Origin of the sequence: Bacillus haimaensis (assembly GCF_048270625.1) — a bacterium.
Classification (GTDB): Bacteria; Bacillota; Bacilli; order Bacillales; family Bacillaceae_I; genus Sutcliffiella_A; species Sutcliffiella_A haimaensis.
The window spans coordinates 3,744,609-3,802,279 of sequence record NZ_CP158164.1; the positions used below are offsets into that span (position 1 = coordinate 3,744,609).

General features: G+C 43.6%; 49 protein-coding genes, 3 pseudogenes and 1 riboswitch (1 of these 53 only partly in view). Of the genes and pseudogenes, 20 read left to right on the forward strand and 32 right to left on the reverse strand.

Translation table 11 applies throughout. From position 1 onward, the window contains the following. The 3 genes from ABN702_RS19030 to ABN702_RS19040 all read left to right on the forward strand — a co-directional run. On the forward strand, positions 1-1,126 hold the 3' portion of the coding sequence (locus ABN702_RS19030) for a HAMP domain-containing sensor histidine kinase (protein ID WP_417900973.1). The gene continues 254 nt to the left of window position 1, outside the view; 1,126 of the gene's 1,380 nt are visible here — the last part of the coding sequence; its start codon lies off the left edge, out of view; the stop codon is at positions 1,124-1,126. After that, positions 1,116-1,670: a PepSY domain-containing protein gene (locus tag ABN702_RS19035; RefSeq protein WP_417898281.1), complete on the forward strand. Its 555-nt coding sequence runs from the start codon at positions 1,116-1,118 to the stop codon at positions 1,668-1,670. The genes ABN702_RS19030 and ABN702_RS19035 overlap by 11 nt, the downstream gene beginning before the upstream one ends. 166 nt (positions 1,671-1,836) lie before the next feature. Next, positions 1,837-2,421: a PepSY domain-containing protein gene (locus ABN702_RS19040; RefSeq protein ID WP_417898282.1), complete on the forward strand. Its 585-nt coding sequence runs from the start codon at positions 1,837-1,839 to the stop codon at positions 2,419-2,421. A gap of 289 nt (positions 2,422-2,710) precedes the next feature. On the opposite strand, the gene cydC is transcribed toward ABN702_RS19040, so the two are convergent. Together cydC and cydD are read right to left on the reverse strand one after the other, a co-directional pair. After that, positions 2,711-4,429, reverse strand: a complete 1,719-nt coding sequence (cydC, locus tag ABN702_RS19045) for a thiol reductant ABC exporter subunit CydC (protein WP_417898283.1) — start codon at positions 4,427-4,429, stop codon at positions 2,711-2,713. Further along, positions 4,426-6,159 (reverse strand): thiol reductant ABC exporter subunit CydD, encoded by a 1,734-nt coding sequence (cydD, locus tag ABN702_RS19050; RefSeq protein ID WP_417898284.1) that lies wholly within the window; start codon positions 6,157-6,159, stop codon positions 4,426-4,428. Before cydD ends, cydC begins: the two co-directional genes overlap by 4 nt. Positions 6,160-6,737: 578 nt before the next feature. Beyond that, a riboswitch (SAM riboswitch) is annotated at positions 6,738-6,862 on the forward strand. A gap of 122 nt (positions 6,863-6,984) precedes the next feature. On the opposite strand from cydD, the pseudogene ABN702_RS19055 reads away from it, so the two are divergent. From ABN702_RS19055 to ABN702_RS19075, 5 genes and pseudogenes are all read left to right on the forward strand, one after another. After that, a pseudogene (locus tag ABN702_RS19055) lies at positions 6,985-8,114 on the forward strand (methionine biosynthesis PLP-dependent protein). After that, positions 8,111-9,307, forward strand: a complete 1,197-nt coding sequence (gene metC / locus ABN702_RS19060; protein ID WP_417898285.1) for a cystathionine beta-lyase — start codon at positions 8,111-8,113, stop codon at positions 9,305-9,307. The pseudogene ABN702_RS19055 and the gene metC overlap by 4 nt, the downstream one beginning before the upstream one ends. After that, a complete protein-coding gene (locus ABN702_RS19065) occupies positions 9,291-11,147 on the forward strand; it encodes a bifunctional homocysteine S-methyltransferase/methylenetetrahydrofolate reductase (protein WP_417898286.1) in 1,857 nt (618 codons plus the stop codon). Before metC ends, ABN702_RS19065 begins: the two co-directional genes overlap by 17 nt. Then, on the forward strand, positions 11,140-14,595 hold the full coding sequence (gene metH / locus ABN702_RS19070) for a methionine synthase (RefSeq protein WP_417898287.1): 3,456 nt from the start codon (positions 11,140-11,142) through the stop codon (positions 14,593-14,595). The genes ABN702_RS19065 and metH overlap by 8 nt, the downstream gene beginning before the upstream one ends. Before the next feature lie 109 nt (positions 14,596-14,704). Continuing rightward, positions 14,705-15,163: a DinB family protein gene (locus ABN702_RS19075; RefSeq protein WP_417898288.1), complete on the forward strand. Its 459-nt coding sequence runs from the start codon at positions 14,705-14,707 to the stop codon at positions 15,161-15,163. Between the two features lie 52 nt (positions 15,164-15,215). Here the strand turns inward: ABN702_RS19075 and ABN702_RS19080 are convergent, their stop codons facing one another. The 10 genes and pseudogenes from ABN702_RS19080 to ABN702_RS19125 form a co-directional block, all read right to left on the reverse strand. Then, on the reverse strand, positions 15,216-15,569 hold the full coding sequence (locus ABN702_RS19080) for a hypothetical protein (protein ID WP_417898289.1): 354 nt from the start codon (positions 15,567-15,569) through the stop codon (positions 15,216-15,218). 139 nt (positions 15,570-15,708) lie between these two features. After that, positions 15,709-16,656, reverse strand: coding sequence for a methyl-accepting chemotaxis protein (locus tag ABN702_RS19085; protein ID WP_417900974.1), 948 nt, complete (start codon positions 16,654-16,656; stop codon positions 15,709-15,711). Next, a pseudogene (locus tag ABN702_RS19090) lies at positions 16,651-17,703 on the reverse strand (cache domain-containing sensor histidine kinase); the annotation flags it as partial. The pseudogene ABN702_RS19090 and the gene ABN702_RS19085, both read right to left, overlap by 6 nt. 216 nt (positions 17,704-17,919) lie before the next feature. Then, positions 17,920-19,017: an ABC transporter permease gene (locus ABN702_RS19095; RefSeq protein WP_417898290.1), complete on the reverse strand. Its 1,098-nt coding sequence runs from the start codon at positions 19,015-19,017 to the stop codon at positions 17,920-17,922. Next, positions 19,018-20,286 carry an ABC transporter permease gene (locus tag ABN702_RS19100; RefSeq protein WP_417898291.1) on the reverse strand — a complete coding sequence of 423 codons (1,269 nt, stop codon included), beginning with the start codon at positions 20,284-20,286 and terminating at the stop codon, positions 19,018-19,020. 12 nt (positions 20,287-20,298) lie between these two features. Next, positions 20,299-21,231, reverse strand: coding sequence for an ABC transporter ATP-binding protein (locus tag ABN702_RS19105; RefSeq protein ID WP_417898292.1), 933 nt, complete (start codon positions 21,229-21,231; stop codon positions 20,299-20,301). A 462-nt stretch (positions 21,232-21,693) separates the two neighbouring features. Next, positions 21,694-22,326, reverse strand: a complete 633-nt coding sequence (locus ABN702_RS19110; protein WP_417898293.1) for a response regulator — start codon at positions 22,324-22,326, stop codon at positions 21,694-21,696. Continuing rightward, positions 22,327-23,439 (reverse strand): sensor histidine kinase, encoded by a 1,113-nt coding sequence (locus ABN702_RS19115; RefSeq protein ID WP_417898294.1) that lies wholly within the window; start codon positions 23,437-23,439, stop codon positions 22,327-22,329. Positions 23,440-23,470: 31 nt separating this feature from the next. Beyond that, on the reverse strand, positions 23,471-24,145 hold the full coding sequence (locus ABN702_RS19120) for a hypothetical protein (protein ID WP_417898295.1): 675 nt from the start codon (positions 24,143-24,145) through the stop codon (positions 23,471-23,473). Positions 24,146-24,242: 97 nt separating this feature from the next. Then, entirely contained in the window at positions 24,243-24,794 is a 552-nt protein-coding gene (locus ABN702_RS19125; RefSeq protein ID WP_417898296.1) for a hypothetical protein, read from the reverse strand. Positions 24,795-24,942: 148 nt separating this feature from the next. On the opposite strand from ABN702_RS19125, the gene ABN702_RS19130 reads away from it, so the two are divergent. After that, positions 24,943-25,272, forward strand: coding sequence for a four-helix bundle copper-binding protein (locus ABN702_RS19130; RefSeq protein WP_417898297.1), 330 nt, complete (start codon positions 24,943-24,945; stop codon positions 25,270-25,272). A gap of 38 nt (positions 25,273-25,310) precedes the next feature. Here ABN702_RS19130 and ABN702_RS19135 read toward each other — a convergent pair whose 3' ends face one another. After that, positions 25,311-25,700, reverse strand: a complete 390-nt coding sequence (locus ABN702_RS19135) for a hypothetical protein (RefSeq protein WP_417898298.1) — start codon at positions 25,698-25,700, stop codon at positions 25,311-25,313. Positions 25,701-25,922: 222 nt separating this feature from the next. Between ABN702_RS19135 and ABN702_RS19140 the strand changes: the two genes are divergently transcribed. Next, positions 25,923-26,258, forward strand: coding sequence for a PadR family transcriptional regulator (locus ABN702_RS19140; protein ID WP_417898299.1), 336 nt, complete (start codon positions 25,923-25,925; stop codon positions 26,256-26,258). Next, positions 26,251-26,934: a DUF1129 family protein gene (locus tag ABN702_RS19145; protein WP_417898300.1), complete on the forward strand. Its 684-nt coding sequence runs from the start codon at positions 26,251-26,253 to the stop codon at positions 26,932-26,934. Before ABN702_RS19140 ends, ABN702_RS19145 begins: the two co-directional genes overlap by 8 nt. Positions 26,935-26,985: 51 nt before the next feature. On the opposite strand, the gene ABN702_RS19150 is transcribed toward ABN702_RS19145, so the two are convergent. The 3 genes from ABN702_RS19150 to ABN702_RS19160 all read right to left on the reverse strand — a co-directional run bounded on the left by ABN702_RS19150 (position 26,986) and on the right by ABN702_RS19160 (position 28,831). Further along, complete coding sequence (locus ABN702_RS19150; RefSeq protein WP_417898301.1) at positions 26,986-27,438, reverse strand: SRPBCC family protein; 453 nt, start codon at positions 27,436-27,438, stop codon at positions 26,986-26,988. Beyond that, the gene (locus ABN702_RS19155) at positions 27,435-27,779 is read right to left on the reverse strand and encodes a MerR family transcriptional regulator (protein WP_417898302.1); all 345 of its coding nucleotides are present in this window, start codon (positions 27,777-27,779) and stop codon (positions 27,435-27,437) included. The genes ABN702_RS19150 and ABN702_RS19155 overlap by 4 nt, the downstream gene beginning before the upstream one ends. Before the next feature lie 284 nt (positions 27,780-28,063). Continuing rightward, positions 28,064-28,831 (reverse strand): MerR family transcriptional regulator, encoded by a 768-nt coding sequence (locus tag ABN702_RS19160; RefSeq protein ID WP_417898303.1) that lies wholly within the window; start codon positions 28,829-28,831, stop codon positions 28,064-28,066. 302 nt (positions 28,832-29,133) lie between these two features. On the opposite strand from ABN702_RS19160, the gene ABN702_RS19165 reads away from it, so the two are divergent. Beyond that, positions 29,134-30,696, forward strand: a complete 1,563-nt coding sequence (locus ABN702_RS19165) for a glycoside hydrolase family 10 protein (RefSeq protein ID WP_417898304.1) — start codon at positions 29,134-29,136, stop codon at positions 30,694-30,696. A gap of 187 nt (positions 30,697-30,883) precedes the next feature. Beyond that, on the forward strand, positions 30,884-31,753 hold the full coding sequence (locus ABN702_RS19170) for a cation diffusion facilitator family transporter (RefSeq protein ID WP_417898305.1): 870 nt from the start codon (positions 30,884-30,886) through the stop codon (positions 31,751-31,753). A gap of 55 nt (positions 31,754-31,808) precedes the next feature. On the opposite strand, the gene ABN702_RS19175 is transcribed toward ABN702_RS19170, so the two are convergent. The 4 genes from ABN702_RS19175 to ABN702_RS19190 all read right to left on the reverse strand — a co-directional run bounded on the left by ABN702_RS19175 (position 31,809) and on the right by ABN702_RS19190 (position 33,840). Continuing rightward, positions 31,809-32,330: a GNAT family N-acetyltransferase gene (locus tag ABN702_RS19175; protein WP_417898306.1), complete on the reverse strand. Its 522-nt coding sequence runs from the start codon at positions 32,328-32,330 to the stop codon at positions 31,809-31,811. Positions 32,331-32,336: 6 nt separating this feature from the next. Beyond that, entirely contained in the window at positions 32,337-32,651 is a 315-nt protein-coding gene (locus tag ABN702_RS19180) for a YbjQ family protein (RefSeq protein WP_417898307.1), read from the reverse strand. Continuing rightward, complete coding sequence (locus tag ABN702_RS19185) at positions 32,632-32,835, reverse strand: hypothetical protein (RefSeq protein WP_417898308.1); 204 nt, start codon at positions 32,833-32,835, stop codon at positions 32,632-32,634. Before ABN702_RS19185 ends, ABN702_RS19180 begins: the two co-directional genes overlap by 20 nt. Positions 32,836-32,922: 87 nt before the next feature. After that, positions 32,923-33,840, reverse strand: coding sequence for a bifunctional helix-turn-helix transcriptional regulator/GNAT family N-acetyltransferase (locus ABN702_RS19190; protein WP_417898309.1), 918 nt, complete (start codon positions 33,838-33,840; stop codon positions 32,923-32,925). A 308-nt stretch (positions 33,841-34,148) separates the two neighbouring features. Here ABN702_RS19190 and ABN702_RS19195 point away from each other — a divergent pair, with 308 nt between their 5' ends. Beyond that, the gene (locus tag ABN702_RS19195; RefSeq protein ID WP_417898310.1) at positions 34,149-34,796 is read left to right on the forward strand and encodes a spore coat protein; all 648 of its coding nucleotides are present in this window, start codon (positions 34,149-34,151) and stop codon (positions 34,794-34,796) included. A 56-nt stretch (positions 34,797-34,852) separates the two neighbouring features. On the opposite strand, the gene ABN702_RS19200 is transcribed toward ABN702_RS19195, so the two are convergent. Then, on the reverse strand, positions 34,853-35,530 hold the full coding sequence (locus ABN702_RS19200; RefSeq protein ID WP_417898311.1) for a YdeI/OmpD-associated family protein: 678 nt from the start codon (positions 35,528-35,530) through the stop codon (positions 34,853-34,855). 192 nt (positions 35,531-35,722) lie between these two features. On the opposite strand from ABN702_RS19200, the gene ABN702_RS19205 reads away from it, so the two are divergent. Next, a complete protein-coding gene (locus tag ABN702_RS19205; protein ID WP_417898312.1) occupies positions 35,723-35,938 on the forward strand; it encodes a hypothetical protein in 216 nt (71 codons plus the stop codon). An 81-nt stretch (positions 35,939-36,019) separates the two neighbouring features. On the opposite strand, the gene ABN702_RS19210 is transcribed toward ABN702_RS19205, so the two are convergent. Next, positions 36,020-36,610: a TetR/AcrR family transcriptional regulator gene (locus tag ABN702_RS19210; protein ID WP_417898313.1), complete on the reverse strand. Its 591-nt coding sequence runs from the start codon at positions 36,608-36,610 to the stop codon at positions 36,020-36,022. 87 nt (positions 36,611-36,697) lie between these two features. Between ABN702_RS19210 and ABN702_RS19215 the strand changes: the two genes are divergently transcribed. Together ABN702_RS19215 and ABN702_RS19220 are read left to right on the forward strand one after the other, a co-directional pair. Further along, positions 36,698-37,249: a hypothetical protein gene (locus tag ABN702_RS19215; protein WP_417898314.1), complete on the forward strand. Its 552-nt coding sequence runs from the start codon at positions 36,698-36,700 to the stop codon at positions 37,247-37,249. A 120-nt stretch (positions 37,250-37,369) separates the two neighbouring features. Beyond that, positions 37,370-39,067, forward strand: a complete 1,698-nt coding sequence (locus ABN702_RS19220; RefSeq protein ID WP_417898315.1) for a glutamine--tRNA ligase/YqeY domain fusion protein — start codon at positions 37,370-37,372, stop codon at positions 39,065-39,067. A gap of 56 nt (positions 39,068-39,123) precedes the next feature. Here the strand turns inward: ABN702_RS19220 and ABN702_RS19225 are convergent, their stop codons facing one another. After that, positions 39,124-39,321 carry a hypothetical protein gene (locus ABN702_RS19225; protein ID WP_417898316.1) on the reverse strand — a complete coding sequence of 66 codons (198 nt, stop codon included), beginning with the start codon at positions 39,319-39,321 and terminating at the stop codon, positions 39,124-39,126. Positions 39,322-40,449: 1,128 nt separating this feature from the next. Between ABN702_RS19225 and katG the strand changes: the two are divergent. Further along, a pseudogene (katG, locus tag ABN702_RS19230) lies at positions 40,450-42,635 on the forward strand (catalase/peroxidase HPI). A 104-nt stretch (positions 42,636-42,739) separates the two neighbouring features. Here katG and ABN702_RS19235 read toward each other — a convergent pair. Continuing rightward, positions 42,740-43,411 carry a GntR family transcriptional regulator gene (locus ABN702_RS19235; RefSeq protein WP_417898317.1) on the reverse strand — a complete coding sequence of 224 codons (672 nt, stop codon included), beginning with the start codon at positions 43,409-43,411 and terminating at the stop codon, positions 42,740-42,742. Between the two features lie 241 nt (positions 43,412-43,652). Between ABN702_RS19235 and brnQ the strand changes: the two genes are divergently transcribed. Continuing rightward, on the forward strand, positions 43,653-45,005 hold the full coding sequence (gene brnQ, locus ABN702_RS19240; protein WP_417900975.1) for a branched-chain amino acid transport system II carrier protein: 1,353 nt from the start codon (positions 43,653-43,655) through the stop codon (positions 45,003-45,005). Positions 45,006-45,423: 418 nt separating this feature from the next. Here brnQ and ABN702_RS19245 read toward each other — a convergent pair whose 3' ends face one another. The 8 genes from ABN702_RS19245 to ABN702_RS19280 form a co-directional block, all read right to left on the reverse strand. Then, positions 45,424-45,930 (reverse strand): NUDIX hydrolase, encoded by a 507-nt coding sequence (locus tag ABN702_RS19245; protein ID WP_417898318.1) that lies wholly within the window; start codon positions 45,928-45,930, stop codon positions 45,424-45,426. 224 nt (positions 45,931-46,154) lie between these two features. Beyond that, entirely contained in the window at positions 46,155-46,361 is a 207-nt protein-coding gene (locus ABN702_RS19250) for a DUF5316 family protein (RefSeq protein WP_417898319.1), read from the reverse strand. A 341-nt stretch (positions 46,362-46,702) separates the two neighbouring features. Then, a complete protein-coding gene (locus ABN702_RS19255) occupies positions 46,703-47,134 on the reverse strand; it encodes a DUF3888 domain-containing protein (RefSeq protein ID WP_417898320.1) in 432 nt (143 codons plus the stop codon). Between the two features lie 126 nt (positions 47,135-47,260). Continuing rightward, positions 47,261-49,144, reverse strand: coding sequence for a TnsD family transposase (locus ABN702_RS19260; protein ID WP_417898321.1), 1,884 nt, complete (start codon positions 49,142-49,144; stop codon positions 47,261-47,263). After that, positions 49,113-50,819: an ATP-binding protein gene (locus tag ABN702_RS19265; protein ID WP_417898322.1), complete on the reverse strand. Its 1,707-nt coding sequence runs from the start codon at positions 50,817-50,819 to the stop codon at positions 49,113-49,115. Before ABN702_RS19265 ends, ABN702_RS19260 begins: the two co-directional genes overlap by 32 nt. Then, on the reverse strand, positions 50,797-52,971 hold the full coding sequence (locus ABN702_RS19270; protein ID WP_417898323.1) for a Mu transposase C-terminal domain-containing protein: 2,175 nt from the start codon (positions 52,969-52,971) through the stop codon (positions 50,797-50,799). Before ABN702_RS19270 ends, ABN702_RS19265 begins: the two co-directional genes overlap by 23 nt. A 15-nt stretch (positions 52,972-52,986) precedes the next feature. Beyond that, positions 52,987-53,796: a TnsA endonuclease N-terminal domain-containing protein gene (locus tag ABN702_RS19275; protein WP_417898324.1), complete on the reverse strand. Its 810-nt coding sequence runs from the start codon at positions 53,794-53,796 to the stop codon at positions 52,987-52,989. Positions 53,797-54,089: 293 nt separating this feature from the next. Beyond that, a complete protein-coding gene (locus ABN702_RS19280; protein ID WP_417898325.1) occupies positions 54,090-54,563 on the reverse strand; it encodes a hypothetical protein in 474 nt (157 codons plus the stop codon). A gap of 171 nt (positions 54,564-54,734) precedes the next feature. Between ABN702_RS19280 and ABN702_RS19285 the strand changes: the two genes are divergently transcribed. Next, positions 54,735-57,305 (forward strand): AAA family ATPase, encoded by a 2,571-nt coding sequence (locus tag ABN702_RS19285; RefSeq protein WP_417898326.1) that lies wholly within the window; start codon positions 54,735-54,737, stop codon positions 57,303-57,305. Positions 57,306-57,671 lie beyond the last annotated feature (366 nt).

Consider the following 57,671-nt stretch of genomic DNA (forward strand, 5'->3'; position numbering starts at 1 on the left):
ATCCGTCTTTGCCACCTCGCGCAAAGCTTATATGAGGCAGCTGCCCACCAAATTCCAAAATCAGCAATCAAAGGAAATTCGTAGGTTCGATGATATAGCCTATGCTGTTGTATCCTTTCCTCTCATCTGGACGGACGGTAGCATCGTGATGCTCGAGATGACGGAAAGTCTCGAGGAGTCGCAGAATACGCTACGGACTTTGCTGATCGTACTTTCCCTTGCTTCACTATTTGTCTTAATACCTGCATTGTTCTTTGGGAACATGCTCAGCAGGCTGATTTTGACACCGATCCATGCACTTACCAGCACCATGAAGCAAATCCAATCAACAGGAGACTACCAGAAAATCGAGCTGACCTCCTCCTCCAAGGATGAGCTCTATACAATGGGATTGACCTTCAACCAAATGATCGACCTCCTGGAAAAGAACTATCAAAAGCAGCATCGGTTTGTTTCCGATGCTTCCCATGAACTGAAGACACCGCTAACGGTCATTGAAAGCTATGCAAGCATGCTGAAACGCTGGGGAATGCGAAAGCCTGAGCTCCTTGAGGAGTCGGTTGATGCAATCTACTCCGAGGCGGTGCGGATGAAGGAGATGACCGAGCAAATGCTGGAGCTGGCAAATGCCGATTCGAGATTGGCGCTTGAAAAGAACGAGCTCGATCTTCTGGAGGTATGCGAAAACGCCGCCAAGCATATGAGGGTCACCTTCCAACGTGAAATCGAGATTATTACCAATGGTTCAGACTTTCGGTTATGGGCCGATGAAAACAAGATGAAGCAAGTGGTCTATATTTTACTGGACAATGCCAGGAAATATAGTGAGGACAGAATTACGTTGACAATAAACGAAACGGCGGGAACCTGTTCCTTATCCGTACAGGATCGAGGAGTCGGAATTCCACAGGAGGATAAGGATAAGATTTTTGACCGCTTTTACCGGGTGGATAAAGCCCGAACCCGTGAGACAGGCGGGGCAGGACTCGGACTGTCCATCGCCAAAAAAATAGTCGCGGAGCACAATGGCAGCATCTCCCTCGACAGTACGGAGGGAATCGGTACGACGGTGACGGTCACGCTTCCAAAACAAGGGAAAAGGAAGGCACAAAAAGATGAAAAGTAAATGGATATTGCTTGCTGTTCTATTGTTTGTGATAGCCGGGGCAGTCTCCGTCTACTTTCTCTTTTTCAAGGAGACTTCTGCACTTGCTTCAGAGGCGGAAATCCAGGAGTTGGTTGAGACGCAATATGAAGGCAGTAGCATCCAGTCGATTTCTGTTAATGATACTGAGTATGTTGTCATGATTGAAAATGAAAAAGGTGTGTACCAGATCGGCATCGACGGGGAATCCAGGGAGGTTACCTCCTTGAAGCGCCTGCAAGCAAATGATGATGCTACGCCTCCTACTGGCGAGGAACCAAAACCGGCAGATCCACCAGCAGAAACACCGCCATCTGGTGAAGCACCTCCCCCTACGATGTTAACGGAACAGCAGGCCATGGAAATCGCCCTTCAGGAGGTTTCAGGGAAAGTGGACGACATCGAGCTGGATGAGGAAAATGGCATCAAGGTCTACGAAGTAGAAATCGAAGTGGACGAAGAAACAGAGGCACTTGTCATCATCAATGCCTATACCGGAGAGATTCTTTCATTGACTTGGGACTAAAATAAGGACTGTCTGGCAAGCGCTGCTTAGTTGTTGTGCGCTTGCTGGCAGTCCTTTTTGCTTTCATTAAGATTTTTTAATGTTTCACTCCTTTTCTATTAATGTTCGCTGGCTATAGTGTAAGTGTAGCAAGTTACAGTAACAAAAATTAAAGGAGGAAAACATAATGAAAATTTTTACAGCAGTCATTGCAGGGGCCGTCCTGATCGGTGGAGTCAGTGTTGGAGCAGAGGTTTTGAAGAAGGATAGCAAGGAACAGAACCTTCAGCAGGTGGAAAACGCAGAAACAGAGCAGACGGGAATCACTCTCGATGAAGCATCCAAGATCGCATTGGCAAAAGTAAAGAACGGCGTCCTTACAGAAGCGGAGAAGGACCGTGAAAACGGCCGCTATGTGTATGAAATCGAAGTAGAGGACGACCAGTTTGAATATGATTTCAAAATCTCCCAGGAGAATGGCGAAATTTTGAAAGAGAAAAAAGAAAACCGTGATGACGACAGCAACCGTAGTAATGAAGCTACTACAGAAAATAAGGATGTAACCTTCATCACTTTGGAGAAGGCAGAAGAGGTTGCGCTAAAAGAAGTCAAAGGAACTGTGGAAGACGTGGAGCTTGATCGTGAAAACGGATCCCACGTATATGAAGTCGAGATTGACACAGGCAAGAAAAACGGAGACGACGATGAGGATGTCACCGTTTATGTGGATGCCGTGACAGGGAAAATGCTTTATGTAGAGTGGGATGACTAAAATAAGTTTGTGGGGCAGGCAACTCGGCGGAGTTGCCTCTTTTTTTGTGTGCCGTTCCGGTCCTCGCACTGCTCGGGTAAATCGACCCAGTAATTGAAAAATGTTCGATAGAACGTGAAAAATGTCCGATAGAAGTTGTAAAAAGTTCGATAGAATTTCAAAAAAGTTCAATAGACCTCAAAAAAAGTCCGATAGACTCCCTCAACCTAGCGCCGAACCCTAATACCCTCAGCTAAACAAGGCAAAAATAGACCGCCCCACTCAAAAATCGGGGCGATCTCCACAAGAGTCACATAAACACGCTCTTTTCTATCTGTTTCATTTCATAAAAGTACCCTTTTCGTCCCATCAACTCGGCAAAGCTTCCCGCTTCCACGATCCGACCCTGCTCCATCACGATGATCTGGTCCATCTTTTCCAAGCCGGTCAAACGGTGGCTCACCAGAACAAGCGTATCCTCTTTCGCCTGCTCAAAAAGATGGTCATAAATCATTTTTTCCGTCAACACATCGACAGACGAGGTCGGCTCATCCAAGAGCCATAACCGGCCACCCTTCAGCATCGCACGGGCAATGGCCAAGCGCTGCTTTTCGCCACCTGAGAGGTTTTCACCTTTTTCCAGCACCTTATCATCCAACGAGAGGTGATCGAGTCGCACTGTCGCAAGAACTGAAAGCAACGATGAGTCCTCCAGCTCCTCCCCGGCAAGCATCAGATTATCGCGGATGCTGCCATAGAAAAAGTGGTTCTCCTGCAGAACGACATTCGTACTCTCCCAAAGATTCTCCTGTTCAACCCGTGAAATCGGAATACCGCCGATGCGAACCGAACCGGAGTCTGCTTCCTGGATTTTCAGGAGCAGCTGCAGAACAGTGGATTTCCCGGAACCGCTCGGGCCGACAATCGCCGTTTTGGATCCGGCAGGCAGGCCCAAGCTGATTTCATTCAGCGTAATCCGTGGCTCGTCGGGAAAAGTAAAGCTGACTTTCTCCAACTCCACATCCAATCCTTCGTCAATCGGAAGCGTCTCAACAGGCTCCTCTCTGTTCACCTTGTTCTCTTCCTTCACCACCGAATACAATCTCGTTGCTGCCCTGCGGCTGTCCTCCAGATGGTTCGGGAAAACCGCCATCGGGGTGGCATTTTCAAACACGGTCAACGAGATCATCACGAGCATCGCAAGGAACAAACCGTTCAAATCGCCTTCCACCACTAAAAATGCTCCAAGCGCCAGCACCATCCAGGATACAAATAGGGATGCGAAAGAGTTCACCGATTGATTGAACATCGCCTGCACACCTTCGCGCTCCTGCTCCTTCAGATAGGAGTCGGCTGCCTTCACGAGCTGCTCCTCTTTCCCAGCGAGCTTCTGATAGATTTTCAAATCACGGAAGCCATAAAACAGCTCCGTTACTTCCGTCGAAAGCTCGCCCCTCTCTTCCCTCACCCTGCTTAGTACTTTACGCTGCTTCCACGCGAAAACCGCCGGGACTATAAATCCAGTAAAAAGAAGTCCCAAAAAGATAACGAGTGCAATATAAACAGAGTAGAACGAGAGAAATAAAATCGTACTCAGGAATACGATGACCAGCACAATCGGCGGATAGAAGACGCGCAAAAAGAAATTCTGCAGGCTTTCCACGTCCCCGACGATTCTTGAAAGCAGGTCGCCGCTCCGGTATTTTTGAAAGATCCCCGGTGCTAGGGGCTCCAGCTTCTCGTAAAAAGAAACCCGTAAGTTGCTAAGAATCGTAAACGTCGCACGGTGGGAAAAATACCGTTCCCCATATCGGCTAAGCGCCCGGGCAAAGCCAAACAACTTCAAGAGGGCAATCATGACCGTCAGCGCGTAGATAGGGGGCATGAGCGCCGCTTTTGAAATCAAGTATCCGCTTGATGCGAAAAGCCCCACTGCCGCTATTCCTGCCGTGAATCCAAGCAAGATGGAAAGGAAAACATCCTTTTTCTCCACCATCATCAGCTTTATCACGATCGCTAAATCCTTCATTCCTCTCCACCTCCCTGTTGTACAGAAACCATTTGCCTGTAAGCGGGAACAGAGCTTAGAAGCGCTTCATGAGTACCCTGGGCGACCAGCACGCCTGCTTCCAACAGTAGAATTTTATCTGCTTTTTTGATGGTGTGAAGACGATGTGCCACTGTGATGACGGTCGACGTTTTCGCCAACTCCTCCATCGACCTCTGCAAAATCCGCTCGGTCTGCAGGTCCAAACCTGTCGTCGGTTCATCGAAAAAAATGATATTCGGCCTCTTCAGGAAAGCCCTCGCCAAGGCAAGCCGCTGCTTTTCGCCACCTGAAAGGCCCCTTCCCGCTTCCCCGATTTTTGTATCGAATCCATTCTCCAGTGATTGGATCAGTGGAAGAATACCTGCTTTTTCAGCCGCCTCTTCTATTTCCTCGCGAGTGGCGTCCGCTTTTCCACCAATGGCGATGTTTTCGGCAATCGTCCCTGAAAAAAGATACGGATTCTGCGAGATGTAGCTGAGCTGATCGAACCATTCGGATTCCCTGTAGCCATATAACGGCTGCCCGTTTAGAAGCACTTCCCCTTCAGTCGGCCGGATCAGACCGGCTATCAGATTAAGCAAGGTGGATTTCCCCGCACCGCTTCGTCCGACAATGGCGATTTGTCCATAAGCAGGGATTTGAGTGTGTATGTTTTTCAGAGTAAAACCGTTTTCCGCATAACTGAAACCGATGTTTTTCAGTTCCAAGACCGGAGGCATTTCTGAATTGGCAAGCTCTCTGCTTCCCCATTCGATCGGCTCCTCCTCCACCGCCAGCTCGTCTGTCACCTTTTTCGCCGCTCCCATGCTGCCGCGCCCTGTATGGAACGCATTGCCGAGATCCTTCAGGTACAAGTAGAATTCAGGCGCCAGCACCAATACAAAGAATGCCGGAAAGAATGTCATATTTTTAAACACGACCATCTGCAGACCGATTTCCAATGCGATAAGTCCAATTGCCAGCATCGAAATCAGCTCAAGCATAAGCGAAGAAAGAAACGCAATCTTCAACACTTCCATCGTCGCTTCACGGAAAGAAAGACTGCTGTCACGGATGGAGTCCTTTTGCCTTTGTGACCTTCCGAACAGCTTCAAAGTGGTCAAGCCTTGCAGCGTATCAAGAAACCTCCCTGAGAACGCCGCGAGCTTATCCATCTGTTCTTCGGATTTTTTCTTCGTTTTCAGCCCCACTACAATCATAAATATGGGGATGAATGGTGCTGTAACAATAATGATCCATCCCGAATTCATATGTTGCGTGAAAATAGCAATCAGAATCATGATCGGCACGACGGATGATTGGATCATCTGCGGAATATAGCGGCTGAAATAGGGATCTATCTCATCCACCGCATCCATCATCACGCTTACCTTCTGACCGGACTGACCCTTCAAGGAAGCAGAAATCGGGCTTTTAGAAAATTTATTTAAAAGTGCATGCCGGAAATCCCGCTTCACCTTGGAGGCCATCTTCACTCCAGCCACCCCGTTTAGATAAGTGAGCAAGGCTCTTGCCGCCATGACAGCCAAAAGTCCACCGAGGAATGGGAGGATCTCCTGGAATGTATGGCCCTTCAGGAAGATGCGATCTACTAATGTCACGAAAAAGTAAGCCTGCCCGATGACAGTGAACCCCGACAGAATAGCCAGGAAAATCAGCACTGTCCTTGTATTCCGTTGTTCCTTTGCAATCGTTTTGAGATCCTTCATCCTTTGCCACTTCTCCTTTTAGATTGGCGTATATGTTAAGGTTAGTTAGTTTAATATTCAGTTCGTGAAATATTTCACATACTATGTTTATTATAATGCATCCTGATTCAGTTTGCCCGTCTGGAGATTGACCTTTTTATGACAATTTGTATGTTCCCAAAAAGGAGAGGAATAAATCTTTTCCAGGCATACAAAGTTGGGCAGAAAATAGATTTGTTAGAATGATGTGGTGATTTGTTAGAATGACGGACCAATTTGTTAGAATGTTCTCTAGTTTTGTTAGAATGAGAGAACAATTTGTTAGAATCAGCAGAAAACAGGGCCTCAAACCAGCTCTATTCACTACCAATCGCAAGAAAAACTCCCTCACAGCATGCTTTTCTACCTTTTGTGATCTATTTAAATGAGGAATCGGCATCGGTTAATCAAAAATGATGGCTCACCCAACAATTCATGTCTATTCCCCCCACCCCCCGCATAAAAATAATTTAATCCATTCAAAAAACCATTGCATTCCACGCTCACCTGTTGTAAATTAGTTAAATAATCAAAATGATTCGTAAATTTCATAGTGAACTTTCTTATCCAGAGAGGTCGAGGGAAATGGCCCATAGACACCTCAGCAACCAGCAGCGTCTCCACAGACGACTGAAAAGGTGCTAATTCCAGCAGGTTTTCATTTAAAAACCTGTACAGATGAGAAGAATGAACTTTTTTTGCAAAAAGTCTTCTTCTTACAGAAGGCTTTTTATTTTCCTTAAAAAAGTCCCTGTCCTCCTCTCTGGTGATGAACGTTATCCACTTACCATAGAGGAGGATATTTTTATGTATAAAACAGAAACGAAGCTAGCGCAAATTGGCAATCGCAGCGAAACGGCCACCGGCACCGTGAATCCCCGGTCTACTTCTCGACGGCTTACCGGCATGAAGGGATCGGCCAGTCATCCGGCTACGATTATGTGCGTACCGGAAATCCGACCCGTCAATTGCTCGAGCAAGCAATCGCGGACCTTGAACATGGTGACCAAGGCTATGCGTGCAGCTCCGGCATGGCAGCAATCCTGACCGTACTCTCCCTTTTCCAATCAGGCGATGAACTGATTGTCTGCAAGGACCTTTACGGCGGGACGTATCGTTTATTTGAAGAAGGATATAAAAAATGGGGGCTGTGTTGCAAGTATGTGGATACTAGTGATCTATCTTGCATTGAAGAGGCCATCACCCCGCAAACAAAAGCCATTTTTGTAGAATCCCCTACCAATCCCCTGATGGTGGAAACGGATATAGAGGCAGTTGCACGCTTATCGAAAGCGCATGGACTGCTATTGATTTGTGACAATACGTTTTATACTCCCATTCTTTTAAAGCCGATCGAGCTTGGCGCCGATATTGTGGTGCATAGTGCTACCAAGTATCTAGGTGGCCATAACGATGTGCTTGCAGGACTTATCGTGGCAAAGGGCCGTGAGCTATGCGATTCACTTGCTCTCTACCACAATGCGGCCGGGGCTGTGCTCAGCCCGTTCGATTCCTGGCTGCTCATCCGTGGCATGAAGACGCTCGCCCTCCGGATGGAACGGCACCAAAAGAACGCAATCACAATTGCCGACTACCTGAAACAGCATGAGGCGGTTATCGATGTGCTATATCCAGGAAAAGGAGGGATGCTTTCATTCCGCATCAAAGAAGAATCGTGGGTAAACCCATTTCTTCAGAATCTCAATCTCATTACCTTCGCTGAAAGCTTGGGCGGTGTGGAAAGCTTCATCACCTACCCTGCCACGCAGACGCATGCCGATATTCCGGAAGAGATCCGCTTAAGCACGGGCGTATGTAACCGTCTGCTTCGCTTTTCGGTAGGAATTGAAGATTCGGAAGACCTGATCCACGACCTGAACGGAGCATTCGAGCAAGCTGCCAAGAACGCATCTTTCACAAAGGAGGTGTTGTCGTGAGCCATTCCTTTCAAACGAAGCTCCTACACAACAAGCATAAGGTCGATCCGCAGACTGGTGCGGTGAGTGTACCAATCCAGCATGCATCCACTTTTCATCAGTTTGATGTCGACCAATTCGGCAAATACGATTACGGACGCTCCGCAAATCCTACCCGCGAAGCACTTGAAGATACGATTGCCCACCTCGAGGAAGGAACAAGAGGGTTTGCGTTTTCCTCCGGGATGGCAGCCATCTCCACCGCTTTTCTGCTCCTGTCTCAGGGAGACCATGTCCTGATTTCAGAGGATGTGTACGGCGGAACCTACCGGATGGTGTCCGAGGTGCTCACACGCTACGGTATTCAATATAAGTTTGTTGATATGACAGATCTCGCTAAAGTGGAAGCTGCCATTTTGCCAAATACGAAGGTCCTATACGTCGAGACCCCTTCCAATCCGCTCCTGAAAGTGACGGATATCGAGGAGGTTGCAAAGCTCGCAAAAGCCAATGGTGCCTGGACCTTCGTGGATAACACATTTTTGACACCGGCGCTTCAGAAGCCGCTTACACTCGGAGCAGACCTTGTGCTCCACAGCGCCACCAAATTCCTTTCCGGCCATAGCGATGTCGTGGCCGGCCTTGCTGTTGCGCGGGATGAGGAGCTTTCAAATAAGCTTGGCTTTCTGCAAAATGCATTTGGCGCCATTCTTGGTGTGCAGGATGCGTGGCTTGTCCTCAGGGGCTTGAAAACTTTGCATGTCCGGATGGAGCAATCGGTGAAATCGGCAACGACCATTGCTTCCTTTTTAGAAAAGCACCCGCTCGTAAAAAAGGTCTACTATCCAGGACTCGTTTCCCATAAAGGCTGCGGGCTGCAGCATCGCCAGGCCAAGAGCGCAGGTGCCGTCCTTTCCTTTGAATTGGAAAATGAAGAAGCAATTCGCTCCTTCGTTTCCAACGTGGAAATCCCTGTTTTTGCCGTGAGCCTTGGGGCTGTGGAATCGATTCTTTCCTATCCTGCAAAAATGTCACATGCCGCCATGCCGGAAGCGGAACGTGCAAAACGCGGCATTTCCAACGCTCTTCTCCGCCTATCAGTCGGCCTGGAGGATGTGCAGGACCTGATCCATGATTTTGAAAAAGCATTGCAAGCAACACACAGCCTAAAAGCAAATGTAAATGGGAGGGTATACCATGGGAATCTTGGATAGCTTACGAGAGGATAAAATATTGATCGCCGACGGTGCGATGGGAACCCTCCTCTATTCCTATGGCTCGGATTGTTGTTTTGAGGAACTGAATCTTTCCCAGCCGAATCAGATCTACAACATCCATCAGGCCTATCTGAATGCAGGGTCCAATATCATTCAAACCAATACTTACGCAGCCAACTATCATAAGTTGGAGCGCTACGGCCTGCAGGATCAGGTGAAAGAAATCAATGGTGCAGCTGTACGATTGGCGAGAAAGGCGGTCACCAAGCACGATGCCTTTGTGGTAGGAACAATCGGCGGGATCCGAGGCATCAAGCCTCAGGCGACGCCGATCGAGGAAATCAAGCGCACCTTCCGCGAGCAGCTCTACTGCCTGCTCCTTGAAGGGGTCGATGGCATTCTCCTTGAAACCTTCTATGACCTGGAGGAGCTCGAGACAGTCCTTTCTATCGCAAGAAAGGAGACGACACTGCCTATCATCTCCCAGGTTTCCTTGCAGGAGGTCGGGTTCATGCAAAATCGGGTGCCCATCTCGGAAGCACTCACTCGTCTTGAAACGCTCGGAGCAGATATCGTCGGGCTCAACTGCCGGCTTGGACCTTATCATATGCTTTCCACGCTCGAGGAGGTCGCGATTCCGAAGCATGCCTATCTTTCCGCCTATCCGAATGCCAGCTTGCCGTCTTATGTGGATGGAAAACTGCAGTATGAAAGTGATGCGGATTACTTCACGGAGGCTGCCCTCTCCTTCCGCGATCAGGGGGTGCGGCTCCTGGGTGGCTGCTGCGGGACGACGCCTTCACATATCGAGGCATTTTCCACTGCACTGAAAGACATAGCGCCTGTAAAAGAAAAACAGGTGAAAACAAGGGAACGAAAGATTGTCATTACCCCACCAGCCAAAAAGACACCCCCTCCCCTTTTCGAAAAGGCGAAAAAGGAGCAGTCGATCATCGTGGAGCTTGATCCACCAAGAAAGCTGAACACGGACCGCTTCATGCAGGGTGCCCAGGCACTCAAGGATGCAGGAATTGATGCCATCACTTTGGCTGATAATTCACTGGCTTCCCCGCGTGTCTGCAACACGGCGCTTGGATCGATCGTGAAGTCGGAAATCGGCTTGCGCCCGCTCATTCACATTACCTGTCGCGACCGGAACCTGATCGGCCTTCAATCCCACCTGATGGGCTTGCACCAATTGGGCATCCATGATGTACTCGCTGTAACTGGCGACCCGACCAAGGTCGGCGACTTCCCTGGCGCGTCATCGGTGTATGATGTGACATCGTTTGGCCTGATCGATATGATCAAACAATTCAATCAGGGGATTTCCCTTTCCGGAAAGGACCTTGGCGAGCGCACGAGCTTTTCTGTCGGAGCCGCCTTCAATCCGAATGTCCGGGTCATCGATAAAGCGGTGGAGCGATTGGAAAAGAAAATCGAGAGCGGCGCGGATTACTTCATCAGCCAGCCCGTATTTTCAGAGGAGAAGCTTTTGGAGGTCTATCACGCAACAAGGCATATCGATGCACCTATCTATATCGGCATCATGCCACTGACCAGCAGCCAGAATGCCAATTTCCTACATCATGAGGTTCCCGGCATCAAGCTGACCAAGGACATTTTAGAAGCGATGGGCAAGCATAAGGATGACCCGAAACAGGCGAGCTTGGAAGGTTTGACCATAGCAAAAGGATTGCTCGATGCGGCACTGGAGCTATTCAACGGCATCTATCTTATCACCCCATTCATGCGATTCGAGCTGACGGTGGAGCTTGCCACCTACGCCAAAAAATATGGACCGTTTCATTCATCAAGGAGGATACAAAATGTCTAACCCACTCACACTTTTAGAGCAGCAATTGAAACAGAAAATCCTCATCATGGACGGTGCCATGGGAACGATGCTGCAGCAGGCAAACCTGACTGCCGATGATTTCGGCGGCGAGGAATACGACGGTTGTAATGAGTATTTGAATATCACTGCACCGGATGTCATCGAAACCATCCATCTCGAATATTTAAAAGCCGGAGCCGATATCATCGAGACCAATACATTTGGTGGAACCGATCTTGTCCTTGATGAATATGATCTCGGTGCACACGCTTATGAGATTAATAGATTGGGAGCTGAAATTGCCAAGAAAGCAGCTGACCAGGTTTCTACAGAAGAATGGCCAAGATTTGTGGCCGGCTCCATCGGACCGACCACCAAAACGCTGAGTGTCACGGGAGGAACCACGTTTGATGCGCTAACCAAAGCCTACGAGGAACAGGCAAGAGGGCTGATCGATGGGGGCTCCGACTGCCTGCTGATTGAAACAAGCCAGGATCTGCTTAATGTAAAATGTGCATTTCTCGGTATCCAACAGGCCTTTGAAAGCACAGGCATGACACTTCCCATTATCATTTCTGGAACAATCGAACCGATGGGAACCACGCTTGCCGGCCAGGCGATCGATGCCTTCTACATTTCCGTCGAGCATATGAAGCCACTCGCGGTCGGGTTGAACTGTGCGACAGGACCGGAATTCATGCAGGATCACATTCGCACCCTATCCGGCCTATCCACAAGCGCGGTCAGCTGTTATCCGAATGCTGGGCTGCCGGATGAAGAGGGCCACTACCATGAGACGCCGCAATCGCTTGCTGCCAAGCTTGCAGGGTTCGCCGAACAGGGCTGGCTGAACATCGTTGGCGGCTGCTGTGGAACAACTCCAGACCATATCAGGGCCATTGCGGAAAAAATGAAGGAATATCAGCCACGCCAGGTGGAGGCACCATCGAACCACCGTGTGTCCGGCATCGAATCCTTCATCTATGACGATCCGACCCTCAGACCGATCATGGTCGGCGAAAGAACGAACGTCATTGGCTCCCGTAAGTTTAAGAGATTGATTGCAGAAAAGAAATATGAAGAGGCTGCAGAGGTTGCACGGGCCCAGGTAAAAGGCGGCGCACATGTCATCGATATCTGCCTCGCTGACCCGGACCGCGATGAGCTTGAGGATATGACCGCTTTTGTCCAGGAGGTTGTAAAGAAGGTCAAGGTGCCGCTTGTCATCGACTCCACCGACGAGGCTGTCATTGAAGCGGCTTTGAAATACTCTCAGGGGAAAGCCATCATCAACTCTATCAATCTTGAAGACGGAGAAGAACGCTTTGAAGCGGTGATCCCGCTTGTCCATAAATATGGCGCAGCGCTTGTGGTCGGAACGATCGATGAAGAGGGCATGGGAGTGACGGCTGCGCGCAAGCTCGAAATTGCCAAGCGCTCCTATGATCTTTTGGTGAATAAGTACAAGGTCTCCCCTACAGATATTATTTTCGATCCACTTGTCTTTCCTGTAGGGACGGGAGATGAGCAGTATATCGGCTCTGCCAATGCAACAGTCGAAGGCATCCGCCTCATCAAGGAGCATTTTCCGCAATGCTTGACCGTCCTTGGCATCAGCAATGTGTCGTTCGGTCTTCCGCCTGTCGGACGCGAGGTGCTGAATGCCGTGTATCTCTACCACTGTACACAGGCAGGACTGGACTATGCGCTGGTGAACACGGAAAAGCTCGAGCGTTTTGCATCCATTCCCAAAGAAGAAGTCGCCATGGCAGAACGATTGCTCTTTGCGACAACAGACGCAGCGTTAGCAGAATTCACGGACTTTTACCGAGGCAAAAAGAAGGAAGTGAAGTCCACCCTTCCCGACATGCCGCTTGAAGAGCGACTTGCCTATTACGTAGTGGAAGGGACAAAAGAAGGATTGCTTCCGGACTTGGAGCTTGCCCTTTCCGCCTATCCTACTCCACTTGATATCATCAATGGACCATTGATGAACGGCATGAAGGAAGTCGGACGCCTCTTCAATGATAACCAGCTGATCGTCGCCGAGGTGCTACAAAGTGCAGAGGTCATGAAAGCTTCCGTTGCCTATCTTGAGCCGCATATGGAGAAGAATGATGCGTCCTCCTCCAAAGGGAAGATCCTGTTGGCTACCGTCAAAGGGGATGTGCATGATATCGGAAAGAACCTCGTCGACATCATTTTGAGCAATAACGGTTTTGATGTGGTGGACCTTGGAATCAAAGTAACACCGAATGATCTCATTCAAGCGATTCAAAAAGAGAAGCCGGACATTGTCGGCCTTTCCGGATTGCTTGTAAAGTCGGCACAGCAAATGGTCATCACTGCCCACGACATGAAGCAGGCCGGCATCTCCACCCCGATTATGGTCGGAGGCGCTGCACTTTCTCGGAAATTCACTGATAATAAAATTTCCAAAGAATACGAAGGGCTGGTACTATACGCCAAAGACGCGATGAATGGCCTCTCTCTTGCTAACCAACTTAGATCTCCTGAAGAACTTGCAGAGCTGACACTCGCTCACCAGGAGAAGAAAAGCAAGCTGGTCGACGTTCCTTCCATTCCAGCTGAACAGGGAGCTGTTGCAACAGCAGTAAAGGTGCGCTCCAAGGTCTCGCGTGATGTTCGCGTCTATGAGCCGAGCGATACGAACCGTCATCTGCTGCGAAACTATTCGATTTCGCATGTGGAGCCGTACATCAATATGCAGATGCTGATCGGGCATCACCTTGGGGTAAAAGGTAAGATTGCCAACCTGATTGCCGAAAAGGACGAACGCACCCTTCAGGTAAAAGCTGTGGTCGATCAGTTGCTGTCGGAAGCGAAGCAGAAACAGTTGATTACCCCGGCAGCAGTCTATCAATTTTTCCCGGCCCAGTCAGAGGACAATACCCTCCTGATTTATCATCCGGAGGACCATACGATGGTAATCGAGAGATTCGAATTTCCAAGACAGGAAAAGGAGCCATACCTTTGCTTATCCGATTATTTAAAATCAAAGGATAGCGGCGTGATGGACTATGTCGGACTATTTGCCGTCACAGCCGGAAGAGGCATCAGGGAGCTCGCAGCCTCCTATAAAAAAGAGGGGCGCTTCCTTGAAAGCCATGCGCTTCAGGCACTTGCCCTTGAAACCGCAGAGGGACTGGCCGAACTGGTGCACCAGCAGATGCGCGACCGCTTTGGCTTTCCGGATCCGGTAAGCTTCACGATGAAAGAACGCTTCGCCGCCAAATACCAGGGCCAGCGCTTCTCCTTTGGCTACCCTGCCTGTCCGAATCTTGACGATCAGGAAAAGCTGTTCAAGCTGATCGGACCGGAGGATATTGGCATCGAACTGACGGATGGCTGCATGATGGAGCCGGAAGCATCGGTATCCGCAATCGTTTTCGCCCATCCGGAGGCAAGATATTTTAACGTACTATAAACCCTGACTCTTTAGCCTGCTGACTATTTTATCAGTAGGCTTTTTTCTTGTAAGCATGCTATATTAAAGATATACAGAAAAATCAGAATTTAACAAGGAGGCTTTACCGATGAATGTAAAAGAAGTGATTCTTGAGCAGTTAAGCGCATGCCACAACCAGAACGCCTGGTTCGTTTCCCTGCACCACGCAATCAAAGATCTTTCGACCGAACAAGCATCATGGAAACTGAATGATTCCTCCAACTCCATCTGGGAGATTGTCAATCACTTAAACTACTACAACGAAAGATACCTCTTACGATTACAGGGAGAAGACATTCCAAAAGGAGTCCACAGCAACGATTATACTTTTCAACCAATAGAAACCGATTGGAAAACAGCGGTCGACCGCATGAACACCATCCTTTCAGACTGGAGCCGGGCCCTGGAGAACTGTGATGAGGCAGCACTGAATAAATGGGTCGGCGACATCACCCAGCTTACCATCCATAACGCCTACCATATCGGGCAGATTGTTCATATCAGGAAACAGCAGGAAGCGTGGGACCCGAGTCAGGGGGTGCATTGATTTTCACTTAGTTTGAGGAGGGCTTGAGCTAGCTCTCCTCTCTTCTTTAAAATTAACTCCCAATTACACTCACCACCGCCACAAGTCCAACAAAATAAACAAATGCCGCCAAGGCCAAAAAGCCCGCAAACCATTCATCCAATCTTTTCTTCATAAACCAAAATAAAATCACAAAGGAAAAATAAACACCTGCTATCACCACCATCACTGGAACTGCAGGCGACATCATGCTCTTTTCCATGTTCGTGAGATTAGCACCTAATTGATATAAAAATCCGTAGCACAGCACTAACGAACTCACTAGAGAAATCACAGTAATCTTCCTCACATCAAGCTTCAACGCTTTCCACTTCATATAACCGATCGTCGCTACACCTAAAAAGAACCACGTACTCACTATAATCAAAAAGAGTTCCACATTCGTTCCTGCCTTCTATAGAATTATTAGGTATTTTATTCCATATGAGCAACCAAATACCCTTTTTCTCTTTCCCAAAATAAAAAGGCAGTGCAAAATCCACTGCCTCCTTTCCTTCTATAACATTTTACAGTTTAAATCTTTTAATCAAATCATTTAAATCTTCACTTAATGTTAATAGCTCTTCAGAAGAATAAGCAATGCTATTGATTGCTTTTAGTTGCTCATCTGTTGATGCTGCAATTTCTTCCGTCCCTGCGGCCGATTGCTCTGCAATTGCAGATATGCTTTGAACAGATGCCAACACTTCCTCTTTAGAATCATTCATAGTATTCATATTCTCCATAATTTGATCGATAAAATGAATGATGGAGCGAATGTTTGTGGCTATATACTCAAAAGATTCTCCAGTATCTTTGACTGCATAGCTTTGTTCTTCTGATATTTTATTTGTTTTCTGCATTTCCTGTAAAATCACCTTGGACTCTTCTTGAATACTAGAAATGGTATTTGTAATATGATTAGTAGATTCTGCTGTTTGTTCAGCCAGCTTTCTAACTTCCGTTGCCACAACAGCAAACCCTCTACCATGCTCTCCAGCTCTTGCAGCTTCGATACTTGCATTGAGTGCTAATAGATTTGTTTGGTTTGAAATTTCATTAATGGTATGAGTAATTTCCTCAATACTATTAATCTTATCTGTAAATTGATTCATTAGTACATTTAGGCTTTTTACAATCTCTGTTGATTCATTAGTATGGCTCGTTAAAATCTCTATTTTTTTCAATCCGTTGTCATTTGCTTGTACAATTTGACTAGATAGCTCTGTCAAATTATTTTGTTTAGATAGGACATCTTCAATATTAAAGGCAAGATTTTGAGTAATGGTATTTGTGCTTTCTAAATCTGTAGCTTGTTGGACAGCGCCTTTAGAAAGCTCTTCGATTGCCCGATTCATTTCCTCACTTGTAGCTGCAACCTCTTCTGCTACAGCACTCATATCTTCTACTGAAGCTTTCACCTTTTGTGAAGATTCATCCACTGTTCCTAACATCTGACGCATATTAACAAGCATTGTTTGAAAGGATTGTGATAAAACACCAATCTCATCTTTAGAAGATGTAACATTTACATCACCTGATAAATCTCCTTCTGCCACTTTGGAAACCGCTGAATTTAATTGGAGGATTGGTCGTGTTATATATTTTGCTAATAAGAAAGTAACAATGCTTGCGATTATTAGAGAGAATAATCCAATAATGATAATGGTGCGTAAAATATCATTAGCCAGTGATAACATATCCTTCTCTAAGTAAACCCCCCCCACCTTCCAACCGGTGTTCCCTATCGTTTCATATACTAAAACTTTATTTTCTCCTTTATCTGTATAGTACTGAGTTCCTGATTCATCATCATAGATTCCTTCTATATAGGATAAATCAAGTAAATTCTCTCCCATTGAACTTGGATGAACAAGAGCTGTTCCCTTATTATCCAGTAAAATACTATATCCTTCATATCCTACTTGTTTTCCCTTTACTATTTCTCCTAAAGCCTGAAGACTAAGGTCAGCGGCCATAACTCCTAGGACCTTTCCATTCACCTCAATAGCCTTTGCAAGCGTTATAACTGGTTCTTCTGTATCTACATCTATATATACATCTGTATAGATTACTTCATCGGGCTGCTGAACCGCTTGTTGATACCATTCTCTTCCCGTTGGATCGAATCCATCTGGCAAATCGACTGTTGGTGCTGTGTGAATCTCCTTATTTTCTGTCGCAAAATACAATAATTGAATATCAGAATAATGCTTTAGCAATTTGTTAAAATCTTCTGTGGTAGAAGTGAGTGCTTGATTACTTTGTGTGGAAGATCCTACCGACAAATAGTCAGCTATGTTTTGATTTTCACTTTGATAGGAGACGATGTTTGAATAGTTGGTTAGATATTCACCTATCGTATTTTCCAGATCTTCCATTGCACCCTTTGCATCCTTAGATACATTACTTTCGATTTTTTCCTTTGTTTGAAAATAGGTGATTGTTCCTACTGCAGTAATAATTAGAAAAATGACCAGAGTAAAAGATAAAATTAACTTGCCTTTTAATGAATGAATCATGACTTATCCCCTTTATGCAACATTTATATGATCATAATGTATATATCGAAGAAATAACATAAATGTTAATCAGGGTATTCGTCTTGGTAAACTTTACAACAAATTTTGATAATACCCTCCAGGAAAAACCAATGGTAGTAGACTTTTACCCCTCTCTATTAATTGGGAATTTAAAATAAAAAGGCATGTAAAGATTTCTTTACATGCCTCCATTCATTAAGAAGCCCTCCGCTCCATCAGGTTCAGCCCTATTCCCATGAACAGCACTCCCATGCAGAACAGCACCGACGCAGGAAGAAGGAATTGACCCAAGGACCAATCCAGGATGGTCGCACCCTTCAACATATCCATTCCGTATTTAATCGGGACAAGCTTGGACAGAGTGATCAAGATCTCGGATTGCACAATCTCCAGCGGCCAATAGGCTCCCCCTATCATTGCCATGCTGACGGCAATAAGCGGAATGATGGCATCGAGCTGGCGAGGGTTGGTCACGAGCCCGCTGATCAAAACCCCCAACGATACAACCGCAAACAGATAAGGGATGACCGCAATTAGTACCAACGGATAGCCCCCGTACAAATCGACTCCTATTACAAATTCAAAGAAAGTGTAAATCAGAACAAGCTGCGCATACCCGAGCAGAAAACTGAATGCGAGATGACCCAAATAAATCTGGGACTTGGAAAGCGGAGAAAGAATCAACCTGTTCCACATCCCATTCTGTTTTTGCTGTAGGATCGTGCTGACAGTAAAAGAAACCGTAAAGATGACAAAGAACAGAGAAAATCCGAATAATGACTGAATGGAAGAATCATAGATGAAATCATCCTCCTGGAAGGATTTCGTGCTCACCGCATAGAGATCCTCATTGGAAGCTACCAGCTCCTTTAACTCCTCAACACTTTTATCAAACGCCCGAGAAGTCTCCTTCAACACCGCTTCTGTCTGCAAAACATTCCTGACATGAGGCTCCACAATCGAGATGTTCGCTGATTCCGCGGCAGTATAGATGGTATACTCCCCTTCTTCCAATTGAACGACCATGTCTATCGCATTTCGTTTTATCTTTTCCACCAATTGCTTCTGTTCTTCCAGCTGGAAAACCATGCTTTCCTCTTTATTTAATTCCTCCAAGAGCGCGTCTGCCTCCTCTTGGGAGAGGTTTTCTGTAAAAACCGGGACTTCCATCACGGAGGTCCTATTAACCTGACCGGTTGCCACCGCAAATATCACGGTCAATACGATCATCCCTAGTACCGCGAATGGCTGACGCCGAAGATGACGAATATGAATCCAGAGTATCGTGCGCATTTATCTCAACCTCCTTTTCGGGAACAGGGACACCGCAATAACCAATAACAGTACTGCTGTCACACTTAAAGTGAGGAGCGGATACATGAGATCCCCCAGTGTGTCACCCTGCATAGTTTGAAGGTAACCCTGCAGTGCAGCACCATTTGGTGTGAACGACCCTATTTTCCACATAACTTCCGAGACATCATGCCACGGTATGAAGCTGCCTCCCAGAAAAGCAAGGATACTTACCAGGAAACCTGAAAACATGGTGGAAATCCGCTCTGTTTCAAAACGATAGTTCAGGGCCGTAATCAGGACCGCAAACGACCCGATCACACAGCTGAACAAAAACGTGATCAGCAGGAAATGAAGCACATTCGGCCAATGAACCTTATACAAAAGTGCACTCAAACCAAACAGCACACAAAGCTGAACAAATACGACCAGTACCGCAGTAATCCATTTACTTGCCCCATACAACCATGGGGGGGCGTTTGCCAGCAGGACCCGGTCATACACAAACGTCCTCTTTTCATGGTAAGCATAGCCTGCAACAAAGGAGACGACATACAGCGCAAACATCACACTCATCCCTACCGCAAAATAATCGAAGGAACCTATGGGATCCTTCCCATCCAAGGTAACCTTTTCCCCTTGGATTTCCTCCGCATAAGATGCAAAGTCGGGAGGAGTTTGACCTTCCATTTGCGCATCCTTATTCAGCACCGTGAACAAGCGCATCTGATGAGTGAAATTTCCTATCAGGTCCGAAACGACATTTGCTTCCAGTCCACTTTCCTCATTCAAAAAAAGCTCAAACTCTCTGTTTGCTTCTTCCGCATCGAAAAATTGCTGTTTCCAAGTTTCAAAGCGATAATTTTTTGGAAAAGAGAGCACGGCTGCGTATTTCTTCTGCTCGAGCGTTTCTGAGAGATTGTTTTCTTCCGTCACCGTCAAGAGCTCCGTCAGTTCCTCTTTCATGACTTTATCTACTAGAATATCCGGCAGCGATGACTGCTCCGCGGCTTCTTTTATCTGTGTTTGTGCCGCTTCCGGTATGCTCTGACCTTTCATCCATTCCTCGAGCAGCTGCAGATCTTCCGCAATATCGCCTTGGTCGACCACAGCCACCGCTATATCAAGCTTGGTTTCTTGGCTCGTCACCCCACCAAGGGCAAAGCCAAGGATCGTGATCAGTATAAACGGCATAGCCACCAGGATCAGCACTTCTTTTTTATCCCTTAATAGATGCAGGAGGTCTTTTTTTATAAAAGCTAACAGCATTGTCCTTCCCTCCTAATCTCTTAGTGTTCTGCCTGTCAGATGAAGGAACACATCCTCAAGCGATGGAGCCTGGATCTGTATCCCCTTTAAGGTGGTTCCGCTTTGGTTCGCAATCGAAAATACGTCTTCAAGCAGATTGATTTCCTTTGGGGCCAGCAGGATGACTTTATGTTCTGTTGAGGTGACCCGAGATATGGCCGGGTGCGACTGCAGCCTCTGAAGGAAATCCTCCTTCACCACCTCCACCTCGACTTCGATCGAGTGCTCGGAGGAGAGGATATTCTTCACTTCCTCATTCGAACCAGATGCAATCACTTCCCCGCGGTCCATAATATAAATCCGGCGGCACAGGAACTCGACCTCTTCCATGTAATGACTGGTGTACAGCACGGTAATGCCTTTTTCCTCATTCAGTTTTTTGACTGTTTCTAGGATATAATTCCGTGACTGCGGGTCGATGCCCACCGTCGGTTCATCCATAATGAGCAGCTCCGGTTCATGCAACAGGGCAACGGCAATATTCAGCCTTCTTTTCATCCCGCCGGAAAACGTTTTGACAAGCTCCTTTTGGCGATGCTCCAGGCCGACAAGCGTCAGCACCTCTTCTATCCGCTCCTTCAGCTCACGTTTCGGCAGCCTATACACCTTCCCGAAAAACTCCATATTCTCCCTTGCCGTCAAGTCAGGAAAAACGGCAATATCCTGCGGCACCACACCAAGTATCTCCCGTAAATGTTTCGGCTGCTCCTTCACACTTTCCCCTTTGAGCAGCACATCCCCGGTCGTCGGCTTAACCAGGGACGATAGCATCGAGATCGTCGTCGACTTGCCTGCTCCGTTCGGGCCAAGCAGCCCCACCGTCTCTCCTTTTTCCAAATATAAGTTCACGCCCTTGACCGCATGCGTATTTTTAAAGGTTTTGGTTAAATTGATCGCTTCTAACATCTGATAGCCCCCTTTGTTACTCTTATCTTACTATCGGCACATGGCGCGTTAACCTGTAAAAAGTCATTAGATGCTGCCTGCGGGGGTGACTTAAGTCATTTTTTGTTGTTTTGGAGGCGAGAATCTAGGATTTTTTCACTGTGAAGACGGCGGGGGTACGAGAATGTAGGATTTGCCTATACTGTGAAGACGACACGGACCGGGTATCGGTCCAAAACAAGCATGAATCTGTCCAAATGATGCAGTTATCGATCCAAAAGGGAAAGTTATCGGTCCAAAACGCCCCATAATCGATCCAAAACCTCTACTAATCGATTAACTTTACATTTACTTCCAATGACAACGCCTAATTCAACGCATATGCGCAAACATTCAAGCGCACAAAAAAATACCGGAGTGCAGCTCATCACGCTGCACTCCGGTCCACTTTCTCGCATTAATATCCGGATTAATCGGCCCCCATCATATCAAGCCATTCCGTATCGCATAGATTGCCATTTGAGTTCGATCGCGCAACCCGAGCTTCTGCAAAATGACGGTAACGTGATTTTTCACGGTACCGATCGATAGATGGAGCATTTCGGCTATCTCTTGATTGTTCTTCCCATCGCCGACCAGCTGCAGGATCGACCGTTCCCGACTTGTCAGCAGCGTCACGTCCTCCTGTGGCACCCTTGGCTGGATCAGCCTTGGCACCACTTTTCCTGCAACCGAGGCATCAATGGATATTCCACCGTCCAGCACGCTTTCAATGGAGGCGATCAAGCTCGCCGCATTTGCATCCTTCAACAGATAGCCCAACGCCCCAAGCCTTAGTGCCTCCATCGCATATTCCTCATCCGCAAATGTGGTAAGAATGAGGATCTTCGCCTGCGGATTTCTGCTTTTTATCCGTTGGGTCGCCTCGATTCCCGTCATTACCGGCATCCTGATATCCATCAACACCAAATCGATGACATGTTTTTCAAACGCCTCTACAGCTTCCTGTCCGTTGGTCGCTTCTGCAGCCACTTTGAAATCGGCGTGCTGCTCGATCATCATTTTGATTCCCTGCCTGACAAGCGCCTGATCTTCTGCCAATAAAATATGTATCAATTATGTATCCCCCTTCAGAGGAAAAATTCCTTTGATCGTAAAATCCCCATTTGTTACAACTCGCTCCATCCGGCCTTGAAGCGCCTCGAAGCATTTGCGCATATTCTCCATCCCAAAGCCTTCTACAATTTGAAGCGGTCCATCTATTTTATTCACGACCGCAATCTGAATGCTATGCTCCCCGATGATCTCCACCGTCACGCTAATTTCACGTGAGCTCCCGTGCCGCATCGCATTGGTCAATCCTTCCTGGACAAACCGGTAGATGGTAATATTCTGTTCATTTGTCAGCGGAACAGACAGCACGCCGGTTTTGGTTGTCAGCTGCACGCGCATCCTGCTTTCCGCCTCAAGCTTACGGATCAGATGAAGGACAGACGCAATCCCCTTGTCCTCTTCTCCCTGCAATGCCTTCACCGCTTTTCTCATACCATCCAGGCTTTCCCTGGCCAACTGCTTGGACTGAGCAAGAATTCCACTCACATCCTCCTTGGCAGACTGCTCCGCCACTGCAAGCTGCATCATCATCGCCGTCAGCTGGTGTCCGACCGAATCATGAATATCCCTCGCAATGCGGTTCCGCTCCTCGACCCTTGCCGCTTCTTCGCTCTCAGTCACCTGTCTTTTCAGGAGCCGATATTCCATTAAAAGCGCCTTCCACTCTTTATCCATTTTTTCATTATCACTATAATAGGTTTGCAAAAGAGCCCCCATCCATATTAATAGCAAGCTCAACATCATATGAAAGAGGCAAAGTTCAGGCTCTTCCAAATGGAAAATTACTGCTGAAAAAGGAATCAGAACCGCAAGCAGGCCACTTAATTTGGTCCTGTAAACCATGCCATCTATAATCAAAAAATAAAATAGGAGCCAAGGAAGTAAACCGGTAGGCTCCAGAACAAAGATCTGTAAAACCGCAAGAGATGAACCTGCCAGCGCATAGGCGGCCCATCTCCATTTCCATAATGGCAAAGTAAAATAGATTGCCAGAAACACTCCGGCTATAAGTAGATAAGCAGGCAATGTCGTCTGGGAGAAAGTTTGAAAGATCGGGATAAGCAACAAGCACGTGCAGATGAAAACGAACTTCACCCATAAAAGCATACTACGCATCTCACTTCTCCCCTTTTAAACAAACGTTTGATTAACCGATCGCCTTCTTTATTTTTTTCATCGCCTGTTCACTTGCCTTGTTAGAAAAGTGTTCTTCAAGCTCACGCTTTGCCGCTTCCTTTTCCATCCCCGGCACTTCGATATTGTGCTTTTTCATCCATGCCCCCATCGTTTCATAGGAGGTGCTGCTCCACCCGTTCTTCTCGCCATTTTCGTCCTGCTTTTCCTTCGTACCGGACACGACGATATCCAGGCTTCCCTGAAGCTCCAGTAACGCCTGATCAAAAGCTTTCTTTTTCTCCTTGTCCTTCATGCCGGCCTTCACCCGCAATACCCTTGTATCGATTCCTTCTTCTTCTGAAATGATGGAATATAGATTCAGTGCATCCTTTGAGATGTTACCAGATTCATATCTTTGCTTTACCGATCGGCAGCTGCCAAGCGCCGCCACCATCAAAGGCAAAAGCCCCCTTGAGATGAACACAGCCTTCTTTTTCATGAACTTCCCGTAGGCGGCAACTCCTTCAGAAGCGAAGCGGGTGCGCCATTTCCATGGATCTTGCGCAGTATCCGTGTACCAATTCTCTTTTTCCGTCACCCCACTCAATGAAGGATATTCTTCAAATAGTGGTGCAAGGGGCAGTAATCCCCATTCATTTATGACCTCCACGGCCTCTTCGTATGTATGAATAATAGATTGTCCCATTCCAAAGTCCCCTTTATTTTCCTTTTTCCTATAGACATATTTCTACAAAAAGGAGGGAGAGTCCTGCACATTCTTAATCAAACGTTTGTTTAAGCATTTAATGATGATGCTCTTCAGAGGAAGGTTTCTTCCCGATATCCTCGCTTAAGTTGATACCAAAAGCCAAATAACCTCCTAAAAAAAGCAGAACCACGATTGGTTTCCATATCCACGTCATCTTCACTTTTCCTTTTTCCGAACGGATGGCGAATCCCAACATAATCGAACAAGAGCAGAGCAAAAGCAAAATCATGAGCATCGTCGCAGCTTCTGTAACGGTGAGCATCTCCCCAAGCATCGCTCCCATCATTCCGCCCATCAGCCCGGACATTGCCCCCTCCACTGCGGGAAGCAAACCGAAAAAGGCACCACAAAGTATGCCGGCCGTTACTCCCAGCAGCATGGATATAATAGTCGATTCAAATAGACTGCCTTTAAAAACGGCACCAGCAAGCACTCCGATCGTCAGCCCAATGGACATGGCAGACCCCATCGCCAGCACCATCCGCTGCATCGACCCCATTCTTCCTTTCTCTTTTTTTGAAATGACCAGGGCCATCACGATAAACATACAGATGGAAAAAAGTATATATAGAAAAAATCCGTCCATGGTATCCCTCCTTATTACACTTTATTCGGTCTGCAGAAGGGACATGCATGTCAGGGTTCTTTTTCTAATCTACTGTAAAAAGTACGTTTTACCTGATTGATGAGGGGTAGAGGTATTAGGAAAGCAACTAAAAGAGGAGGAATTTTTGATGATCACACAACAATACGAAGCATGTATTCAGGCATGTCTAGAATGTCTGGCAGCATGTAATTCCTGTTATGACGCTTGCTTGAAAGAGGACGATGTCAAAATGATGGCTGGCTGCATCCGCATGGACCGGGAATGTGCGGATATATGCAGCCTTGCAGTGAAAGCGATGCAGACGAACAGCCCTTTTGTCAACCAGATCTGCCAGCTTTGTGCGGAAATCTGTGAAGCGTGCGGGAACGAATGCAAGCAGCATGATCATGACCATTGCCAGAAGTGTGCAGAAGCTTGCTTCAGATGTGCCAATGCTTGTAGAGGGATGGCTGCATAACGCATTTTGAAGGAGCCTGAATGAATAGGCTCCTTTTTTTATCCCTCCAACAACTGCATATAATACAAAACCTCCCCATCCACCTCGACAAGGATCATGCCAACCCCTTCCTTATCTTCATTGTTAGAGTAGATGCCCGTTCCTTCCGGCAGAAGCGTTGCGTAAAAATTGCGGAACCCGAAGCTGCTTGAGGTAGTCTTTTTTATGTCACCTAGATGTTCACCCTTTGTATATCTATCATTATCCTCTTGAAACCAATCCAGGTTTGTCACATTGTTATAGATGAAACCGTTATACATGAGGATATCTGCATCTTCATTATTTTTCAGTACATCCCTTGCCGTCACTTTTCCTCCATCTGCAACTCCACATGCGGCAAGAAGCAAGAATGCAAGGCTTATGACGAGCACCTTTAATAGAACTTTCATCAGAATCCCCCTCTCCCTAAATATATTACCTACAGATACCCAAACTCCTCTAAAATTAAAATATTTTTCCAAATATACCTTGCATTACAAGATAGCTCCGCATATAATGATGGTATCAGGCAATGCAAGGTAGCTAATGAATGCAGGCAAGTACCTTGCAACTTACCGATTTTTTTTACACCACTATCTTGCATAACAAAGTACCAATAACGAGGTGAGTATATGGCAGCAAGAAGCCAATTATTGAAGGGAATATTGGATGCCTGCGTGATGGCCATCGTCGAGGAACAGGCCGTTTATGGATACGAGCTGTCACAGAGGCTGCAGAAAGTCGGGCTGCCGGATATCAGTGAGGGTACCATCTACCCTGTTCTGCTCAGACTGCAGAAAAACGGCTTCATACGAGGCGAAATGCAGCCTTCTGCATCCGGTCCCAACAGAAAATACTATTATCTGACAGACAGCGGAAAAGAAGAGCTCGACAGCATAGCAAACGAGTGGATGTTGATTGCCGGTCCTGTAAGCAAACTACTGCAAAGAGGGGAAAAAGATGCTTAAGACAAATTCGACCAAATACTATATTGAAGAAAACAATGAAAAACGCGAGCTACTGAATAAAGAGAATCTCAAGGTGTATGAAGACTTCTTATTGTACATTCGAACAGACCTCCGAATTGCAGAACGCGAAGGGGAAGAACTGTTGCTAGAGCTACTTGATCATCTCTTGATAGCTCAGCAGGAAGGAAAATCCGCATCCATCCTTTTCGGCGACGACCCCAAGGCTTATGCAGAAGAACTGATATCAGGCCTTCCAAGCGAGAAGAAACGCAAAGCCATTCCTTTTATTCTCTCCCAGGTTGCAAGCTCATTAGCCTGGTTCGGTCTCATTCTTGGGTTGGTTCATTTGATTTTGCCAAGATTCGTGGAGGTCCGTGATGTAATTTCCCTTGGTAATCTCATGATTCTCGCCTTGGCGGTCATCATGTTTTCCGGTCTTGGTGTCAATGTTATTTTCAAGCTTATGCGTTCCACACTATTCAAAGAGAAGAAAGAGCAGCGCAGGGCATACTGGAAAGCCGGACTTTTTGGAGCCGGTGGAATGGCCCTTATTATGCTGGTTACCTGGCTCGCTCCCGACTTCGGGCCAAACCTTGACTTGGAATGGTGGGTGTACCTTGGATTTGGTGGATTGTTCTTTCTGATAAGTAAATTGCTTCAACGGCTATCAAATTAATCTTAGCGCAAAAGAGCTATCAGCCCAGTTGGCCAATAGCTCTTTCTTTTGTTACAGTTTCATCGCTTCCGCTTCCACCCTGTCCATATATTCCTGCACGACCTTCTGGTTGGCCTTCTCGCTTCCAAGCTTCAGCATGGCCCGTCCTACAAAATTGACACCTTTATTGTGACCGGAGTAAATGAACCTTGTGTTCGTTTCGTCTATTTTTTGAAGTTCAAATGTCAGGTTGATCTCAAACGCCTTGCCTAGTACAAAGGCGATTTGCTTCAGTTTATGTTCCGCTTGATTCTCATACGCTAAGGTTTCCACAATATACGTCTCTACCCGCTTACCCTCGCGATACTTCTGTTGATGCTTTGCGCCCACTTCGCCCTCCGTCTTCTCGATCAGGATATGCTCCTCCACTTTCGGCATTGTTTTCGTGATATTTTTATCTAAAAACAACTCCCATAGCTTTTCGATATTTACGGGAATCACGCGCTCCTCTTTCCACTGAATCATCTTTCTTCCTCCTTCCCAGATTCCAGGAACTCCTCAATCTCTTCCAATTTCAATTGAAGATCCTCCATTTGCATCTGTATATTTCTTTTTTTTTGCTGAATCAACTCTTCCAGATGAGAGAAGGACTCGTCCTCCATCACTGAAATCATTTCCTGTATCGTAAAACCGAACCGCCTCAGCTTTCCCAATAAAACTGCCATAAAAAAGCTGCCATCATCGTAATAACGATAATTATTCTTCGGGTCGATGTAGGCGGGCTCGAGCAATTTCACCTCTGCATAATACCGGAGCGTCTCCTTGCTCAGCCCCGTCATCTCTGAAAACTCACTGACTTTATACATTCCTTCCCTCCCCCTCCTATCATAAACCGTGGGGTACACCACAGGGTCAACTATAAATTTATTATTTCTTTATTTTAGGGTGGGAAACCTTTAATTTTTATGATTATGTGAGATAGGTATTCCTCTGATCCTCATGCAATTCGTGCTTATTCTCACATAACTTATTTTTATTCTCACGTAACTGTCCCGGATTCTCACGCTTCCTAAACTCAAGCTTATTCCCTCCTCCCCTATAAAAACAAAAAACAGGCCGCACATTACGCGCAGCCTGCCACACTATTACCTCAGTCCTTCTCCATTCCCGTATAAACAAACACTGCATCCCGCAAAAATGCTGCGGTACCAGGGTTTTTCTTGTCATAGTAAGCAGTGAACCGCTCATCATCCACATACATCTGAGCCAACCCTGCATGCGCCTCCTTGGAGTAGCTGTCCCAATATAGACCCAGCCACTTGTGATGCAGCGCAGCCGCTTTTTGTCCGAGATCTCCAGCAGGATCGCCCGTATGCATCGCCTGTTCCAAAACTTCCAGGATCTCTTGTCCGAGCCTTTCCCCTTCGGCATGTTGCTCCTGACTCATTCCTTTGAATTTTGCATTGGATTTTTCGACAGCCTCTTCTCCGTACTTCTCACGGATTTCCTTACCATATTTCTTTTCGTTTTCATCTATTTGCTTCTGCTTGAATGCTTCGAATTTTTCTTTGTCGCTCATTGTGATTCTCCCTTCTTGTGCCGCCAATGTTTGATCGACATTAGCGATTAGTAGATTCAATTGCTCACGTTTTGTCAGAAGTTTTTCACGGTGTTCTTTCAATGCATGCGCTGGGTCAAAGGTAGGAGAGTTCATGATTTGCCTGATGCTCTCCAGATCCACCTCCAGCTCCCTGTAAAAAAGGATTTGTTGCAGGCGATCCACTTCCTCCTGCCCATAAATGCGGTATCCGGATGAATTGATTCTTGCCGGCTTAAGAATCCCAATTTCATCATAATAGCGCAAGGTTCGACCTGTGATCCCTGCTATTTTCGCTAGCTTCTGCACGGTATATTCCATGTGCTCACCTCCTGACAATTCCACTATACACCTTGACGTAGCGTAAAGGTAAATAGGTATTTCCAAAAAAATATTTCGAATACCGAATTAGTTCCAAATGACTATGCACCTGCATCAAAAATACCAAGAACTCAAGTTTGAATATTCAGTATTTTGCTCCTTTGGCTCTATATACCATTTTTGTCATTACTTTTATAATGAAAACAGAAATAATATTTCAACTTTTCTGTCATTTACTGAAATATTATTTCAACAGTTTTGTAAGCGTTTGCTAAAACAAATTAGAAAGCGAGGGGCTACAAATGAAATTTGGACAAGCATGTAAGTACATAATCATTACGGCATTATTGTTTTCCTTCACTCTCCCTCTTTTTACCGCGAAAGGGAGTGCAGAAATGGCTTACCAACCAAAGCATGAGATGAGGGCAGCCTGGATTGCCACCGTTCAGAACATCGACGTGCAAGCTGGCATGAATGAATCGGATTATACAGCATGGGTAGAACAGACGCTTGACTTTCTAAAAAGCAAGAATTTCAACACCATCATCTATCAGGTAAAGCCTACAGCAGATGCATTTTATCCTTCTGACATTGATCCATGGTCCAAGTATGTGACTGGAAAGGCACAAGGAACGGATCCTGGCTATGACCCGCTGCAGATCATGATTGATGAATCACATGCGCGCGGCATCGAGGTGCATGCGTGGGTGAATCCATACCGTGTGACGATGCCGTTCGAATCATTGGACAGCCTGTCACCCGAAAGTGTCGCTAAAGAACATCCGGAGTGGATTGTAAAATATGGATTCCAATATTACTTGAACCCTGGTATCCAGGAAGTACAAGACTATCTGCTATCTACTGTGGAAGAGCTTGTGAGCAATTATGACATTGAGGCGGTTCATATGGATGATTACTTCTATCCATATCGCAGAGCCGGGGAGGAGTTCCCGGACCAAGCACAATTCGAGGCGGACCCGCGCGGATTCGATAATATCGGTGACTGGAGACGCGATAACGTGAACACACTTGTTGCAGCGATCAACTCCACCATCAAGGAAACAAAGAGCTGGGTGCAGTTCGGTATCTCCCCATTCGGTGTATGGAGAAATATTGCGATGGACCCGACTGGAAGCCAGACAACGGCCGGACAAACAAACTATGATGACCTATATGCCGATACAAGACAATGGATCAAGGACGGCAGCATCGACTACATCACACCGCAAATCTATTGGTCCCGCGGATTTGCAGCAGCCGACTACTCCATCCTGCTTGACTGGTGGAGTAACGAAGTCGAGGAATATGCCTATAACCATCCTGTAAATCTATATATCGGAACAGCGGATTACAAAGTTGGAGACAACTTCGATCAGAATTGGCATAATCCAAACGAACTTCCTGGCCAGATCATGGATAATCGCCAGGACGAGAACACACACGGACAGATGCACTTCTCTCTCAGACAGATCATCAAAAACAACTTAGGCTATGCAGATATCCTCACCAATGAAATCTATACGGAGCCTGCTCTAGTTCCTGCCACTGCATGGAATGGCGAGGGGCTTCCTAAGAAGCCGAACACGGTGAAAGCGGACAAATCGGAAGATGGCATCACCCTTACCATCGATGACAAAAAGCACTCTGATGCGAGAAAATATGTCATCTACCGCTTCGACGGGCTTCAAGAAGGAGATTACAGCAATCCAGCGAATATCGTGGATGTCGTCTATTCAACTGAAGGTGTTACCACTTTTGTGGACAGCACAGTTGAAGAAGGCAAGCAGTACACGTATGGTGTGACCTCGGTTTCCAATACCGGTTTGGAAAGCAAGGATGCGAAGATAGTAAAAGTGGTAAAATAGTAGATTCATAGAAATAAGAGGCATTCCATATGAAGGCAATAGTCTTCCTAGGATGCCTCTTTTTCCCTTTTCCAACAATATTTCTATCCTCCTACATATATAAAAATGGGCAAAAAGGTTGCTCTAGACCCACCCGATTTCCTACTGGTATGATAGTCAAAGACCTTTAAGGGAGGCATTATATGAAATGGAACAGGAAAAATATCAGAACCTGAAGCTTGGCGAACGTGGGGCGATCATCAGTATCATCGCCTATCTTGTTCTGTCTGCCATAAAATTGTTTATCGGATACATAAGCGACTCCTCTGCACTCCGAGCGGATGGATTGAATAATGCAACGGATATAATAGCCTCTGTTGCCGTACTGATCGGCCTGAAGCTTGCACAAAGGCCGCCTGATGATGATCATGCCTATGGTCATTGGAAAAGTGAAACGATTGCTTCCATGATTGCTTCCTTCATTATGTTTGCCGTAGGAATTCAAGTATTGTTGGACGGGATCAGTACGATATTCCAGGGCAGAAATGAGTCTCCGGATATGTTGGCCGGATATGTCGGTCTGGCTTCTGCGGTTGTCATGTATGGCGTATACAGCTATAACAAACGGTTGGCGCAAAAGATCGACAGTAAAGCAGTCATGGCTGCTGCCAAGGATAACATTTCCGATGCATGGGTCAGTATCGGGGCAAGCATCGGTATTATCGGTTCACAGTTCAACATGCCTTGGCTCGATACCCTCACCGCCATCATTGTCGGCGTCATCATCTGCACGACAGCATGGGGCATCTTCCGTCAATCCTCCCATGAACTATCGGATGGATTCGATGAAAAGAAGCTGGCATTTTACGGAAGTGTCATCCAGGAAGCGGACGGCGTGGAAGAGATCAAGGAACTCAAAGGGCGGAACTACGGCAATAATGAAGTGCTGGACGTAGTGATCCTCGTGAAACCTCACCTCGATATCAAAGAAGCCCATGACATCGCCACCTACATCGAATCTATACTCATGAAAGAGCACGGCGTCTTCAGTGTCCATGTACATGTTGAGCCGCAATAATCCCCTATAATAAAACAAGGGAACGTCCTGTTTCTGGACGCTCCCTTGCTGACTATTAAGCCATCTTCTCTTTTTCAATATAAAAATAGATTAAACCATCCTTCGGTTCTTTATCCTCATGAAAGCCTAACTTTCTTAGTAGTTGAAGCGACTTCCCATTCTCAGGTTCCACCGTGGCATCGATAGTATCGAATCCTGCTTCACGGAAGCCAAATGCCATTGCTTTCTTCATTGCCTCAGTCATGAAGCCTTTACCCCAATGCGCCTTGGATAAATCGAAGCCTATTTCTGCTATAACAACCTGATTCCTTCTAATATAATGGAAGCCGATCGTCCCCAAGAAATTCCCGTTGCCTTTATCAAACAGTCCCCACCTGCAGCCAGAGTCCTCCTCATGATAGCGAATTATTTCCTCCGCTTCTTTAATATCTCTGCATGGTTCAATATCCATGAATTTCGTGACATGGCAATCTGAAAAGTGTTGATACACTTGTTCGGAATGTTCCAGGGTTAGAATACGCAGATCCATTCTTTCCGTTTCGAGATCAGGAAACATCACGTTGATACTATTCATCATATTCTCCTACTCCACCACTACCGCTGTCCCGTAAGCAATGATCTCCGACGCATTCGCCATGATGCTGGACGTTTCAAGACGAACACAGATGATGGCGTTGGCACCTTTCGCCTTCGCGTCCTCTACCATTCTGGCAATTGCCTTCTGGCGTGCCTCTGTCATCATTTCCGTATATTCCTTGATTTCGCCGCCAACGATGGTTTTCAAGCCAGCGAGCAGATCTTTTCCGATATGCTTCGACTGGACCGTATTACCACGGACAAAGCCCTTCAATTCTTTGATTGCCTTGCCAGGTACCGTTTCAGTAGTCACTATAATCATTCTTGTCATCCTCCTCTTTTTCCTTGTCGCGTTCCATGATCAACACAATAAAGAGCGCAACAATGGCCATTCCGTATAATATGTAAAAGATTACTGCAAGCAGTACGTTAAAAAACAGAAGTACAATTCCGACAACCTGCCCAATTAACGCAACCGCCAAAAATAGCTTTTTGAGTTTCTCCATGTCTGCCATTTCCTCCCACCACCACTAATGTACCATAAAACGGAAATGTGCTCTTCCTTAATTTTTCGACAAGATCCCTCTTCTGACCTATGAAAGCTCTACATCCCAGCGCTCCTCTGTCAATCGTGAGCCGGTCCACTGATCATTCTCCTTTTCCTCTGTCAGGACAAATCCATATTTTCCGTATAGATGGCGTGCTGCATTCAAAATATTTACCGTCCACAGGAATATCCTTTGATACTCTTGATCTTTGCTGAACTGTATGGCTGTCTCCATCAATTTTTTGCCGATACCCAATCCGTGATAGTTTTCATCTATGACAAACCATCGCAGCTGTGCTGTTTTTTCATCGAACCTTGTGATGGCAATAGAGCCTGCGATATCTCCATTAACCTCTGCAACCCAAAGCTCACCGCCATCATGGTCCATCATAAATTCGGAAAGTCCCTTCATCACATAATATTCAAAAAGTGGTCCGAAATTATAAGTATTTTTATAGAGTTTTCCATGCAGATGTGCGACATATCCTATATCACCAACTTGATAGGGACGAATGATCACTTCAGGCTGTACAGTTTCCTTTTTCAACAAAATGGATTCTATCGTTTGCATGGATTCTGTCAGCCTTGAAAGATTTCGCTCAGGAATTGTATGAAGCATCCTCTCTACTCCCTGTTTAGCTTGTTCCACCAACTCGGAGTAAATTTTCTTCCCGTATTCGGTCAAATAGAGAAGAAATTGACGTTTATCCTCTAGTGCCTGTTTTTTCAAAATGACATGCTCTTCCTCCAAACGGTGAATCATTCTGCTCATATAGCCTCGGTCAATCCCCAGATTCTCTCTTATCTCCGTGGCTGTACATTCACCCCTGGTGCTGATCTCAGTAATTACACGTGCCTCAGTGAGAGAGAAAGGCTGATTGTATATTTCCTGATCAATCCTCCCCAGCACTTTCGCATACTCCCTGTTGAATTTTCTTACCTGATCCACATATTGCTTATTCACACTCTCGCCTCCATTTATCATGAATATTCTTTCTTTTTAGTATACGGAAATTAGTTGACTTAATCAACTATAATAAGCCAATTAAGCCATTTGCCTACACTGCAAGGCCTGCTTATTGGCACAAACATCGGGGAAAGCGCCTGGTTATCCGTCCTATGGTTTTGCGCACTTCTTGCTGTTTCCTTCGTCCTTGCAAACCTTATCTTCATTCGGAGGGGCAGAACGGGCTAATTATAGGTTCAGTTACATGAAAAATGCTTTGCCGGTTCAAGATAAGCTGGTATGAAACTTTATTGGAGGGAAAACTGATGCAAAATCAAGTGAATCAGCAAGGCCAACCTCAGAACCAGATGCCCCCAGCCCAGCCGGTAAACCAAATGGGCGTCAGTACCAATCATGGTGGCCATGAATTGTATGATGCCCATGAGGTTATTTCTGGCATCATCAGTATGCTCGATCAGTACCAGATGTACGACCAGCATACAAAAGACCCTGAACTGAAGGATATCCTGCACCGCCAATCCGCATTCGTGACGCAGATGTACAATACAATTGTTGAAAGCTTTAACACCGGCCAGAAGCCATCTGTTTCCACACAGGTTTATAACATGACACAAAACCATGATCAGGTGGTATACGGTATCAAGCCCTCACAGCCGAAAAAGCCAAACACGTCTGTACAGGATCTCTCAGACAATGGCCTATCCGCCTATATGCTCGGCCATACAAAAGGCTTGGCCACCCTGCTAGCTATGACTGCACTAGAAATGACCAATCCCGTATTGCGTCGCGTTATTGCGGACAGCGTACCGAACTTTATTGAAATGAGCTATGAGATATTCCTCTATCAGAACAAACACGAGTACTATCAGGTCCCGCAACTGAATATGCAGGATATGAATGTAATGCTGCAGAGCTATACGACGGTGCCGAATCAAGGAAATCTGCCGCATTAAAAAAAGAGGTATCTGGAAATCATACATTCCGGATACCTCCTTTTTGCTGCACAAAATTATTTACTCTTTCTCCGGTACAAATCGATCGACTTGTAGCCTTCCCCGATGATTGTTTCCATTTCAAGCAGGCGCTTCTCCTGCGTCTCAACACGTTTGGCACTGTACACATAGCGTGCCCAGTCCTTCTGGTAGCCGTAGGTGAGCTCATTGTATGCCTTTAAAATCTCCTCATTATTTTTCAGATGTGCCCGGATATCATCAATATGGACGATATAGTCATCCACACATTGGCTTTTCTTTGTGCTCTCTGTTTTTTTCGTTTTCTTTGATGCGGCTTTCAGTCCGACCACGGTAAATACGTCATTCAAGCTGACCATTCTGGAAAACTTGAGGATGCTTCCAGAAATATAGCCCTCTTCATCCATGTTGGCCGCTTCGATGAAACGGTCGCGCTCGATATATTCCTGGTACTTTGGATTATTCTTTTTTGGATAGGCAAAAAAGACATAGCCCTTGTCCATTACCAGGTCACGCTCCACCAATAGCTTGATATAGTCGGCGAATTCCTCCAGTGAATAGATAAACAGGAATAGGAGATCGTACTTCTCCTTTTGAATGGAAACATCATGCTCGAGGACCTTGAAATCCTCCAAGTCCTTCGGTGCCCCCATTACAAGCCGGCTGGAATATTTGGTAAGATTCAACTTCTCAATGATCGTTTTATCTGAATTCATGGTTTGAACTCCTTTTACATTTTATGAATGGCTGGATTTTACTTTTCTTATATTTTAACATTCCTATGTTTCATTTTGGACAACATCCAATCTGTTAAACAATCAAATTAGTTATTTCTGCAGATTAACAAATTGGGGGGCTTCTTCTATTATAAAATGTAGCATTATCTTATCAGGGGAGGAACAGTTAATATGAAAGCATTGTATCGAGCATCGGGTTGTCTAGTTGTGGTGGGGAATCTTGTTACTGGAATTCTTTTTGCGGTGATAGGTTTGATTACTGCAATCACTACATATCACTTTTTCTTAATCGAATTTAAGCTTCTCTATGCTTTATTCTTTCTTTTCTTGACGGTAGTGGCTTTGGCTGTCAGCTATTTTTCATTCAGGCATCCTAAGGAAGAATGATGGATGCTCATAACAAAAAGGAAAAACACCTCCGGCGGTAAGCAAGCTGGTGGTGTTTTTTGTTCAGTATCCTCTTGATACTCAGCGGCAAATCGATTTCAAGTAGTGCAGGATACTGTTTTTCATGACATCTGCATTCACCTGATCAGGCTGCATGATTCCGTGGAGTGCAAGGCCGTCCAGTAGCGAGTACAGGATTTCGATTTGTGCGTCCCGATCTATTTCTTCTTTGGCAAGACCTTTTTCTATCAGTGTATCAATGATAAGGCTAACAGCCATTTTCATTTCCGCATAGACCCGGGAACTTAATTCATATAGGGTGGAATCCGAAAGTGCTTTGATCGTGAACGCCATCCAAACCTCCATTTCCGCACGTTTTTCTTCGTCCAGTGGTAAAAATTCATGGAGCAGCTTCTCTGCATCTTCAAGAGGCTCTCCAGTAAACCTCAGACGGGCGATCCGTTCTTTCACCCGCTCCGAAACAAGGCTCATCGAAAATGCAAGCAGCTCCGACTGGGTCCTGAAATAATGCCGTAGCGAGCCTGGCGACACACCCGCTTCCTCGGCGATCCTCCGAACAGTGGCTCCCTCCATCCCTTCCTTTCGGATGATTCTCCATACTGCTTCTGCAACTAATTGTCTTTGTTTTTCATGATCTACTATTTTAGGCATGTATATATTGTACCACAAATTGCCTTTTTTAATACAGTTGTGTTATTATCTTTTTAACACACTTGTATTAAAAAGGAGCGATTAGAAATGATTGGTTGGCTTATCATTGCATGTGAAATTGGTTTTTGGATTTTTATTCTGCTTGGTTTAGTGTCGAGATACATTTTTAAATGGAGAAAAACAGGTATCGTGCTGTTGGCAGGTACCCCAGTCATAGACCTTGTCCTGATCGTGGCAACCATTATCGATCTGAAAAACGGCCAACAAGCCTCTTCCATCCACGGGTTAGCAGCCATTTACATTGGAATAACCGTTGCCTTTGGAAAAAGTATGATTCGCTGGGCGGATGAACGCTTTGCCTACCGTTTTTCAAACGGTCCAAAACCGCAAAAGAAAATCAACCACGGACCTATACATGCTAAAAAGGAACGCAATGGCTGGTTTCGCCACCTTCTCGGCTGGGTAGTCGGAAATGCCTTTTTATTAGGGATGATCCTGCTTGTAGGAGATGCAGAGCGTACAGAGGAATTAGTCAATGTGATGAGAATGTGGGCTTTGATTCTCGGGGCAGATTTCCTTTACAGCTTCAGCTATACCCTTTTCCCTAAGAAAGAGCCGGTAAACTCGGATAGAAGTTGACAGAATGCCTCCTTATAAGCTTTTGCGCCCCCCATATCTTGTGTTACAATATTGACTATCATAAGTGTGGGGGAATAGTGAAACGCTTCCCCAACATCCAAATAAGGAAGGTTGAATAACTTGGAACATTCTAACTTCATTAAAAATATCATAAAAGAGGATCTGGAATCAGGTAAACGGAACCATGTGATCACCCGCTTCCCGCCGGAGCCGAATGGTTACTTACATATCGGACATGCCAAGAGCATCGTCATCAACTTCGATCTTGCAGATGAATTCAACGGAAAAACGAATCTGCGCTTTGATGACACCAACCCTTTAAAGGAAGATACGGAATACGTGGAAGCAATCAAGGAAGACGTTAAATGGCTCGGATATGATTGGGACGGATTATTCTTCGCTTCGGATTACTTTGAAGAAATGTACAACAGAGCAGTACTTCTTATTAATAAAGGAAAAGCATATGTTGATGACCTTTCACCTGACGAAATCCGTGCATATCGCGGTACGTTGAAAGAGCCTGGAAAAGACAGCCCATACCGCACGCGTTCAGTGGAGGAGAATCTGGACCTTTTCGAGCGCATGCGCAACGGTGAATTCGGAAACGGCGAAAAGGTGCTGCGTGCAAAAATTGATATGAAATCCCCTAACATCAATTTGCGTGACCCGGTCATCTACCGTATTTCTCATGCAACACATCATAATACGGGAGATAAATGGTGCATTTATCCGATGTATGCATTCGCACATCCAATTGAGGATGCAATCGAGGACGTGACCCATTCCATCTGTACGATCGAGTTTGAAGACCAAAGACCGCTTTACAACTGGGTGGTGGAAGAGACGGAAATGACAGCTACTCCGCAGCAAATCGAATTCGGCCGTCTGAACGTTACAAATGCGGTGATGAGTAAACGTAAACTGAAGAAGCTTGTGGATGAAGGCTTCGTCGATGGCTGGGATGACCCGCGTATGCCGACGATTTCCGGTCTGCGCCGAAAAGGCTACACTCCGGAAGCGATCCGTGCATTCGTACGTGAAACAGGTGTTACCAAAGGATCAGGCTTTGTCGATTCCCAAATGCTCGATTTCTTCATTCGTGAGGACTTGAAACTGAAGGCCCCGCGTACCATGGGAATCCTTCGTCCTTTAAAAGTGGTGATCACCAACTACCCGGAAGGCCAAGTGGAAATGCTGGATGCGGAAATCAACCCAGAAAATCCGGAAATGGGTACAAGACAGATTCCATTCGGTAGAGAAATCTACATTGAGCAGGATGATTTCATGGAAGATCCGCCAAAGAAATATTTCCGCCTCTTCCCTGGCAACGAGGTTCGCCTGAAGCATGCTTATTTCATCAAGTGCGAGGATTTCATCAAAGACGAAGACGGTAATGTCGTGGAAATCCACTGTACGTATGATCCGGAAACAAAGAGTGGAACAGGTTTTACCGGTCGAAAAGTAAAAGGCACCCTCCACTGGGTCGAAGCAACACAGGCCGTACCGGCAGAATTCCGCCTATTTGAGCCATTGCTTCTAAATGAGGAGCCTGAAGAAGCGGAAGTAAAGGATGTGGCAGATGTAGAAGCGAACGAAGATGCATCTGTGGAAACGGAAAAATCCTTCCTTGACCACGTCAATCCGAACTCCCTTCAAGTGATGAACGGCTTTGTGGAGCCTAATATGAAAGATGTCGAGCCTCAAGACAAGTTTCAATTCTTCAGACACGGCTACTTTAATGTGGATCCTAAGCTTACAACCAAGGACCAAATCGTGTTTAATGAAATTGTTTCATTGAAGAGTTCGTTTAAATTATAGAATGAAAGGCCCCTGTTCAAAGACAGGGGCCTTTTTATGCTGTGCTTGTATGCGGGTCACACAATCCATTTTAAATAAATGAAAAAGCCGACGATGATGATTATAAATAACGCCATATAAATGAGGGTGAGCCGGGTAACATTTCCCTTTGTTTCATTTTGATATTCTTTGTCCCCGCTTCCCGCTACCTGGATGGTGGCAAAAAGCCCCCCTAATAAAACTAGTACACCTAGAATACCTAAAGACAACATCATTTTCTCTCTCTCCAATCGGATATTGTTTCTCTCTTGAACGTTAGCTTATTTGCGGTGGTTTTTCAATAAAATGCGCTTGGATTCTATCAAAAGTTAGACGAGCATGTTGGAACGGGAGGATCCATTTATGCCGATGGAAGGGCTTTCTGTATAGAACTTGGCGCATCACTATTTTTTTGATAATAATTGATATTCGCTTAATCCAGCAAAAGCTTTCATTTTTATACCTTGTTCATAAGCGTTTTTCGCTCTCATGGTAAAATAATGATTCTTATAATACTTTTTTGCCTGACCTTGGATCCATAACCCATACTCCTTGATACATTTCCTTTTTAAATATCCCAATAACTTTTTTCCACTATCTAATATTTTCTGATTTATTATCTATTGTTCCTATGGTAGATTCTCTAATACTTTCTTCTGTCCTCTCACCAATTTGTAGTACAAGACTTTCAACATTCTGTGATAAAAATCCATGATAATTTTCAGATACCTGGCTGGGAATCTCTTTGCATAAAAAGATGAATCTAGCAGAATTAAAACACTCGTCTTTCGTTTCAATAGTTATTTTATCGATTATCTGAAATTCAAATTTCCGGCCAAAGTTTTACAATTACTGCTGTCAGCTTAAATTGGACCATTATGCTGTCTATTCTTTGTGAAATTACATCATTTGTTGCATGAAATCCAATATTAATCTTTCCCATTCATACCCCCTTCTTTTATCTAGAGTATAAAAAAATGTATAGGTATTCCCGCGACTTCTAAGTCATAGATTGCTTGCGTTTCTCTTTCTGTTCCTTTACTGTGTTTGCATCCGTGGAAGAGAAAAGTCGACTCGTTGTTAGTTTCCTACTTTTACTTTCTTTCCCGTTCACCCTCTCTCCTCTTTTACTCGGATAAACAATTGGAAAAATGTTCATACTATCTTTTCGTAATCACTCGTCCGCAACAAACCCTAGCAACATCAATAATTATTAAAATTTTCTGCATATTTCTTTTTATTTCAAGGATTATTTATTATAATTATAATGTAAGAATTGATGTTGTCTCTATTTGCAATTTCGTACGTTGAAAGGCATGAATGTTTGCTGTTTACTCTTCTCAAAACAGAAAGGGGAAAAATGTATGAGCAATGAGAACGTTGGAAAGTGCCCATTTACGGGTGAAGGTGGTTCTGAAAAACCAATCAGAGGAACGAAAAACAAGGACTGGTGGCCCAACCAGCTTGATCTGAACGTGCTCCACCAGCATGACACGAAGACAAACCCACTTGGGGAAGATTTTAATTATGCAGAGGAATTTCAAAAGCTGGATTATGCTGGCCTGAAGCAGGACCTGCACAATCTGATGACAGACAGCCAGGATTGGTGGCCTGCAGACTACGGTCATTACGGCCCGTTCTTCATCCGTATGTCTTGGCACGCGGCAGGTACATACCGTCAAGCTGATGGCCGCGGAGGCGGCGGAAGCGGCTCCCAGCGTTTTGCTCCTCTTAACAGCTGGCCTGATAACGGGAACCTGGACAAGGCCCGTCGTCTTCTTTGGCCGATAAAAAAGAAATATGGCAATAAGCTATCCTGGGCAGACCTGCTCGTCTTTGCCGGAAACGTGGCGATTGAATCCATGGGCGGAAAGACAATCGGATTTGGCGGAGGCCGCGAGGATATCTGGCACCCTGAAGAGGACGTCAACTGGGGGCCGGAGAAGGAATGGCTTGGCGATAACCGCTATTCCGGCGAGCGTGATCTTGAGAATCCTCTTGCTGCCGTGCAGATGGGCTTGATCTACGTAAATCCTGAAGGTCCGAATGGCGAACCAGATCCAAAGAAAAGTGCCTTTGATATCCGGGACACCTTCAAACGGATGGGAATGAACGATGAGGAAACCGTGGCACTCACTGCCGGGGGCATACATTCGGAAAAGCACATGGAGCTGGTGACCCTTCACATGTGACAGAAGAGCCGGAAGGTGCAGGCCTTGAGCATCAGGGCTTCGGCTGGAAGAGCACACACGAAACCGGCCACGGTGCTTTCACGATAACAAGTGGAATTGAAGGTGCATGGACGCCGACGCCGACTCAATGGGATATGAGCTATTTTGAAATGCTGTTCGGATATGAGTGGGAGCTGACGAAGAGCCCAGCTGGCGCTTATCAGTGGGCACCAATTGATCCGGATGAAGAGCACCTGGCTCCAGACGCCCATGATTCGTCCAAAAAAGTAAAAACGATGATGACCACTGCGGACATGGCGATGCGCATGGACCCAGAGTATGAAAAAATTTCCCGCCGCTTCTATGAGAATCCGGACGAGTTTGCCGATGCTTTTGCTCGTGCATGGTTCAAGCTTCTCCACCGTGATATGGGACCGCGCGACAGATACCTTGGTCCGGAAGTGCCGGAAGAAGAATTCATTTGGCAGGATCCGGTTCCAAAGGTTGATTACACATTAACCGATGCTGAAATTGAAGACCTCAAAGCGAAACTTCTAAACTGCGAACTCTCTGTTAGCGAGCTTGTGAAAACGGCTTGGGCTTCTGCCAGCACATACCGTCATTCAGACAAGCGCGGCGGCGCAAATGGGGCCCGGGTACGTCTTTCCCCACAAAAGGACTGGGAAGCGAACGAGCCAGAACAGCTTGCTAAGGCCATTAGGGTTTTAGAAGATTTGCAACAAAGCCTAGACAAGAACATCAGCCTTGCCGACTTAATCGTCCTTGGCGGAAGTGCAGCAGTTGAGAAAGCGGCAAAGGATTCCGGCTTTGATATTAAAGTACCGTTTACGCCAGGTCGCGGTGATGCCACTCAGGATCAAACGGATGAAGAAAACTTTGAAGTGCTTGAGCCTGTATCAGACGCATTCCGCAACTACCATAAGAAAGACTATTACTTAAAACCGGAAGAATTCATGGTGGACAAAGCTCAACTCATGGACCTTTCTGCAAAAGATATGACCGTTCTCATTGGAGGATTGCGTGTGCTTGGGGCCAACCACGGCGACACCAAGCACGGCGTCTTCACCGAACGGGTAGGTACGCTCACAAATGATTTCTTTGTGACCTTACTTGATATGGGCGTCGAATGGAAACCTGTTGAAGGTGAAGGCTACTACGAAGCACGTGACCGCCGTACAGGCGAACTTGTCCGTACCGCTTCAAGAGTAGACCTCGTATTCGGTTCTCACTCCGTCCTCCGCGCACTCGTCGAAGTGTATGCGCAAGACGATAGCCAGGAGAAGTTTGTGAAAGACTTTGTGGCTGCATGGGTGAAAGTGATGGATGCAGATCGTTATGATGTAAAAGTGAAAAAATAATGCAAAAAAATCCGGATGGGGTTAAGGACCTTCATCCGGATTTTCTGTTTTTAATAACAAAAAACGCCTCTACTAAAAGTAGAAGCGTTTGTGCTTAATTATTTCTATTCCCCACTGTCTTTATGTTCCGCATAATACTCATCGATTGCACGCAGCCAATTAGTGCGGGCTATTTTGGCAGCAGTTTCTTTATCCCGATTCTCAAATGCTTTTAAGATGCTCTCATGTTCTTCTATAGAGGTATCCGTAAGAATAATGGACTGATAAAAATAAAGACGTAGAACATGTGCCTGAAAATTGGACACTGAACTAGCGAGATACGGGTTCTGTGCATTTTCTACAATAATATTATGGAACTGTTCATCCTGCTTTAAAGCGGAATAAAAGTCCCCTTTTTTAATGGCACGGGCAAATGCAGTATTTATCTCACGCAATGTATCAATGGTAACTTGAGTAATTAATGGTGTTGCAAGTTCCGCGGCCAGGGCCTGCAAAGCCCCTAATGGAGGCAGGATTTTCGTTATGTCTTCTTTTTTTACAGAGGTGACCTGAGTGCCTACCCCTGGAAACATTTCCACAAAACCTTGAACATTAAGTAATTGCAATGCTTCCCTTATAGGAGTTCTGCTCACACCCAAAGCTTGTGCAAGTTCCGCATCATTCAGCTTTTCTTTCGGTTGAAGCGTTCCATCAATAATCCACTCTTGAATTTGAGCAAAGGCGCGCTTTTTTGCAGACACGCGAGTGGGGGAAGAATAGTTGGAAGGTATGGGCATTCTGAACAACCACCTTTAAGAATTTCACAAAAAGATTAATGAATGTAAGTTAGATATGTTAAAAGTGTATAGTATTCTGCTTTTAAATACAATATATTACATGCATTAAGACCCGGTAATATATTGCATAAATATTTTGCATGTGATATCTTGTGGTATGCAATATATTACCTTGTTAAAATAGTTTTCTATATATTTACTCAGGAACAACCAGATCACTAGACTACCAGGAGGACATATGATGAATAACAGAATGCCATTTTCATTTGTACTAGCCATAGGTTTTATGCTTTTCGCTTTATTCTTTGGTGCGGGAAATCTAATTTTCCCTGCCATGCTCGGTCAATCTGCAGGAACGAATATTTGGTCTGCCAACGCGGGCTTTATCGTTACTGGAGTTGGATTACCTTTACTCGGTGTATTAGCTTTAGGGTATTCGGGGAAAAGTGATCTCCAGTCTTTAGCAAGTAGGGTACATCCCGTTTTCGGACTTATCTTTACCGTTATATTATACCTAGCAATCGGCCCTCTATTTGCGATCCCGAGAACAGGAACTGCTTCCTTTGAAATGGGAATCAGGCCGTTCTTATCGGAAGAAAGGAGTAGCATCGGTTTAATAATCTATACCATTCTATTTTTTGGAATAACGGCATTCTTTTCTTTGAGGTCTTCCAAAATAGTCGATATCGTAGGGAAAGTCTTAACGCCACTATTACTGATTTTCTTAGGTATTTTAATAGCAACGGCATTTATCTTCCCTATCGGAAGCTTCCAAGCCCCTGCAGAAAGTTATGTAAATAGCTCCTTTTTCACGGGATTCCAAGAGGGATATCTTACAATGGATGCCCTTGCTGCCTTTGTATTCGGGATCGTTGTCATCAACGCCGTTAAAGCAAAAGGTGTGACAACTAAAAAGGAAATCATGATTGCTGTAACAAAAGCAGGCAGTATTGCGGCAGGACTTCTTGCCATCATTTACACTTCTCTATCCTATATTGGAGCTACAAGTGTAGAAGCACTTGGGCAATTAGAAAATGGAGGAGCAGTGCTATCAGGTGCATCCACTCACTTTTTTGGAGCTTACGGTGGACTTCTCCTAAGCCTGATCGTGATTGGCGCTTGTCTAACCACAAGTATCGGTCTTATCATTTCATGTTCTTCTTATTTCAATAAGCTATTGCCAAGCATTTCATACAAGACCTTTGTGATCCTGTTATCCACGATCAGTGCCATATTTGCAAACGTCGGCTTAACACAATTGATCGCCGTATCCGTACCGGTGTTAGTCGCTATTTATCCATTTGTCGTCTGTTTAATGGCCTTAACATTTCTACATTCATTCTTTAACGGAAGAAAAGAAGTGTATCAGGGAAGTATGATTTTCACTTCCATTGTTGCAATCTCTGATGCGTTAAAGGCAGCAGGTATGAATATTGCGCCTATCGAAAACCTATTTACTGCGATTCTTCCCTTGTATGAAGTAGGTTTAGGGTGGATTTTCCCGGCGATTATAGGTGGTGTGTTAGGGTATGTTTGGGGGAGTTTTATAAAAGAAAAGCCGGAGACTAGACAGCTTGAGGGAAAAGCGAGTTAATTATTTCATATAGAAAAGACTCAACCAAAAAAATTTGTGTTGAAGGACAAAAAAGTTGGGAACTATGAAACCTTGAAACCCGCATTCCTACGTTTGATTTTGTCACACATAAAAATAAAAGTCGGGAACCTTATTTTTTTCTCCTGTACAAAAAAGTCGGGAACTAAGATAGGTCGTTTTCGTCTATATATCAGCTCCAAAGAAAAGACCACATTATAGTAACGGGTTCCGTTTCTTATCGCAAAAACTCTTTTTGCGTTATTAAATGTAAGTTAATATGTCGTTAAAATCGCACTGCTTTTGCAGTGCTTTTTGTATATAAAAAATAAACCAGCTCGAAAACGAACTGAGTTATATATATTAAATTTTGTTAGTTGCTTATTCCATTAAAGCTCCTAGTTAGTTGAACAAGAAAAGATTATTTTTGAGAAAGATTTTTTAACCACCGTTCATTCCACTGATAGTATAAGTCACTATTTTCTCTATGTAAAAATAAATCTCTAGGATAAGGTAAAGCAAGTTCTGGCATATTACTTGGACTAAAATATTGAAGTTCAGCCGTTTCGTTATCAATTGGGTTAAGTTCCCCACTTTGAATAACGCAATCAAACATAAAAACGTTATACTCCACTTGATGACCATTGGGATATTGGTAGCGAAAGTCTTTCCCACCAAAAACTCCTAATAACTTTTTGGGCACAACATATAATCCTGTCTCTTCCCATACTTCTCTAACAACTGCTTCGGCAGGTGCTTCTCCAAGTTCAATTGCACCAGCAGGGAGACTCCACTTTTCACCATTTCCTTTGTTTTGTAATAAAATTTCTCCCAAATCATTTCGAACAATCCCAGCTACACTTGGCATAAAGATTAGTTCGTTACCGACTTTTTCTCGGAGTTTTTTATAATAATCCGACATCCCCATTTTCTAACCCCCTTGCGTTATTTATTTCTTTATAAATTCTCTCCTATATAAAAAAGCATCTGCTTTTATTCAACTAACCTGTCCAATACTTATGTAAGGAGCGAGCCGTTTTACAACAATCGCTCCAGTCATTAGAGACAATAACTTATAAGAAAAGGGCATTTTTCCTTATTGAAGAAACGCCCTAGATTATTGAAGATATTTATTACCTTGTAAACACCATATTAAATGTAAAATAACAATGCTGCTATACCTAGTGAAACTAATCCCAATAAACCTGAAAATAACCCTATCTTTGTTCTAAAGCTTCTATGAACAGTGGTTTCAGAATGATAATTTGCTCTTTGCTGTTGTCCGCTCGTCCATACTCCTAAAAAAACTCCTGAAATAACGATACCTATAATGCCGATTATAAGAAAAGCCTGTAACATTTATTTCACTCTCCCCTTTTTGATATACGTATAATAAAGTTAAATAGTTTCAACTATCAGATAATTAAAGTGGTGCCGTAATTTTTCCATACAACCTTATGCAACAATCCTGCCCTATAATGGAATAACATCTATACCATTATATTAACATAAAATCCCATAAAACCTTTGAAAAATCTTCTATTATGTATAAAAAACGCACAGATAACCAATCACTGTGCGTTTGTTAGTGTGAATTTAGTGAAAATTATATAGCGAATCGGGTAGTGCTGTTATTTTACATTTTGTACTCCAAAACCGAACCCGTTATCATTTTAGGAGCCCCTTCTTATGTTTTATTACTATCGAAATCGTTGTTCATATTTGATTAAGGTAACTTTCATGTCATCTTTTCTTTCTTTAAACCTATCAGATGTAAACATGTTTGGAATATCAATTCTCATTTGAACTTCATCTAAAGACTCTTTACCTGGTTCTTTATCATCGACTCTAACAAACAAATTTATTTCATACCAAATGTCAGAATTCTTTTTAGTATGGTCAGCAATTAAAGCAACCTTTGTGACTTTAGCAATCTGCCAATGCCTTTCTTCGCCGTACTTATCGGTAATAACCTTATTCAGTTCAGGTTCCATCATCATTAATAGTATGTCCTGAGTTGTTGCATAGATTTCCTTTTTCACTTTACCCGATTCTGTGACCTCAGCATTTGCAAAATTGCTTGAGGCAAAGACCAACAAAGTCGTGAGAACTAAAACAGAAATTTTTCTCATGTTGAACACCTCTCTTTTGTCATAATTTATTTTTCCCTTTGTATAAAAGATTATGTATTACTTCATAAGCTAAACTTGCAAGGTTCATGATAAAAACAAAGGACTCCTAATTAGAAGTCCTATTTTTTATTCCTTAACCGTTTCATATTCGGTTGTTCTTAATGTAATGAGCCTTTTGACTTCGTTTGAAACGGTCGGTCGAAGTCCTGCCTTCTTGTAAATTTTCCATTCAAGGATTGGCTCATTCTCTTTTTTGAGCTTTTCAATCGTAAATTCAACCCGCCTTTTCTGGAATGATACCGTATCCTCGGATACCTTATTGATATATTCCATGGTCTGTGGCAGTTTATCCGCTTTTTTCTGCAATAGCGGTAATTCATTTAACTTCTTTCCGATAGAGGAAGTCGTAATCTTTGTCGGTTTATCAGCATCCTTATCCCAAGTTTGAACAACTTTTTTCACCTGTTTTAACAATTCATTATCCCGCTTCTCCCAATCAACACGCTTGTTTGGAGTTTGAATCCTTTTCTTAACGGGAGAAAATTCATTGAGCCAATCACGATCATTACGATACAAAAAGGCATATACATCAGGAACCATTTTTCGCAATTCCGTTTTTGATTTATCAAGGTATTCTTCCTGAAGGTTGAGCCATTTGTTTTTTCTTTCATTTAATTGTGTCTCGAAACCCTCCAATGGCTCATTAACCTCTTTCTTTTGAACCTTCGGCAGTTTCCACGGTACTTTCAGTTCTAGCTCGGCAGCATATTTTTTGATTGTCGCTCGATCCGCCTGCATTTCTTTCGCTATTTCAGTAAGAGAATATCCTTCATTCACCAATTCGGTCAATTTCGCCTTCCAAACGTGACCATATTCTTTTATTGTGCCGACACGATATTGATCATCTTTGTTTTTGTCAGGTCCTCTTCTGGAAAAAACAAATCCACAATCGCAGTGGAATGTCCCGACAGGTTTTCTCGTATCATAACAAATGGTTACGGTTAATTCTTTTATGACTGGTTTTCGATGGTTTGGACAAGCAGCGTTTAAACATAACCATGGACCTTTCCCAAATGGCTGATACTCTTTTTTACCAAATAAATGGTCCAAATCCGTTTCCAAGAACATCATCACCAACAAATGCCGAAGCGGATGAAAAGACTTACGGTGTTTTTGGAAGATCATCGTTAACCAATCTGTTTCTTCGAACATAACTGACGACTGCAAAAGTTCCAAGCTACGGTCGGAGAATTTCGCACCAAAACTTTGGTACACCCTGTCCCGCTTGACCATTCCGTTCACACTTGCATACCCTTTTTGTTTCAGCAGTTCCAGGTATTTTGACCGTATGGTATTATCATTTGCTTGAAGGCGGGTGTTATTTAAAAGAGAATCCGTTTCCTTTGAAATATCGAATAGCAACTGAATTTCCTCTTTATTTAGTCCATCAAGTCTTATCTTTGTTCTTTCAACATCAGGTGTGGCAACAATAAATTCATGCTGGTTCTGAGCTTTCACTGAAACCGTTGTTTCCTCCAATACCTTTCCATGCCTCGGACATACAAAAACACCATGGGCTTGGTGAACACGTCTCCAATACGTTTCACCGTAAGTTTCCATGTCTTCAATAATACAGTCACTGCATGCCCAAAGGTTTGTTTTTACCTTGACATTACTTGCGGCAACACCAATACGAGTGTGAATGGTACTCCCATCGCCATCGAGCATTGATTTCTTTACCTGCTTAGCCTGTTTCGGAAGCAAAAAAGCAGCATAATAGGGAAACATCGTATGATTATTAATCAATTGATCTGCATCCCAATATGAACCTAGCTCGCTTAGTAAAGCATTTAAGTTAGCAGGCAAATCCCAAACGGAACGAACTGTCCGTTTACCGAACAGTTCTCCTATCGTCATTTTGGGACTCGTATTTCCAGACCATACATGATAACGTGCTAAAACACTATATAACAATTCATCAGGATACGGCGTGGGAAACCAGTGCAGCATTTTCATCTTCCTTCCAGATTTCGTCTAATGGTGGTTTAATAATGCCTTTATCAAGAAAATACTCATAGACGGATTTCTTCTTTTGTCTTGCTTCTTGCATTAATCGTCCCAAATAATTTTCATTTGTATTGATTTTCTTTTTCTTGACTTTGGTTTCAGCCTTCTTGTCATCCTTATCAATCAGGAGTTTGACAGCTTCCTTCAGCACAGTTGATTTTTCAATATCATCGCCTAATTTCTTGAACACTGTTTTAACTGTACTTTCCACTTGTTTTGGTTCAAAATCCATGGCTAACAATTGCAGTGTCACTTCTTCTAGAAGAGATTGCTCTTTTTTCTGTCGCTTTTGTTGTTGTAACTTCTTTTGAATACGAATCTTATCCTGAAAATCAATGGAGGCTTTGTATTTCTCGATTTCCTCATCCATATCAATCGGTCGAATATCTTCGTATTTGGCAATTTCGCTTGGGATGCCTGACCGTAACGCATCCAGCATCGGTTTAACCAGTCGCAAACTGTCTTTAGCCACTTGTTTCATGATTTGTTTTGTTATTCTTTCATCCCCTGTTGCAATCGCTCGTACTTGAGAAAGCATAAAGAGCTTAACCGCAATATCGAGAATTCCTTGACTTTCTTCATATAGAAGATCGTTGAATTCGCTTGTCAATTCGGTATAATGAGCTGTCCATTGATATTCCCACATGCCCTCGACAAATAAATCCCAAGACTCATCTTTTGGCATCTGCGACCAAACCATATCGCCTTGCCCGCTTCCCCGTCTTGCCTGGCGGAATTCACTTTGCAAAATGGAAATGGCTTTATTTGTTCCAACCATTAAAACTGGTATTCCGATGGTGTTAACGAGTGTTACGAAGAAGTTCAACATCTTTTCAGATCCGCCGCTTTTGCTAAGACTAAAATGCTGAATTTCATCAATGATAAGAAGACCAATTCCGTGACGACTTGCTAGGTGATTCATCCGTTGCATCATTAAATCCAGTGTATTTTTTTGTGCTCCGAATTTATTTAAATAATTAGAACCTAGCAAACGATCGAGTTCAGAAAAAAAGCTCATACATAATCCTTTTAGGGAACCATCAAAGGGACAATCGAGTTTTAGCCAGCTAATTTGTGTAAATTGAAATGGTTTTCCTTTGTATTCCTGATGTTTAATCAGTTGCGGATAAAAGGATAGTACCCTTTCAATGGCAGTCGATTTCCCAATCCCTGAAAGACCAATAATCGTAAAACCAGCCGCTGTTCTTTTGGCTTCTGTTTGGTAGGTTTTTAAAAACTTCCCTTCTTTTATCGCCTTATAGCTCTCGTGAACCCTCATGACTTCTTCTCTTTTCATCGGATTTCGGTGCAAATATCCTTGTCGAATGGCTCTTGAAATTCGTTGTTCCAAATCCAGATGCTTTTCAAATGGCTGAAAGTATTGAAACAATCGTTGCACGCAATGAAACCGATAGTTAGCATTTAAGGATCGTTCCTTTTCGTCATAAGAAGGTATAACCGATAAATGCTCCATCACATCATCCTCCGTAAAGATAGGAGGAAGAGCTTCAATTAAAGGATTGGATTCATAATCTTGAACAATTTGATCGCTATAAATGGCAGCGACCATTTCTTCACCATGCAGTATCTGTCTTTCACTTGCTGCTAACCCTTGCACGATTCAACTTCTCCTTCTGTTTTTGACGTAATAACTGTAACTTTGAACTCACCTGTGTAGAAGTTGTTTCTTCAACAACAACTTTCTCTTCAATCGGTTGAGTGAACGATTGTACATCAGCCAGTAAAAAGGCTTCTTCTTTTCGTCTTGCTTCTTTTTCCACCGAGCGATTTTCACGAATCCCTTTCACCTTTTGATTGTTGCTCATTTCCACTTTTTCTTTATCCAAAGACTTCTTCGCCTTTTGAGCGATGTGTTCAATGTCGCTTGTTAAATCCACGTTTTGTTGCAGTTCTTCATGTTCAAAAGATTGTTTTTTAAACAATTCGTAAGCAAAGTAATACTCGACTTCTTCCATAGTTTTGCCACTGTATTTCTTTTGATGGTCAAGCAAAGTTGCCACTTCATAACTTCTGCCGTCTTCACTTGGCAGATAAATGTGGGACATATCCCGCGGATCGTAGCAAATCGGGATTAGCCAGCTCTTTTCTCTTGCCTCTCCAAACCAATTTCCCTTCAATGCTGTTTCACTGCTAAAACGCATCTTTTTGAATTCGATTCCTTTATACGTTACTCTTGCGTTGGCGGTTGGAAGGAGATGAAGTTTTACAATATCCTCAGAATAAGAACGAAGTTTACCTGAGCGATTTTTTATCCCCCAATTCCACAATTCACGCGGGATGAGGGAAACTTCATCCTCAATCATCATTTCATCCTGATTATAATTTTTTAACCAGTGGTGATTATTGTGATGAAGTACACATTTAATGATGATACTTGTAAACTCCTCCAAGGTTAACGTGGCATCCAATCGATAATCCCTGTCACCTCTTACCCTTACATCTGTATCGATAGTTCCAGGTAAAAATGGCTTCACTTTTGTGTTGATAATTCGAAAGTGCTGCTCCACAATTCCTTTCCAATCGGCTCGATATGGTGGTGTATTTTCCACTTTCATATGAAAGGCATTAATCAGCCGCTCAACATTGTAACCTTCCAGTTCACCTCGGTCGGCTAAAAGGGTCTGAGGAAGGTAATGACAATCCCATTCTTCTTTTGTTATATCGATCCCGTATTGCTTACAATAGGAAACTTTATCACTAGCAGTATTGGCTAATGCCATCATCGCTCCAAACCAAGATGGACCTTCCAGTCCTACATAAAGACCTACAACCATTCGGCTGAATACATCAATCACCACATAAATTACAGGGCGACCGATAATCCAATTTCGATTGAAGCTGCTAACAAGATAAACATCGGCAACCGTGGCATCGATTTGATACTTGGTTCCAGGACCATATAAATCACCTACGGATGTTCCCAATACTGCCCGATTTTCTAACTCGTATTTTCGGTTACCTTTTCTTTTGCGGAGTTTTTCTTCTGCTTTATAGGTTTTTTCATACCAAAATTTAAATTGCCTTAAAGTCGGGAGTTTATCTTTTTCATGGAGAATAGGTTTTTTCACACCATTTTCATACCGATAATCTGCCACAAAGTGCGTTTGGAGCATCAAGTTATAGGTGGTAGCGAGCGGATTCTTTTTGGTAGTATGATAAAATCTCTTTACACTGACCTCGAAAATCCGTTTTATTTCATTGGTAATGATAATTCCTTCCCCGAAGGATTCTTCGAACTTCCGTTTTCTCCCGTTCTTCTTGCCTGTAAAAGTCTTTTCTTTTCCTTTGCCGCCAGAATCTTTATAATCGGGAAGCAAAGTGTTTTTGACTTTCCCTCTTTGCCAATATTGGGTCAGATATTTATAGAGCAAACGCTTGGTTTTGCCCGTCTTCACCATTGCGTCTCTAATGAGGGAACCTCTTTTGTCAGCTTCGTAGATGTATGGTTCTAGTAAAACCATATCTTTGATGCATTCCCATCGTTCATCCCGCAATTCTTTACTTTTTTCAGAAAGCTGATCCTCGTCCTTATAGATGAAACCGTAAGGATCGCAATCAATTAAAGATAACAACTGCTCATCGTGCAATTGCTGTAAGTCAGAAATCTTCCGTTTGATAGGAAGTGTGGTTTCCTTTTCCATATCAATGGTGTAACAGATGATGTTTCCATCATCTATCCAAATAATTCTTTCTAGTCGTTTGTTACCACCGACTTCTTCGATGCTAAAAATGTCATTAATTACAAACATTCAATTCCTTCTTTCTTAAATAGAGTCGAGTTTGATTACATCTTCCACCCAAAGGTGAGTGAAAATTTTCTTTGTTAAATCAACAGGGACTTCTTTTCTAGCAATTAAGTGCTTTAGAATTTCAAGCCCCATTCCATTTTCCAGTTGAAAGGTTTGATCAAATTCTGTCACCATTTCGATAATGGATGTTTTATTTTTTTTGATAAACGATTTCATTTGCTTGGCATAGGTGTTAAGTGTGGATGCAGGCAGATCCTCAATTTCAAAATATGAAAGATGCAGCCATTCCACATTTTCTACCATATCCTTCAGGATTTCTTTTTCTGTGATAATCCCCCAGTCAATTCCGCGATCTTCCCAATAGGCACGCTCGATTTCGAATTTCTCAATCGTTCGCTGGTTTTCTAAATCGCTTGATGGTTTTACGGTGCGAGCGACGTGTCTTGTACCTTTGGAATCTTTTAGGGTTATAAAGAAATCGGTCGTCATCACAATTTGAATTTGAGATTTTGGATCGGTTGGGTGTTTAATCCCTTTTTCAGTAGCGATGTACCAGGTGTCATCGCGGGACAACGGATACTGCTCTCTTATATCGACCACAGAATCGTTCCATTCCAACACATAATAAAAATCCCGTTCCAATTTAGATAGGAATTGATGAATACGATTTGTTTTCCACCCTTTTCCTCTAGTAGCTAGTCCATTTGATGGGAAATCCTGAATGTTTATCCAGGGTTTATATTCCTCTCCATTCCCGCTCCCTCGACCTTCTTTTTGCATTTCAGAGATTTTCTTTTCCGTTAATTCCGTTTTCCTTTTTGACATGGTTGTCACCTCTTTGCTTAAAGTTTCTATGCCCCTATCATAAATAGGAAGCGTCCACATTACATGCTGTAAAATTTTCTAGTGCTGATTTTTACCAAAAAAATATTTTTGAGAAAAAATAATTAAACAAAATATTTTTTTGACGATTTTTTATCTCAGTTTTGATTATATTTTTGATATGAATTTGTTTTCTAGTAATTTACAAACGACATTTTTCAATCATTATGAACAAAAAACGTCATTTATAAACCACCAAAATTACAAAAAAAATGACCTGTTACTTTTTTAACAGATCATTTTTTATCGAGTGCTATTTTTAAAAAGCCATTAAAATGACGCAGATTTTCAAAGAACTTATCCTTTTTTTCACTTTTACAATATTCAATAGAATAGTAAAACAATGCCTTTATTTCAATTAGGATTTCTTCTTCCTCTAAATGTTTTGTGACTTCGGGGGAAAGTGTTCGATCTTCTGTCACCTTAAGGAGTAATTGCCGCCAAGTTTTTGGCATTCTTAAATTTTTGTTATGTAATGCATTCATAGCCCCGTTTGTTGATAATTCATCAAAAGTTATCAAATAGGCTTCGAACGATTCAATTTTAGGATCTTTCCCACTAATAAATTCGTCCACTCGCTGCTTAAGTTCAGATGGTTTTACACTTTTATGGTACTTCCTCATTAAAACCGACCGCAGCTTTTTTAAATATTCTTCATATTCGTCCTGATCTAAATCACCAATTGTATTTCGAACATTATCGACATACATATTTCTCTCTCCTTTTTTCTCTCTTTTTAAAGTAATTTCCGATTATTCAGAATAAATACTTCAACCCTGAATTTTAAGAGTATATAATTGTGTCATTTTTCTACATTTTTCAAAAATATATTGTTCTCTTTTGTTGAATGGTTTAAGTTATTGTCATAGGGAGGGAAATATATGGAATTTAACGATCATATTTGGGAATGGTCATCGGGGCTTCCTAAATGGCAAAATGATTTAATCAGAAGGCTATATCAAAAATCTTTGTTAGAAAGTAAAGACACTGATGAAGTAATAAATAATATCCTTCATGAGAATGGTTTTTCTGAGAGGATTTTAACCATTAGTCCTTTAGAAAAAAATCATATCCCTAATAAAAATCCGAAAGAAACCATCAAGATTACTGCATTAAAAAACTTCAATAATATTGCCGCCATCGAACCAGAGTATGGACTTGAATTTTCACCTGATGGGTTAACGGTTGTGTACGGTGAAAATTCCGCTGGTAAATCTAGTTATGCTAAGGTGTTAAAGCAGGCTTGTCGAGCTGTCGATGATAAAACAAAGATTCATCCAAATATCTATAAATCAAGCGGTTCAATAAGTACAGCCGACATTCATATACAGCAAAATGGCACAGAAACCATTATTAATAGAGTGGTAAATACCGCACCTGAACAGCAGTTAACATCAATCAGTATTTTCGACACTGATTGTGCGAGAGTTTATGCAGAATCCGAAAATGAGGTTGTATTTATTCCAACTGAATTTAAAATTTTTGATGATCTTGCTCGACATCAAACGGAAATAAAACAAAGGTTATTACAGTTAAAAGATGACCTTTTAAAAACACTGCCTACATTCCATGAGTTAGCGAGCTCTTCTAAAACCAAAACATTTGTTGAATCTATTTCATATAAAACGAAAGAAAAGGACATTCAGCAGAATTGTATCTTTACAGAAAAAGATAATGATCGGCTAAAGCAGATTACAAAAGATTTAAAGGTCCTTGTAGATTCAAATCCTGTTAAATTGATGCAGGAACTTCAAAGGAACATAAATGATATTACAAACTTAAAAAACAATCTTCAACAAATTCTTAATGAATTATCTTTTGAAAAAGTTAAAGAATTTGTCTCGGTAAATCAACGATACCTTGATTCGAAAGCAACGATGGAAGTTTTAAGTCACGAAGCATTTGAAGAACAACCTTTAGCTGGTGTTGGAAGTGACCCTTGGAAAAAACTATGGCACACCGCAAAACAATATCATGGAATTGCTTATCCTGGACAGTCATTCCCATACGTCGAGAATGAAGCAAAATGCCTATTATGCCAACAAGACTTAAAGGAAGACTCTCGAATTCGATTAACGCGTTTTGAGGAGTTTATGACTGACAGCATCAGTCAAGAAACAGCTCAGTTACACTCCCAAAGACAAGATTTAATAGCTAAAATAAAATCTTTACCATTCACAAAAGTGGCAGAATCCTCTGTTCGTACTTTTTTTTATCAAGATTCACCTGAATTGGACATGAAAGCGGAATTGTTTATCCAATCAGCGATAAAAATTAGTACATTATTACAAAATGCCGAGACAGATATACACCTGTCCTTGAATGATTTTCCTGAAATTGAACTACCACCTCTAAAAGAAATGGCACATTGGTTAGAGATAAAAAATAGTGAATTGAAACATTTAAAAACAATAGCCCGACAAGACAACTCAGCAGAATTATTTGCAGAACAGAACGAGTTAGTTTCAAAAGAAAAAGTCACTAAAAGAATAGATGATTTATATCGCTTAGCAAAAATTCGCCAAGAAGTTGATAAGATTGATAAAGCAATAAAATCGCTGGATACAACCAAATTGACAAAAAAATATAACGAATTATCCAGTTCATTTTTGACTGACAAGTTTAAGAACGAAATTGAAAATGAACTAAAGCAGATAAGAAGGGAACACATTCTATTCAAGTTAAATAGCAGAGGAGTAAAAGGAAAAACCACGATAAAACTCGCTTTGGATTCCAATTCAAAAATTAACATTAACGAAATCCTTAGTGAAGGTGAACAAAAAGCATTATCAATAGCCTTCTTCCTTGCAGAAATCTCTTCTATTCCATCAAATGGAGGAATCATACTTGATGATCCCGTCTCCTCCCTAGACCATAGCAGGAGAGAGTATGTTGCTTATCGACTAGTACAGGAAGCAAAAAAACGGCAAGTCATTATTTTTACACACGACATCGTGTTTCTACACACCTTACAAAAACATGTTAATTTACAAAACGTTTCCGCATCCTATTGTTCTGTAAGGAGGAATGGTAATAGAGCTGGGATTGCAAAAACAGAAATGCCATGGATAGCTCTGGCAACTGGTAAACGAATCAAATACTTAAAAAATGAACTACCAAAGCTAAAAAAGTTAGAAAGCCAGTTAGATTCTGATATGTATGTTCCGCAAGTTAAAACATGGTATATGCTTCTTAGGGAATCGTGGGAACGTGCCGTAGAAGAATTGTTGTTAAACGGTGTCGTTGAAAGGTTTAATCCAAGTGTTCAAACACAAAAACTTAATAAAATTAAGTTTTCGGATGAGATTGTCCAACTCGTAACAGAAGGTATGACAAAAACATCCACGTACGTACATGATGAGTCTTACGCTATTGGTCGAATGATACCAAGCAATGATGAAATGATTGAGGACCTTAACAATTTGGAGCAGTTTAACAAATTTTTTAAATAATATGCTCAATTTAACGATAACATTGGGAAGACCATGAGCACCTTCAAATGTTGTTACCTGCACGGTGACATTAAATAAGTAACTGCCTTGTGGCAGCTTCCTTAATTTAGGTTATTTCACCACAATAAATTTGTTTAATTTCGTCATGTTGATTCTTCAATTCCTGTTGAATTGAGGGATAAAGCATAATAATAATCAAGTCTTCACGCAACTGTATATCATTTTTAGTTACGGTTTTGGCTAAAACAGGAGAATAAAAGAAAAGGAGTCGAGAAGGCGATTAATATTACTAAGTAGTGCGATTATGGAGTAGAAATAGTGTATCAACAAGCTAATTAACAACTAAAATAGCACTTTTTTCATCTA

Bases quoted from the DNA above. Each gene is read 5' to 3' on its own strand.
- ABN702_RS19035 (WP_417898281.1), top strand. From the start codon at position 1,116: ATGAAAAGTAAATGGATATTGCTTGCTGTTCTATTGTTTGTGATAGCC.
- ABN702_RS19040 (WP_417898282.1), top strand. From the start codon at position 1,837: ATGAAAATTTTTACAGCAGTCATTGCAGGGGCCGTCCTGATCGGTGGA.
- cydC (WP_417898283.1), bottom strand. From the start codon at position 4,429: ATGAAGGATTTAGCGATCGTGATAAAGCTGATGATGGTGGAGAAAAAG.
- cydD (WP_417898284.1), bottom strand. From the start codon at position 6,159: ATGAAGGATCTCAAAACGATTGCAAAGGAACAACGGAATACAAGGACA.
- ABN702_RS19065 (WP_417898286.1), top strand. From the start codon at position 9,291: ATGGGAATCTTGGATAGCTTACGAGAGGATAAAATATTGATCGCCGAC.
- metH (WP_417898287.1), top strand. From the start codon at position 11,140: ATGTCTAACCCACTCACACTTTTAGAGCAGCAATTGAAACAGAAAATC.
- ABN702_RS19075 (WP_417898288.1), top strand. From the start codon at position 14,705: ATGAATGTAAAAGAAGTGATTCTTGAGCAGTTAAGCGCATGCCACAAC.
- ABN702_RS19085 (WP_417900974.1), bottom strand. From the start codon at position 16,656: ATGCTTGTTAATATGCGTCAGATGTTAGGAACAGTGGATGAATCTTCA.
- ABN702_RS19095 (WP_417898290.1), bottom strand. From the start codon at position 19,017: ATGCGCACGATACTCTGGATTCATATTCGTCATCTTCGGCGTCAGCCA.
- ABN702_RS19100 (WP_417898291.1), bottom strand. From the start codon at position 20,286: ATGCTGTTAGCTTTTATAAAAAAAGACCTCCTGCATCTATTAAGGGAT.
- ABN702_RS19105 (WP_417898292.1), bottom strand. From the start codon at position 21,231: ATGTTAGAAGCGATCAATTTAACCAAAACCTTTAAAAATACGCATGCG.
- ABN702_RS19115 (WP_417898294.1), bottom strand. From the start codon at position 23,439: ATGCGTAGTATGCTTTTATGGGTGAAGTTCGTTTTCATCTGCACGTGC.
- ABN702_RS19120 (WP_417898295.1), bottom strand. From the start codon at position 24,145: ATGGGACAATCTATTATTCATACATACGAAGAGGCCGTGGAGGTCATA.
- ABN702_RS19125 (WP_417898296.1), bottom strand. From the start codon at position 24,794: ATGGACGGATTTTTTCTATATATACTTTTTTCCATCTGTATGTTTATC.
- ABN702_RS19130 (WP_417898297.1), top strand. From the start codon at position 24,943: ATGATCACACAACAATACGAAGCATGTATTCAGGCATGTCTAGAATGT.
- ABN702_RS19135 (WP_417898298.1), bottom strand. From the start codon at position 25,700: ATGAAAGTTCTATTAAAGGTGCTCGTCATAAGCCTTGCATTCTTGCTT.
- ABN702_RS19140 (WP_417898299.1), top strand. From the start codon at position 25,923: ATGGCAGCAAGAAGCCAATTATTGAAGGGAATATTGGATGCCTGCGTG.
- ABN702_RS19145 (WP_417898300.1), top strand. From the start codon at position 26,251: ATGCTTAAGACAAATTCGACCAAATACTATATTGAAGAAAACAATGAA.
- ABN702_RS19150 (WP_417898301.1), bottom strand. From the start codon at position 27,438: ATGATTCAGTGGAAAGAGGAGCGCGTGATTCCCGTAAATATCGAAAAG.
- ABN702_RS19155 (WP_417898302.1), bottom strand. From the start codon at position 27,779: ATGTATAAAGTCAGTGAGTTTTCAGAGATGACGGGGCTGAGCAAGGAG.
- ABN702_RS19160 (WP_417898303.1), bottom strand. From the start codon at position 28,831: ATGGAATATACCGTGCAGAAGCTAGCGAAAATAGCAGGGATCACAGGT.
- ABN702_RS19165 (WP_417898304.1), top strand. From the start codon at position 29,134: ATGAAATTTGGACAAGCATGTAAGTACATAATCATTACGGCATTATTG.
- ABN702_RS19170 (WP_417898305.1), top strand. From the start codon at position 30,884: ATGGAACAGGAAAAATATCAGAACCTGAAGCTTGGCGAACGTGGGGCG.
- ABN702_RS19175 (WP_417898306.1), bottom strand. From the start codon at position 32,330: ATGATGAATAGTATCAACGTGATGTTTCCTGATCTCGAAACGGAAAGA.
- ABN702_RS19180 (WP_417898307.1), bottom strand. From the start codon at position 32,651: ATGATTATAGTGACTACTGAAACGGTACCTGGCAAGGCAATCAAAGAA.
- ABN702_RS19185 (WP_417898308.1), bottom strand. From the start codon at position 32,835: ATGGAGAAACTCAAAAAGCTATTTTTGGCGGTTGCGTTAATTGGGCAG.
- ABN702_RS19195 (WP_417898310.1), top strand. From the start codon at position 34,149: ATGCAAAATCAAGTGAATCAGCAAGGCCAACCTCAGAACCAGATGCCC.
- ABN702_RS19200 (WP_417898311.1), bottom strand. From the start codon at position 35,530: ATGAATTCAGATAAAACGATCATTGAGAAGTTGAATCTTACCAAATAT.
- ABN702_RS19205 (WP_417898312.1), top strand. From the start codon at position 35,723: ATGAAAGCATTGTATCGAGCATCGGGTTGTCTAGTTGTGGTGGGGAAT.
- ABN702_RS19210 (WP_417898313.1), bottom strand. From the start codon at position 36,610: ATGCCTAAAATAGTAGATCATGAAAAACAAAGACAATTAGTTGCAGAA.
- ABN702_RS19215 (WP_417898314.1), top strand. From the start codon at position 36,698: ATGATTGGTTGGCTTATCATTGCATGTGAAATTGGTTTTTGGATTTTT.
- ABN702_RS19225 (WP_417898316.1), bottom strand. From the start codon at position 39,321: ATGATGTTGTCTTTAGGTATTCTAGGTGTACTAGTTTTATTAGGGGGG.
- ABN702_RS19235 (WP_417898317.1), bottom strand. From the start codon at position 43,411: ATGCCCATACCTTCCAACTATTCTTCCCCCACTCGCGTGTCTGCAAAA.
- brnQ (WP_417900975.1), top strand. From the start codon at position 43,653: ATGAATAACAGAATGCCATTTTCATTTGTACTAGCCATAGGTTTTATG.
- ABN702_RS19245 (WP_417898318.1), bottom strand. From the start codon at position 45,930: ATGGGGATGTCGGATTATTATAAAAAACTCCGAGAAAAAGTCGGTAAC.
- ABN702_RS19250 (WP_417898319.1), bottom strand. From the start codon at position 46,361: ATGTTACAGGCTTTTCTTATAATCGGCATTATAGGTATCGTTATTTCA.
- ABN702_RS19255 (WP_417898320.1), bottom strand. From the start codon at position 47,134: ATGAGAAAAATTTCTGTTTTAGTTCTCACGACTTTGTTGGTCTTTGCC.
- ABN702_RS19260 (WP_417898321.1), bottom strand. From the start codon at position 49,144: ATGCTGCACTGGTTTCCCACGCCGTATCCTGATGAATTGTTATATAGT.
- ABN702_RS19270 (WP_417898323.1), bottom strand. From the start codon at position 52,971: ATGTTTGTAATTAATGACATTTTTAGCATCGAAGAAGTCGGTGGTAAC.
- ABN702_RS19275 (WP_417898324.1), bottom strand. From the start codon at position 53,796: ATGTCAAAAAGGAAAACGGAATTAACGGAAAAGAAAATCTCTGAAATG.
- ABN702_RS19280 (WP_417898325.1), bottom strand. From the start codon at position 54,563: ATGTATGTCGATAATGTTCGAAATACAATTGGTGATTTAGATCAGGAC.
- ABN702_RS19285 (WP_417898326.1), top strand. From the start codon at position 54,735: ATGGAATTTAACGATCATATTTGGGAATGGTCATCGGGGCTTCCTAAA.